We start from the raw sequence: 51745 nt of genomic DNA, 5'->3' as shown, positions 1-51745 counted from the left end.
GGCGGTATCGGCCATCACCTTGAGGCTGGCAATGCTCTGACCAGCATCGTTCGATCCGCCGTTGATGGCGACGTTGAACTCGCGGGCCCGCTTCTGTGCGTCGAAGTAGGCATAACCCAGCGCGCCGAGGACACCGGCCAGCAAGCCGGCGGGAATCAGCGCCGCGGCAAGGCTCTTGGCAGACGCCCCCGCACCGGCGCCGAGCTGAGCAACAGCCCGTGCACCACTCCCCCAATCCCCAGACTGCAGAGCATTGGTCAGCTGCATCACGTTTTCTTGCGCCTGGCGGGTGCCGAGCTTCAGCTTGTCGAATGCAGTTTCTGTCGCGGTGAGACCGGAGCGCTCCTTTCCAATTTTTGCCAATGCTTCGTTGTAGCGAACAGCATCATACTCACCGATCTTGTGCAGTTCGTTGAGAGCCCGCTCACGAGCCTCAAGCTTGGCCAGCTTGTCCGTGACCGGATCAATGCCATTTACAGTCCGTTTCAGCGCTTCGATCCGGCGGTTTTCAGCCTCGATCAGCCGTTGCTTCTGAGCCACCTCCTTGGTTTCAGCTTTCTCGATCTTATCGAAGGATTTTCCGAGCCGATCCTGGTACGCCTCCTGCTGCTCAATGGTGACGAGACCGCCCCTGCGAGCGCGCTCCAGCAAACCTTCAGCCTGGATCAGTTGCTCCATGCTGCCGATGTTGCCGGACATCGCCTTGTCGAGCTGGCTGATGATCGCGATTTCACTGGCCGCACTGGCGCCTGCCTTGCGGCTGGCATCGACCTGGCGCTCTTTGGCGCCTGTGGCCTTGTCGATACCCTGAGCAGCCTCATTCTCGGCCTGACTGATCTTCTTGCCAGTGTTGGCCAGGCCTTCGCCCGACTTGCCGAGATCATCAATCGCTTTTTCAGCATCGACCGCCGAATCGACCAGCTTGTCGAGATCGTCAGCCGCCTTGGATGCCGACGAGGAGTTCACCTCGATACCGAGGGACGCGAAGGTGGTGCTCATTTACTGTCCCTCTGTTCCGCCATCACCCGCAGGGCTTCGGCTTCCATGACGCGGATGTCTGGAAAGACGTCGGCGACCTCCGAGCGGGTAAGGCCGAGAAAGCCGGCAACATGGCGAATTGACGTGTAATCGAGTCCGGTAGCGCCGCACGCGCCTGTACGCCACTGGGTGCCCATAGCCTCGAAGACCTTGAAGGCCTGCCAGACATCAGGCCAGACCTCACAGATCTCATCGGGTATGTCACGAAGAGAAAGGCCGAAGGCCGCCAGCGATTCGGCTGACGGCCCCGGCTCGTACAGCTTGCGGGAGACGCTTAGGAGTTTCCCAAGCGTGCGTTGCTGAAGGCATCGGAATAAGCGGCCAGCACCGCGCCCGGCGTGGCGGCGATTGATTTGACCAGGATGCGCAGGTTTTCGTCGGCGAACTCTTCGGCAATATCCCAGCCGGCGACAATCGCCTTCAGCTGCTCGACCTGCAGATCAATCAGCAAAGCCGTGAACTGCTCAATGCCGGTCTCTTCCGCTTTCTCCTTGAGCGCCTCGTGACGCTCACCCCACTCTGCGTAGAGGCCAGCCAGTTCGGTGCGGTCGCGATACTTGAACTCGAACTCGACGCTAACCGGATCGCCACCGACCGTTGGCAGCATGACGACGTACCTGAAGGTTGGATTCCGGGCGAGTGTGAACTTTGCCATGTGCCTTCCTTACGCCGAGGCGCTGTAACGGGTTGGGCGGCCGGTCAGCGCGATGCTGATAACGCGGGTCATCAGGTTGTTGCGCGACATGGTCGGGGTCGAAGTGATCGAGACGTAGCCGTTGTAGATGATCCGGCTGCCGCCCGGCAGGTTCAGGCGCAGAACGCGGGCCTGTTTGTCGTCGTCCGCGGCCTCGCAGACATCGACATAGGGCTGCGACGGATCGTCGGCGACCGTGATGGTCAGGGTGATCGGATTCTTGGTGGTCGGCATCTGGCGGTCGTCATCGTCAGCCAGGAAGCCGAACGTCAGAAACTGCTGGTCGCCGCCGCTCGAGCCGAGCTCGGTGATTTTCGAGATCTCGGTGAAGGTCGTCACCTCGCGGGTGGCACCGACGCCCGAGCCGGCCGGATACTGCTGAATGTTCGTGGTGTTCACGCCATCGAGCGCAAAGGTGCCGCTGGCAATCTCGCCGACTTGCACGGCGCGGCCGTCCAGGCGGGTCCAGCCAGAGCTGAGGGCGATGATGTCGCCCTCGGCCAGTCCGTGCGCTGCAGCGGTCGCCACTGCCGGGTTGGCATTGGTCAGGGCAGTGAATGGGATTGCAGCGCCATAGGCGGAAGCAATTTCGAACGTTGCGCCGTTGGGCATTTGAATGCCGGCCATGGGGTTTTCCTCTCTTTCAGAAATGACAAAACCCGCTCAATGGCGGGTTCTGGGTTTGCCCAATGGGCGGATTAGTTGGTATCGGCTCGGTACATGAACGACACCGGTACGGTGAAGGTCGTGTCGCCTGGAATACCTGGCCCCTGATCGACCGGCGTTATGGTCACCACGGTCAACGAATTCTTCGTGATTCGCTCGTACAGCGGAAACAGCGCGGCGATCTGGTCAGCCAGCGCGCCCGCCGCGCCGCGATACTTCCCTGCTGGTGTCACGATGCTGACCTGAAACACACCGGTGAAGAGCTTGTGATCGCCGCCGAGCGTGCCGCTTGCGGTGTCGCCCGGCAGAGTGAAAGCTCGCAGGTAGGTGACACTATTTCCGGGTTCATAGGCCTCGTTCTCGACGACAACCTTTAGGGGTGTCGGCAAAGCCTTCGCCCAGGCGATCAGTCTGGCCTCGAAGATCGAAGCGATGATGTTGTGGCTCATACCTGGTTGTTCCTGATGGCTTCGTCGACGATCTGCTGGAACCGCGCGAGCGTGATGCGCACCATGCCGCCCGGTGCCTGCTTAGAATGGCCGTACTCGAGCGGCACCGCATATGGCAGGTTGTTCACGATGTACGCCGTTTGCCCGATGGTCAGCTGCTCGACCTGAAGCCTGAGCTTCGCCAGCGTGACGCCGCCGGCCGGATCGACCTGATCAAGCTCACCTTCAGCCGGCGTTCCAATCGAGAATTGCCAGTTACCGCGGAATCGGCCGCCGACGTAATCCTTGCCAGCAACCAGTCCATTCACGCTGAAGTTCTGGTCGCGCTCGGTCTTTGTCAGCGGCTTGGCGTACTTCACGCCGCGCTTGAGCTTCCCGGCCTTGGTGAAATTGCTCTCATCGAGATTGATGAGGGTGTTGCGCACGGCGACCTTGAAATCGTAGTCATCGGCGGCGCGGGTATTGGTTGCGCGATGCGCCACGTTCGCGGCCCAGATCTCGGGGTTGCCCACCGGAGACATCCGGATGACGCTACTTCCAATCTCGATCACGATTTCGCGGAAGGTGGCGTCGAGCCCGGCCTGGGCCTGCTCGGCAAACTGGCGGATGTTCTCGGCGAAACTGCCGTTGAGGCCTGAGTATTTGCTCATGACCGTACCTGAAGCTCATACAGGATCGGCGTGCCGGCGGGGTTGACCTCTTTCAGCGGCGGCACGATGGACCAGGTGCGCCCCTGAATGATCACCTTGTTCAGCAAGTCCGGAACCCACTCCAACCCTTGCGCAGCGATTTTCAATTTCTTGTCGCCCTGCTTGATGAGGCTGTTGTTCTGGAATTCCTGACCGGTGAAGTCGAGCAGGATGCCTTGGGCGGTCTGCTCGATGGTGGTGCCTGGCGATTCGCCGCCCTTCTCCGGGTCATACTCGCCCGGCTCCGTCTTGCTGATGGTCACGGGCTGGCCAAACTCTGTGATCATCTCCAGAGCCATCACGGCCATTTCGTCGTAGAAGGCCATGGTGGCTCCAAATCATGAGGTAATCGTCTAACCAGTGAATCTAGCAGCCCGAGTCACATAAGCGTCGAGAGCTTTATTGGCAGTATCAACTGCTCGATTGACGACATCGCTTTCGGAAACATTCGGTCGAGCCGACAATCCTGCTATCGCAGCAAGGTAAGCCTTTTCCCAAAAAGCATTTTTTTGGTCATTACTGAAAATCATAAAACCTCCATTTAAATGAAGGATCTACGCTACCTCACGACCTTACAGCGAACAACCCACGTCGCTGCAGATAGTCAGCAAACTGGGTTGCGCTCGGGCGATCCGGCGCCGCTGGCAACAGTCGGCCGCTGGTGTTCGGGATCGTCGCGTACTCGCGAGTTACCGCGCCCTCGACACGCTCCAGCGTTACCGCGCCTTTGCGCTTCTCGATCGGGTCGACGTCGTCAGTGTGGATCTCGGCGGCCAAAGCCATCTGGCCGTACTGGATCCGCGCTGGCAGGTAGTGGTCGGGCTTGATCTCGTAATCCAGATCGACACCGCGGCGTGGCCAGGACAGAGCCTGCTCGCTGTTGGACTTTCGCCCTTTCCACGTCATGCCGTCCATTGCCAGCGCGGCCCGGCGTAGCAGCGCTTCCTGTGCTGAAATCTCCGCCGGGATGATCACGCCGAACTTCACGGCGTATATGGCAAGATCCTCGGCGGATGCGTAGCTTTCGGCGTCAGGCTTGCCGGTACCGTCCTCGATGATGAGAGTCATGAATCAGCTCGCTGTGTTATTTGAGCCGGGCACCAGTGAATGCGTACCCGGATTATCATGCGTTTGGAAGCTCAGAGACCGCCTTTTCCAGCGATTCTACCGAAGCATTCGCCCGATACGTCACGTTGGCGGCGTCGAGTTGCGCTTTGAGGTTCGCGATCTTCTCGGCATTGTCGACCGGTTCCGCTGCTGCCTTGAGGCGTTCGACTTCAGCGCGGAGCGATTCAACCTCGCCAGCCAGGTTGTCACGTTCACCCGTCAGGGTTTCGAAACCTTCATGAATGGCTTTCAGCGCACCGAACAAACGGATTGGTATTTCGCCGGCGCCCGGGTGTTCCAGTTCGGATTGCCCCTCGGCGGCTTCGATCAGTCGCAGTATGCCGTCGCGCTCGGCGCGAAGCATGTCGTTGTCCTGCTCCAGGCTGGCGATGGTGTCGGCACGATCCGAATTAACCGACTCGCTGACCAAAGGCTTCAATATCGAGACTTCGACGCCCTGCGCCTCATAGGCGTCGACCACCTTTGGCCAGTCGCCAATCACCACCGCATGGGTCACACCCGCTTCAGGCCGATCAAAGTGAGCCGGATTGCGGTACCGTTTTTCCGGATCGAAGTCCGAATTTTGAGTGGAATAAACCAGCTCCATAAAACTCTCCGTAGCGGCCATCGCTGGCCGCTGTCAGGGCCGGTATCAGCCGCCGGCTGGTGGCGTGGTGGTCAGGGTGATCAGCACGCCAGCAGTCACCTTATTGCTGTTGGAATGCTTGACCCAGTTCGCAGCCGAACCCACGGCGGCAAGCGTTGGATTCGCACCACCAGCGGCTTCCTTCCAGCTGTAGCCGAGAACGTCGATGTTGACGGTGCCTTCAGCTCGGTAGCCGATACCCAGGTTCTCCTCATCGTTCACCGCATACGAACGGAAACCGGGCGCCTGAGACTCAGTGATCACAACAGCGTTTGGCAGCAGGCCGAAGATCACATCTGCGGGCGCGGTATCGGTGACCAGCACCGGCTTGCCGAGAGTGCCTGGCAGGCCGCCGTAGATGACGACACCGGCTTCTTCGTAGACCTTGTTCGCGATCGCCTCGTCGACAATGTCGAAGTAAGCACTGGAGTGCATGACCCACAGCGCGATACGGCCGAACTTGTCGCCGAACTTGCGCATGCCTCGGGTCAGGGTCTTCTTGCCGTCGGTCTCGATGTTGGCCGAAACCATCATGTCAGCGTTGGAGCTGATCGAGGCGCGCAGCGCAGCAGTGGCGTACTGGATGAAGCCTTCCAGCGTGGCGTCGGCAACGTCGGCGCCGATGATCTGGGAGAACTCGTCGACCGGACGACCGCGGCGCTTGAACGCCTCTTCGGTGGTCTGATATGGGCCGTACTTCCACGGCGCCTTGACGCCAACGGCTTCGCCCGCGCCGATCTTCTTCGCGGTCACCTTGCCGGTGGAGTTGACATCGCGATGCTCCAGCGATCCGCCGATCTTGTAGAACGAGCGCTTGCGGAAGTCGCCTTCGATCAGCTCGTTATCGAGCACGATCGCGCCATTGGACGATGCGTTGAACACATCGAGGTTGTCCTGGACACGCTCCAGGTATGCGGTTTGCGCCTCATCGTTGTAGATGATCAGGTCGCTGTTCACAGTCGTTGCCATGGGTGAATCCCCTTACTTGGGCAATTGCAGGTATGCGGTTTGGCCGTGCTTGCGCTGGTAGTCACGCTTTTGCTCGGCAGTCATTTCGGAGCGCTTGAATGCAGCCTGGCCGCCACCCCCGCCCGGGGCTTGTGTCCCTGAGGCCCTTGGCCACAGATGAGGTGCGCTTTCGCGCAGAGATTCCGCCCATTCGAGGGGAGTCAGAGGGGTCTTGCCGTCCTTGCCGAGGATGACCTGGCCGGATTCATCAACGGCGACCGCTTCACCCTCTTCGTTCAGCGAGAACACGCCTTTGGCGCGCAGGATGATGTCGTCAGTTGCTTCCGGCAGCGCGCCGGCTTTCAGCGCTGCGCCGCGAACCGAATCTCCCAAGACTTTGCCCTGGAATTTGGTGGCGAATGCCTCGGCCTTCTCGGCGCGCGCTGTAACGGTCTTCAACTGCTTGTCGTATTCGCCACGCAGGCGCTCGGTGCGGCGGTTGAATACCTCGTCCACCTTGCCCTCAGTCAGCAGCTTGGTTTCTTCGTCTTGGCCGGCCCGGCTGAGAAGGCCTTTGACGGCGTCGATGTCGATGCCTTCGAATTGGGTTTCGAACTGCGACAGCTTGGTAGTGGTGTCCTTCAGCTTGCCCAGCAATTCGGAGTTCTTGGTTTTCAGACCAGATACGGAGGCCTCAACGGCAGTCGCGATAGCGGCCTTGATTGCCGGATTGTCCAGGTCGATTTCGTTTTCTTCTGCCACGTTGATGCACCCCTTGGGTATGTGTTGCCCGCTTTGCAGGCATAAAAAAACCCGCCGAGGCGGGTTATGAAGCGATCTTCGGCGGTCAGAGCCCCAGATCCACTTGCATGGTCAGCTCCAACCGTTCGGATTCGCTCATTTGGTTTACTTCCAGCGCTCTGGCCATAGGCGTACCCGAAGCAGCGATGTTCCTACTGATTTTGTCGTTGTATCCGAGGGATTTTTCCAGCTCCCTGTAAAAGTCACTGTTCCCCAGGAGACTCTTGAGCTTATCGAGATGCCCGGTAACGGACTGGCTATCTGCATGAGCATTCGCCGCAGCTTTGTAGATAGAACTGATCGTATCCATGCGTTACTTCCGTTGAGAAAGTAGTGTTATACCAACCCTGCTCTCTCAAATGCCAACGGCTCTAAACCTTTCATCTGCGCTAAAGTCAGCGGAGCAAAATTGCGATCAAGCTGCAGCTCGGCGAAGCGCTCGACACTCAAGCCGCCTTCTCGGAATAGCTTTGCCCGCGCCGGCCCCATAGCCACGTCCTGAAACGAAGCGGGCTGTTGTTGAAGCCAGTGGTAATAGTCGAGGCCCGCACTAACCTGCCCTGCTCCATCTGCGCCCACAGCTGCCCGCGTAGCGCCCTTGGCGAACATCTCGCTGAGCTTGGTCAGCAGGACGAACGTTGTTCGGCAATTCGGGTGAAACGGTGGGCGCGGGCCGGAATCGACCGGGAATCGTCGCTTATCCATCGAGCGGCATTGCTGGCTGGTCTTGCTGTCCAGCGTGGCGACCATCTCGACTTCGGACACGATGTCAGTGTTGGCCTTGGCCACCTCCATGCGCGCCTGGGACGCCACATGCTGAATCGCGGTGTGCACAACCGTGCTGGCGTTGCGGTTGGTGGTGGCCAGGATGCCGTCCTTGTACCCGGCTGCCTTGGTGCCTCGAATGTTGCGGATGATCTGGAAGTTCGTTTGCCCTTCGAAGAAGCCCTGCCGGATCGTGCCGGTGACGCGCTCGCGCTCGGCACTGGTCCAGCCCTTGATGAACGACTTCAGCAGCTTACCGCCGCCGGTGCCGCGCACACTGAGGGGGTTGGTCAATACCGCCGTGCGGATAGCCGCTGCCGTCGGCGCAACCACATCCAACGAGACACCAACCGGCGCAGACCGGGCCAGGCTCGAAGCCTCAAACTCAGCCTCGTAGTTGGCGATGTCGATCAGGTCGAGGTTCAGTTGCGCGCTGTAGCGGTCGAAGATGCCCAGCAGCAGACTGTCGACCTCTTTCAGTAGCGCTTCCAGCCGCTTCACGTTGTACTCGGTCAGATCCGACTGGGTGAGCCGGTCGCGGATCGAGCGGTCGATCTCCTTCAGGAAGGGAGCGAACTTGCCGACCTCCCCAGCCTTCAGCTTTTCGAGGAAGACCGCGTGCCGAATCGTGGCGTCAAGGATTGCTTGGTTTGCCGCCATCTACTTTGTCCTCATCGTCCAGGCCCAGGCCGTCGCCCTGCTCTGCCAGCTCACCGTCGATCTGCTTGTCAGTGCGCTCTGGCGCGATCAGGCCCAGTTTGCGCAGATAGGCCCGAAGATCCGCTTTGGCGAATCCACCGTTCTGCCAGAGGCCGACCAGCGCGGTGATCATTTGCGGATCTGCCGTCAGTTCCACGAATTCCTGGTTGATCTGGTACGCAACCTTCGCGTCGTCGACGCCCATGTAGGTGCAGCACCACATGATTGCCCGGGTGTACGCCTCGCTGACGTTCGCCACACAGCCGGCGAGCACCGATGTCGATGCCGACTGATCACCACGGGCTTCGGTCGCCGTCTTGGACGAGAGAGAAGCCACGACCATCCGTGCGCCGAGCTCGATCATCATCTGGTTTTTGTCGGCCATGGCCTCCTTCACCAATGTGTTCGGCAGCGGCTGCGCATAACCGAAGGCGCCACCTGTTGGCAGCATCATCGGGGCGCGGGAGCCGACGTAAACGCCGTTCTTCTCCATCCAGTCGCGCCACTGTTCATCCAGACCGGAAATCCATGGTTGGGCTTGGCCGCACCAGAAGACGCTGTCCTCGTAGTCGGCACTGTTCCGATAGTGGCCCAAGTTGATCATGGCGATATCGTAGAGCGGTGATTCGTCGATACTCGGGTCGTTGTTCTGCGCGCCGACGAAGGTGAAGGGGATTTCCTTCAAGCGGCCGGCGGCACCGGTGGGCTTGAACTCCTCAACAACAGCCAGCGGCCCGCCGCCTTTCGGCCCGGACCGGCGCCAAACTCGGCAAACAAAGCCGTCGGCCTCAAGTGCCAGCTCCCGGTACTGCTCAACCACTTTGAAACCGAAGCCGTCTTCGATCTCCGGTGATTCGCGCAGCACCACCAGAGTCAGCACGCAGTGTCCGTTCACCATGCCCGTGCGCCAGTTGATGATGTCTTCTGCGCAGTACGACAGGATCACCGAGTGCCCACCGGTGCCGCTGTCTTGGTGATAGTCGACGTACAGACCATGCCGCCCAGCCTCAAGCACCTTTTCGAGCGTGCCCTGCGAATGCTGGTAGATGCTCACCCCGGAGCCGTTGGCATTGTCCTGCAGATATTCCATCTTTTTGGCGACGGTCAGCGTCGGGTCTTTGTGAAACGCCAAACCGAGCAAGCCATTGCGCGTGTGACCGGTGGCGTTCTTGAACACCGCCCGTTCGCGATAGGCCTTGTTTCGGTCTACGTTCTCCGGCGACTTGTCGTGTGCGTTCATGTACGGCAGTCGGTCGACAACCCGGTGCTGTCCGGCGCACACGTCGCGCACAGTAGCCCAGCGTCCAAGCGCTTCGATGTAGTCCGCCCGTTTGAAGGAGACGTCGTTGCTCATCGGGCGTATCCCATTTTGATGGCGGTGACCGGTTTGATGATCGGGTACTCGCGGTGAATGAAGTAACCGCCGCCATCGTTGGCGTGGTCGTTGCCTTGGCTCTTGTCTGGCTCGCCGTTGGGCGCCCAGATTTGCTGTTCCAGGCCGTCGGCATAGGTCGGGCATTTAAGCGGGTTGACCAGGTACCGCCGCTCGCCCTGCGCATTGCAGAACATGGCGTTCATGGCGTTGATTCGATCCTTCACCGGCGGGTTTGCCGCCGGCGCGATGACCGTGAACCCGGCCTGCTTGAGCAAGGCGATATCGGTGAGGCTGGCATTGACCGACTTGCGCGAATCGCCGGAGGCGTCCGGGTAGATCCGGATCTCGCAGGTCTTCTTGTAGTCGTTGCCGGTGTGTTCCCAGTACCGCTCTTTGATCCGACGGATCATGTCCGGCGTGTCATAGCCATCCATCAACTCGTCCACGGCGCGCGGCAGGCCCTGCTCACGTTTGACGTGGGTGATCGCCGCCATCTTGCCGACGTTGAAGTCCATGCCGATGAACAAAGGCTCACCGGGCTGGACCGTGTCGAAGCACTGGTTCAGCTTGCGATCGTAAGCGTGATAGATCGACCCGGATGTCAGGTTGACGAACTGACCGTTCAGGTAAGCGCGGATCAACTGTTCGGGGTACGACTCCATCAACGAGGCGATGTAATCATCAGGCAGGTTTAGCTCGTTGTCGAAGGTGCTGGCCTGGATCAGCCCATACATTTCCTTCAGCGCCGGTTTGTCGCGCAACTGCTTCACGAACTGAAGAAAGACGAACTTGAAGCCTTCCGGCGTTGTGGTCACGTCCACGCCGTTTTTCAGCCCGGGTATGTTGTACCGCATCCGGGCAATGATCTTGCGCCAGGCCTGCTGCGCCTTGATCGACGTCAGCACGTCCAGCTCATCGACCAGAGCGTGACCGATCTTGAAGCCGACGATGGTTTGCGGCTTCTCCATCGACCGGCAAATCACAGTGCCGCGATACTGGCGACCACTGTAGATGTGAACCTCATGGTTCGCCTGGTTAATCTTGGTCTTCAGCCCCCAGTCGTAGGCCACCTCCTCCATCGTTGGATAGAAGATGTCTCGGATCTGCGGGTAAGTCGGAGCGAAGTAGCCAGCGTTGACGCCGGGCCATTCCATGAAATGCTTGCTCAGGGCTGAGCATCCGACCCAGGTCTTTCCGGAGCCGAATCCAGCAACGAAAGCGCGAAACTTATGGGGCAACAGCAGGAATTGCGACTGCGGAACGTTAAGGCTCGGCATTCGGCTTCCTCGCATCCACTACGTCGACCTGAATGCGCGTCGGGATTGCCGGTTCGTCGTCAGGCTCATCCTTCCGGTGTCGATTGACGTAGACGTCGCCGACTTCCTTCGCGGCTTGCTCGAGGATCTGCATGGCGAGGCCGATGTTCTTCAGCGTCTCGGCCCGCTCGACAAACCGGTTCATGGCCCGAAGACGGTAGGCGCGGTTGGCGATCGGGATCTCGGCGGTTTCCTCGCGAAAGCGCTTGCGGGCGTCTTCAAACATCGTCACCCAGCGCTTGGCCAGGCCTTTCCCTGATGTCTTTGTGGGATCGTGCGTCTCTACCTGTTGGCGAGTCACCGTTATCCCGTATTCCTTTTGGACGGCTTCAACAACCTGTGACGGCGTGTCGAAGCATGCCAAGGCCTGAACGATAAAGGCCTTCACGTCGTTTTGAAGGGCTGCCATAGGTTTTCATCCGTCCAGAGCCTGTCCAGAATCAGGCCGACTTGAGCAGACAGGTTCCGCAGGCCCTCGATATGTTCATTTTCCCCACCTCAGCAGGATTGTTTGCAGCGTCCACCAGCTCTTGAACTGTTGGGCTTGCTCCATAGCGACGCACCACACCGACGAACTCCTCGACGTCGTGTCCGCGCATCTCAAGCTTTGGCAATCCGTCTTGGGTGAATGCTGGCTGGCCGTACTTATCGGTCGCTTGGGCTATGTGATACAGCTCGTGTTCGACCAGTGCGCAGAAGTCAGCATCGGTACAGTCGGCGCAGTAGTCAGCAGCCAGAGTGATGATGAAAGCCGGCACGTCGCCGAACCAATCCCGCATCTGCTGTTCCATCCGGGCCTTCTGCCAGCCGCCAGCGCGGAACGCCACCTGCTCAGCTTGACCAACCACAGTGCGACCCTTCTTTGTGAAGGCAGAGGACGCCCACATCACGCGAATGTCTGCATCGATCAGATGGGCGTGATCTTCGTTGTGAATGCTTCCGGTGTCGGCGAGGATCTCTACTTGCAGCCACTCCCATACTTCAGGGGCAGGGATTAGTCGAATGCCAAGATCGGATAGTTCGGACAACTCAATTAGCGACGCTGGAGGGTATGGCCTGCCCATCTCACCTCCCTTTAAATGCAAAAAACCCAGCTTGATAGCTGGGTTCATTTTTACATGCCTGGACCAGAACTGAACTTGGGCCGTCGCTCCTCCTCCAGCTGCTCAAGATGAGCCGCGAAACTAAGCGCCTCGTCTTTTGAATAGAAATACTTCATAACCGTACCATTCGCTACAACGGCGAATACCATCTTGACGTCAGGGCCTCGCATAGTTTCGGGGATGTCTCCACCAACGATAGGCTCCAAATATACAGACATCATTCTCTCCTTTTTACGCAGACGGAAGCGGACAATATCATAAGGCCACCCGCAATCGTCTCCGGCGCCTATTGCTCCACAATCCCGAACCACTCTTCAATGATCCGGCGCAGAACCGGCTCGGTCAGGATGGTCGATGTCTTATCGCCAGCGATCACCGCACGCACCAGGTCACAAGGAATCACGTGGACACCGTCAACCGCCGCTACTGTCAGGTGCGGGCGTTGGTCGGCGATGTCATGGATTTCTGCGGTCATGCGCTGCTCCCGTGTCGCGACACAATTTGCTGATTCGCGAAACGTGTCGCGACTTGTGAAAGTGGATTTCTCCACTCCAGATAAACAGCTACCATTCATTTCTTTCGAACGGAATCGACCAATGACCTTCAGATACATTGTTTTGATGCTCGCGGCCGCCTCAGTGACCGGGTGCGGAACGATCAACACGACTTTCCGGGACGATTCCATCACCAGCAATAAACTGGCTCGCTGGCAATCCCATTGCGATTCGGTGTCTCGCATCTACGGTGGTGCCATCCTTGACTACTGCACATTGAATGCGGAGCCGCGCCGTACCAATGGGTTTGACGGACACCCCGCTGCAGCTCTAATCGCCCTGGACATGGGAATTTCAGCAGTCGCGGACACTCTCGTTCTGCCATACACCATTTATTTGCAAAACAAGCATGGCGATATCAAGAAGTCCCGGTTCGAATAGCAAGTGAAGTGACTGCCTCCAAGAGAGGATGACACGACTTATTTGCCGCGCCGGTCGATCCCGCCCGGCGCCTCTTCGCAGCGCAGGCAGTGCTCGCAGTTCAGCGTCCGGCAGAGCCAGGCCTTCACCCGCTGCCACCAGATGACCATGAAGATGTGGCGCATGCCGGCCAGCGCCAGCGAGACGTGCAGGGTTATACCGGCAGTGGTCGGCCCCATCATGAAGATGGTCTGCTCCCGGCTCATCACCACAAAACCGCTGATGGCAATCGCCGAATAGATCAGCTTGCCAATTACACCGTCACGCACCCGACCGCTCAGAACACACCAGGTCGCCCACAAGGCAATCAAGCCGCAGGCAATAGAGTTGATCAGTTCAAAATTCATGGTGGATTGCCTCCCCCGAACCGCTGGCGAATGAGCGCCCAGAGGTCAGCGGACTTGATTGCACGGTTGATGGCTGCAAGGAGCGACCCACCGAATGCCCCAAGCAAAAAGCCGATACCTGCAACGATCTTCGGCTCTGTTACGCCCAGGTAGGCGCTGACCATGCTCGTCAAATAAATCGAGCAGGCGACTCCCGTAATCAGAAAGACAATCCAAGCACGCCAATCCGTTAGATCGTCCTTATGCCACCAACTGGCGACAACGGCGCCGACCAATCCCGCGATCAGCAATCCGAACCTGTCGATGAGCTCGAGCAGGCGGTGTAAAGAATCCATGCGCTCGACTCCGTGGGTGCATGTGAATAGGTCGGCCCCGCTGCACTCCCAGCTCAGAGCTATGGGGGTGGGGAGCCGAAAACAAAAAGCCCTTGCGAATGCAGAGGCCCTGAATAGGTGCGCTCGTCTTTCCGAGCTGTCCGCCAAAGACTCTCTCAACGTCGACGCCCCTATGCATCGATCTCGATGATCCAGTCTCGCGCCACCCCGAAAGCAAGTTTGAGGTCAGGGTGCGCGGGCTGCCGGTGTTGATTCCGTACGTCGCACTATCCGGCTATCGACGTCCAGGCATCCCCCGAAGGGCCACCCTGGCTGTGACGAGCCTGAATCAGAAATGAAAAAGCCCAGCGCGACGGCTGGGCTCTATTACGCAAGGAGATAGAAGATCATGGAGTCCAGTAAGCAATCTTGCCGCCTGCACCAACAGCTATAAAATTGCCGTTGCCGTAGGCGACGCTCCGGATATCGGTTCCTGCGAAAGTGTTGGCTTGCTGAACCCAGCCGATCCCATCCTCGGAAACGGCTGTCTTGCCGCCGTCGCCGACAGCTACATACTTGCCATTACCGTAAGCAATGTCGCGGATGATGGTTCCACCGAAACTGGTATCTTCAACAGCAGTCCAGCTAAGCCCATCGGATGAATATGCCATCTTGCCATCCGCACCAACGATAAACATTTTCCCGTTGCAAAGCTTCATGGAAAGGATGGTGCTATAGCCGAAGGTGCTGGTTCTGGTCGTGAATGTTTGCGGATTATCCGTCGCCATCTTCACAGCGCTAAGCAGCTTCCCATTCGATCCCGCAATCAACACAAAACTGCCAATGACGTTGACGCAGTGCACAGTCTCGCTAGAGGTGAAGGTCGTAGTGCGCTCCACCTGGCCTGACCAATCGCCATAACGGGAAAAGACTTTACCGTTAGACCCAACCAGTATCCAGGTGTAGTTCTCGCCGTAAATTGGCTGATAAAACACAATGCCTTGCAAGTCTGCGGACGCGCGAACAGTTGCCGTAAGGTCTGTCCAAACCCTTTCAGGGTGGTCTGCGCTGCCGAAGAACAGATTGCCGGATTGAGAAAGGGCTTGAAGCGATGACCCAATACCGTTCCAGTACAGCTCGTTGAGGACCTTTCCGCTATCAGAGGTGAGGGCGCCCTTAAGCTTGGTCCACGCTGTACCAGTTGCGCCTCCGCTGACAACCTGAGTGGTTGTGGTAAGACCGTTGCCACCAACCGCATAAAACTTGCCTTGCGCAAAAACCACGCGCCTAAGCATGCCGGTGTTATCCACCGGTTGTACTTGAGTCCAAAGATCTTGCAAGGTTTGAGACGCTGAGTTTGCGTTTTCCATTTTAAACTCCGTTACTGAGCTGATTTAAGTTCAGGCCTCTATATTGGGCGTATGGCGCTCATGGGCGATTGCTCGAGGCTCGCGGCCTTCACATGATTCAGCGTCCCGCATCGGGAACATTTGATCTGGAGCTCGGTAAACTCACCCACGCGGGCGAGAAGTCTGTTGCATTTTCCGCATCTGCATTCTTTCAACATCTGCAAATTCCTTTTGCAAATAGCTTTCTTGCGAAAAACAAAAAGCCCCTGCATTGGCAGAGGCCCTGAATAGGTGCACTCCTCTTGCCGAACTGTCGGTCGAAGATTATCCCAGCGTCGACGCCCCTTTGTATCGATCTCGCAGTCCAGTCTCGAGCCACCCGGAGTCAGTACGGCCTGGAATGCTGCATCAGAATGTATCTATAGGCGATCCTGCTCCATCAGCTTCCGCTTATCCTTTGAAGCTGGCAGCACCATTAAAAAGAGACAGACCATTATCGAAAAAAACAAAATACCAGCCAAGATACCAATAATTGAGTCGTATGAAAATACTGCAACCGAGAAAACCCCGAATGCAGAAGTTAGGAATAAAGGGAAATTCATGATGCAGAAAATAAAAATTCGGAACATGGCACGTTCATCATTCACGATGCCATGGATTAGCAATCCTATTAATGAAACACCCCAAGAAAAGACTCCAAAAACCATAAGAAAAATCGCAAACATATAAGCCGCGGGGACGCCGACCGTATCGGTCAAATCATTAGGGTTTTCCGGCATACCAGCAATTGAATACGCAAACAACAAAAAAGCTGACAAAGAAATTGCAAGCAGAAAAAAAAAGCCGTTTCCAAGAGTTCATTTAGCGTCCACCTACTACAGTCAAATCAATCCATAAGAGATGACGAATATTAGGTCCATCGAAACGACTCCGTCAAACTCCTAACTCAAAATCACAAAAAAACCACACAAAATACACACAAACTCCACACACAATATTCGTCATGCCGATTGGTAGCCGGCATGACGATATTTCTAGGGAGGTCACGCGAGTGACTCACCTCTCCAACAACTCAATTACCGCTGAATATTGATTGGCAGAGAACCTCTGATTTCAATTTCATACTCTTTGGCTTTTGTCACCTCTTGGATTTTGCGCAAAATAGTAGTGGCAGCCTCTGGAAGCGCGTTTCTGAACGATCCCTGGTTTGCGTCATACTTGTCATGATAGGCGCGGGCCTCCCCATTGAAAGTAACCGCCCCGCTTTCAGACTTCGTAGCGGTACCTTCAATCTTCAGGGTGATATGCCCAAGAATTACGCCAGTATTAAACGAATCTGCAAAAGTATCATAAGGAACTTTGTCAATCAGGACACTAGACGTGCCGATTGGCATAGAAGCTAGATGCTGGTCCAAAAGTGGAATGCTCGTAACGGAAGGCTTCAATCCTAGCTTGTTGATATCCATCACAACGCTATTGCCATCGCCATAGATGAAGTGGCCCAAAGCAGATACAGGGCCCAAATCTGTGGCGGATAGCTGATTTGATTGCATTACAGCATTTGCTTGAGTGACAAGCAGAGGGTTGCGATATGCATACCACAATGCCGCCTCAGGAGACAGACCAGTTACGCACATATAATTGTCCGCATATGGCAAAACCTTTAAATCGCGGCGAAATGGCTCTCCGACCATCCATTCTGCGAACTGCCCGCCACTCTTATTCATATAATACTCTGCTTCCGAACAGAGCTTAACGATCACCTCACGCCACATCCCTTTGACGTAGTAGTTATTCCGAATTAGTTGCATTTGGTTCATAACTACCGCGGGGCTTTGCAAAGTACCGCCGCCACTTTGATTAAGTCCAGGGTAAAATGGTTCAGGAGCTGTAACATTAATTGGTGGAAGTTCCATTAGCATACCTTTTGAGTCGAATGATTGTTCGCGGAGAATTCCGCTTTCATGTCGCTCACAGGCGATCGCTCGAGGCTCGCGGCCTTCTCATGATTCAACGTCCCGCATCGGGAACATTTGATCTGGAGCTCGGTAAACTCACCCACGCGGGCGAGAAGTCTGTTGCATTTTCCGCATCTGCATTCTTTTAACATCTGCAAGTCCATTTGGTTTTCTGCTAGGCTCCGTCCCGCTCGCGCGAGCAGTGAGGGCCTTGGCTGGCTTGCAGGCTCTATCTGCGATCTAGCGTCTCCCCTGGGTGTTACAGCACCCTTTGGAGTCGCCCTCTCTTTTTTCACCGCGCATAAAAAAGCCCCGAACTTGTCGGGGCTTTTTGCTATCTGGCGGGCATAAAAAAGCCGGTTTCAGAACCGGCTTTCTCAAGTAAGTTGCCGAAGGCAAAATACTAACTATGGAGAAATCATGCCCTCAGCCGTGCGGGAAGTCAAGCGGCCTCTTTCATTTTATAAATCACCCCGCCAATTGGACTCAATGCGCGCGCGTCGATGTCGTAACAGGCATCGAAGCAAAGCTGCACGAATGGCTCCCAATCACGGCCCCAAGCTGCGGATGGCAGCTCGACGTCGTACTCCCCTTTCATCCAGGCTCTGAACAACTCAGGCTTTATCAGCGGATCTGCGTTGGCCGATTGTCCGCCTTGGTGCATGTAGCGGTAACGACGAAAAACGCCTTTGGCAACGTATTCGGCCCGCTCCCGCTTGCTGGCGGTCATGCGTGCTGCCCGCGAACAGGCGAGATTGAAAACCGCAGCTTCGGCCTCCTCCCGATCGTCACCTGTCGGCTCAGCCGCATACATTGCGTTGCCGAATGCCCGGAGTTGAAAGTGAAGCCGGGCAATGGCCGACTGAATATGACCGGCAAGCGTTGCGTGCATCGCAGGATACGCTGTCGGACCTCGCTCAGTGCTCTGAACTACTACCCCCAGTTCCGCAGCGTCGGAAGTCTGGCCCGGGGCCGGGTTGTAGTTGCAGTCGTGCCATGCCTGGCGCGCTGAATTGATTTTCATGCTGCGTGCCCCTTCTTCAGTTCTCTGTTCTTTGCCCGATATTCGGCCTTGATGGTTTTGATTTCTTTCACGGTGTACTTGCGGGGCTGATGAGGCCCTTCGATCCAGGCCACCATGTCGGCGCCGATGCGCTGCACCAACCGGATTCGGTACTCGACCGCGTTGCCGGACAGGTTGCGGTTGCACTTCACGCACTGGCGGTGGATGTTCAGGGGTTCGAAGCGCAGTTCCGGACAGGCGCCGACGGATCGGTAATGGCCGGCGTCCCAGCGGCTGCCGGTGATCAGGTCGTTGTCGTTCGGCATTGAGTCGCAGCTGATGCACGGCAGGTGCGCATCGCGGAGGCGGACGTACTCGTTCACCGCGGCTTGGGCTTCGCGCAAGTGGTCCGCCCTGCTCTTCAGTTCCTCTTTGCGGACTTTGATCTCGCGGCGATCACGCTGGTCGATGGCCTTCTTCGCCTTCTGCTCATTCCGGGGCGCGTCCTTCAGCGCGCAGGCTGGGCTGCAAACTGCCTGACCCAAACGCTGAGGGACGAATGAGGCCCCACAGGAGGCAACACGGCATTTCTTCGGCTTGGGCGCCTTCTTTTCCTTGATGGCAGTCCGCATCAGTAGCGCCCTCCCCACTTGTCTTGCTCAGTCCAGCGCACGCCATACTCGGCGCCGAAGGCATGCATCAGCTCGAACAGATCGCTGAACCACTTCTGCGACTGCTTGCGGGTCGATACAGACATCACGACGAAGCCACCGTCGAGCCCGGGCTCAGCACGCTGCTTTTCCAGCGAGGCGCTGAAAAGGCACTTCCAGTCCTCACTGGTCAGCTTCTTGCCGTGCCAGATGACCTGCTCGGATACGTCCTTGAGCATTGCCCACATCTTGCGGTTGCAGACGTCCGGGCGTTTCTCGTCGCGGATCACCACTACCTTTGGCTTGCTCAGGTCGATGGCGTGCAGCACGCCGGCAAGGCGATTGATGTCTCGCTGGTCTCGGATCGTGTATTCGGGGTTCATGGCCGCCCATCCTTTCCGCTACCGCGAAAGCACAGATCTAGGCCGAATCCGAACATGCCGATGCCCACGAAAAGACCAAGCCATGGGCTAACTAGCGCAAATGCGAATCCGGCAAGCAGCGCTGGCACAGCGGCAAAAAATAGTCCTGCAAAGAAATTGTTCATGGCTGCACCGCCTTGGCCATGGCAGCGTCGACAAGCGCGTCGAGATCTTCGCCGATCATCCCGGCAGCGTGCGGACCGATCCATTCGACGACCTCGATGTAGCCGCTGTGACCGTGCTGAAGCCAGCGGTAGCGCTCGGCGTCCTGAATCAGAGCCTCGTTCTGCTCCTGGAGCTGCCCGGCGCCCCGCTGCAAAGCCTCAACCTGCCCGCGCAGCGCAGCGTTCTCCGCATTGACGTGGCTGAACTGCGTGGCGATGTGTTCTTCCAGCGACACCTGATCACGTTGCCAGTCGATCTCGTCGTGGTAGTAACCGAAGCGCTCGCAAAGGCTGCGGTGGAAGTTTTTGAAGCCGGCCTCAGCCTGCTTTTTCTGTTCAGTGGTATCGGTCATTGAGCCGCGCTCCCTGCTTTCAATTGTTCGGCCTGCCGAATCAGCAGCGCCCGGCGATCGGCCAGCTTGTTGGCTGCCAAAATTCGCAGTTCTGTTTTTTCCTCGTCCGAGGCTTTGCGCATGGCCAGCATCGAGTCCTTCACCGCGGCGAGCTTCTCGCGCAGTTTTGGGGAAGGCCGCGCGACCTCACCGGTGAGCAGCGCAACCACGGCCCGGCCGTCTTCAGTTACCGGCGCAACACTCAAGTCGGCCAGGTACTGCTGAGCGCGCTCCTGTGGGATTCGCTGCATTTGCAAGGCCTTGGTGATTGCCTGCGTGCGGCGATTGGCGTCGAAGCCGACAGACACATGCCAGTTCACCTCCTTGCTGTCCTCCCGAGCCTGCCCCACCAGACGCTCGTAAGCGCTGTTGAACGCCATGCGCGCACCAACCTTGTCGCCGGCATCGAGGACAGGTTTTGCAGCAGCCAGTGCGAGCTGGATTTCGTCGGTCAGCACCACGGTTTCAGATTCATCATTGGTGGTCATGGCGATCGCCCAAGCTTCGTCCTTGCCCGGGCGCCCGTCGGCGGCCTGCACTCGCTGGAGGATGTCAGCCATGGCGAGCTTTCCCTTCACCTCGAAGCGACAAGCCTTCAGCGCGGCTTTCACGGCGGGCACCGAGTAAGCGCAAAGATCTTCAGCCATGATCGCCGCAGTGCCTGGGTTCATTTCCTGCCCCATGGCCTCGGCGGTGGCGCAGATCGCGGCGGCGAGGCCAGCAACCTGCTGGTCGTTCATTTCAAAGGTACTCATTGCGCTCCCCTGCTTGGCGCTTGGCCAAGACCATTTGTGCAGCCTGCTCGGCGGCGGAGACGTTCGCCTCGGTGCGTTCCATCTGGCGCGCGGTTGTCCCGTTGATGCGCTGACCGGTCACCCACTGGGTGTGGTAGCTCTCGGCATTTGCCAGCAGTTCGTTGAGGCTGTGGCACTTGCGCAGGACTGCGGCATCGCTGGTTTTCAGGTAGTGCGCGGCGACGTGATGAGCGACATCGGTGCCGAGCCGGTCGACCAGTTGGCCGAGCTGGCCACCAACCTTGGCGTTCCACACAGGCCAGGTGCTGTAGCGCTTGCGGTAGGCCATGGCGTAGTTCGCCCAGACCTTGAAGGTTTTGCAGGACTGGTCTTTCGGGCCCGGCATGTCCGCGGGAATTTCAACCCGGGGCGCATCGGTGCGATCAACCACCAGAACCAGATTGCGGGACTGAACCGGCACGACCTCGGCGGAAGCCGGGGGTGCAATTGGTTCAATGACCGGTTCATTGACTGGTTCAGAAGAGTGACTGGTTCTGGGTGCAGCTCCTGCACTACCCCCTAGTGCAGGAGATTCACTAGGGGGTGAACCTGCTGCACCACCCTGGTGAATCTGCTGCACTACCCCTGGTGCAGGAGGTGCACCACCATCAAGGGTCAGGAAGTAAACGTTCGACGAGTTGCCCTTCGGCCCACCCTTCCTAATTTCCTTGCGCAGCAGCCCTGACTCACACAGCGCGGTGATGTGGTTCATAACCGAACGCTTGCTGATCTCGCACTGATCGGCGATGTGTTGGTAGGACGGCCAGCACTCCCCCATATCGCTGGCATTGTCTGCCAGCTTGATGAGAACCAGCTTACGCAGTGGGTTACCAACGCGAAGCTTCATAGCGGCGACCATAAGGCCCATGCTCATGCGGCACCTCCGGTGATACCGCGAAAATCGATGGTCTGAACACCCTTCCAGCTATTGCAGGACATGCACAGTGTTTGAAGATTTTCCATGGATGCTTCGCCACCCTGGCTCTCTGGAATGACATGGTCAACTCTCAAGCGGAGTCGCACCGAACAGCCACAGCGCAGGCAGACATGCCCATCCCGAGCAAAAACGAGAGTTCGCAATTTTGAAGGGATGGGCTTTTTCTTTGTTCGGCGACGAGGTGGCTGGATAGCCGGCTGATAAGCGCTGACGTGCCCCATGCGATTCGGGTTCCACTCGATCGCCTTCTCGGTCAGGCGGAACAGCGTGATGTTCGAGGTGCTGGAAAGCTCAATCAAATCCGCCTCTTCCAGGGCCTTCAGCATGCGATAAGCAGTGTCTGGCTTGTCAGTGAGCAGCGGCAGCTCCTCGATGATCTTGGCCATGCTCAGCGCGAAGAAGATCCCGTCGTCAGTCTTGATTGGCTTTGTCCAGCTCGGGCAGCCGTAGACGAAAGCGAACAGCAGGGCCTGCTGAGAATTCAGCCCCCACTCCAACGCCTTCACCTGATTGATCGTGACGGTGAACTGCATGTCAGATGTTCCTGACGTGAGCGGAAAAGACAAAAGCTCGCGACACGTTTTGAGAAATTTGAAAACGTGTCGCGACACTGTTGAAGGTATTGCTTGAAATGGGATGGCTCTGCATAATCGGGCCTCTCTGGTTTTGCGAATCAGCCGACCTTCTCCGTCGGCTTTTTTGTGCCCGGAATTCAGGCGGCCTTCACCGAGGCATCCATCACGTCTAGGCTCTGCCGAACGTGGTTGATCTCTTGGCGGATTAAGCTCTTCTCGAAAGAACTGACGTGGTTGTCATCCAGCGCCTGGTGCACCGCGATGGTCAGATCGGCTACCTCTTTGCCGACGTTGATCAGTGATTTGGTCAACGCTTGCGGCTCCGGCGCAGCTTTCGCAATGAGGTCAAAACCAAATTCACTCGCCAGTGCTGCCAGAGGGCGCATGTCGCCGGTGTGCAACAGAATCCCGAACAAATGCTCCACGGTCAGGTGGTGTGCATCGTTGTCCGGGTTGGCGCGCTGAAGCAGGCCAACGTGAGGAACGCCCATCTTTGCAGCAAGGGTCTTGGCTTCGTTGTCGAGGACAGCGCTCTGGCAGGCCCGCAGAAAATCTTCCATTCGTAAAACCTCAAATTTGTTTCCGTGGCGCCCTGCCAGTGCGTGGGCGATCATTTGCTCGGGCAGTAAGCAATGACTGCCTCAGGCAGCTGTTCGCTTTGGGCGCGCCGGGATCGGACGAATCTCATTCGCCTCAATACGGCCGTCGTCATAAAGGGTGATTTCAATGCTTCTGCCGGCTCGAACCATTTGCGAGATCGCGCTCTGGTTCACGCCGAGAGCAGCAGCAAGCGCGGCTTGAGTGCCGTGCTCTTCTAGGTATTTGCTCAAAGGGATCTTTTTCATGGAATTTCCACGGCTTGATATTTGCCATGGATAGTAGCAGCGCTGCTTTTTATCAGCAACAAAATACTAGCAGTGCTGTTTGCTTGGATATCAGCTCTGCTAATACTCTTATTCGTATGAAAATACGTCGCCCCCTCACCCCCGAAGAAGTCGCCGAGAGCGCCAGGCTCAAAGCTATCTACGAACAGCGGAAATCAGCTGCTAAAGCGGCCGGGCGCAGCCTGACGCAGGCGGACGTTGCCGAAGCATGCGGATGGTCCGGGCAAAGCGCATTCAGCCAATACGCCACCGGGAAGGTGCCACTAAATGTTGAAGCGCTGCTGAAGCTCGCAAAGGCGCTCAACTTCGATGCAAGCGAGGTCAGCTCTCGACTGGTATCCACTGTTGCCAGCGTGCAGCAGGAGCGCATACAGCCAAGCGTAAAATTAGGGAGCATCGAGACCTGGGACGACGACACCCCTCTCGATGACGACGAGGTCTACGTCCCCTTCCTTCACGAAGTCGAACTGGCGGCCGGCTCTGGCAGATTTGCCATCGAGGAAAACGCCAACTCGCGTCTGCGCTTCAACAAGAAGGATCTGCGCCACAACGGCGTTCAGTTCAGCAATGCGAAATGCGTGAAAGTAGGCGGCAACAGTATGGTGCCCGTGCTGCGCGACGGCGCCACTGTAGGCGTGAACGTGGGGAAAAACTCACTGAGTGACATCGTCGACGGCGAGATGTACGCCATCAACCACAACGGGCAGCTTCGAGTGAAGCAGGTCTATCGGATCCCGATCGGAATTCGCCTACGCAGCTTCAACCGTGATGAACATCCTGACGAGGACTACACGTTCCAGCAGATCCAGGAGCAGCAGATTTCGATTCTGGGGCATGTGTTCTGGTGGGCGATGTACTCACGTTAATGTGTAGGGGTATGGGATGCCCCTCAGCAAGCCCAACAAGGCTATAAGCGCGATGTGACGAATATGGCGGCCAAGGATCCAGCACGCTGATGGCTCGCCCCATCGAAAACCGCAAGTCTTCCGCGGCGCGCCTCAAGCTGGCGCTGTTTAGGGCACTAGATTCACAGAAAATGACACGGAGGTTTCATGAAAAACATCATTGCACTTCTTTCGCTATCCATATTGGCTGGATGCGCCTATCAAAAGTCTCAATATGTACTCGATGTCGAAAACGCACCGCCGCCGGCTACTGCCGAAGCAAAGTCCGCTGAGTGCGCTCACATTTACGGCGAGATCGATAGAAATAACAGTGCCATGGCCAAGAGCTATCAAGACGGTACATTCTCAATGAAAAATCAAGATGAGAAAGACGCTAGGAACGAAGCGCTGTCCATTCGATCTTTCAAAATAGGCTGCCCTCGAAGATAGCACTTGCTCGCCAGCCGGAAGGCGATGCACTCGCCTTCATTGGTTCAGACGGCGAGACCCGAGGCGCTCAATTTGAGCAAGCGGTACGACATTACCGTGCGTACTACCCTCTCCCGCATATGACAGACGGTCAATTAGCCCAGGCGATCGCCACCTCCTTTTGAGGCTTTGCCCGCCTGCTACAACACCCTTTCCAAGATACGGTTCTTCAGCCCGCCAAGCGCGGGCATTTTTACGCCCACAAATTATTTATTAGCAGTGCTATTTACTTTAAATAGCAGCACTGCTACTTTTATTCGCAAGCCAGACAACACCGGCCCAGCCGCGAAAGCCGCGCCGCTCTTTAACAGTCAGCGCAACAACCAAACAACAGACCGCATTGCCTCTACCGGCGACCGGCGATCAGACAGGCCCGAAAGCCTGCCCACGACAGGAAAAACCTGTACGGCTGATCGATGGTGAAACGCCTTAACCGTGTGAGTAACCCGGCAAGCAATGCGCCCCGCCTTCCCCGGCGGTAATTGGGTGGAATCGAGCTTCGCCCACCGGTTACCGGCGGCGCGGTGAGTGACCAGACATTCGATTCAAGCCGATGACGGCCGCCAGTAGCGGGTCACGGCGGAAAGTTTCACTGATGCACCTGGTGACGGGTGCATTGGGAAAACAACCGGAGGAAGGAAATGAACGACGAACAGATAGAACGCTTTCGCCAAATTGTTCAAGAGATTGCGACCGACGAGAGCGTCAGTTTTGATGAGGCTTTCGCGATCGCATCGAACTACTTGGCTTACTGGGTCAGTGAAATGCCAAAAGGAAGAGAGGCATCATCCAGCGGCGGATCGAGTCAGGCCTCGTAAAGAAATGCCGACCATTCCTGATCCTGTACGCGACAGAGAAAGATAGATGCTGACTGTCTTGAGGTCAGTGGGTCAGAAATGGATTTGACCCTATCTCTCAATAAGGACGTGCTTAGGGCGCTTGTTCCGAAGTACGTGCCTATCGGCATGCTGTATGTTTTCCCGTCATCAAATCTAACCGTTCTCTTCAGGCCTAGAGCCTCCATCTTTTCGTGAAGGTCGGCGTAGTCCTCGCCATCGGCCCTGAACAGCTCAACTCGAGCCATATATTCCGCCATAACTGCACTCCTTGTTTCGACTGTGGAGGTCGAAGCATATGGTTTTCCCTCGACTGTGGAAAGCGAGGAAACAGGGAGCCTGTCCCTGTAAAAACAGGTACCACGACAGCCTGTCGTTAACTGCCCGATCCTCTCTATGAGAGCGCATCGGGGTGTGATCTACAGCGGAGCAAGGCACCTGACTCGTAATCAGACCAGCCACTGAGCACCGTCGACGAAGCGCGGCGGCAGGCAAAGCCAGAGGTGACGACCTCGCGTAGATCACACCCCGATGCGGACGCCAACCCAGCAGACACTGGACGCCTGCATGCAGCAAAACCTGAGAGCGGCGAGCGCCCGCCAAGATGCCAACGGCGCGCACTGGAGGATGACCATCATGAAATAGATGACCTGATCCACCTCGCGCGGCGCGGCAAGCCTGAAGGCCGGCGCCCATCACTCATACAGGCAGCGGACAGTAGGCCGTCGATGTCACCGCGCATCGGCCGAATGAGGTAGGCCACCCCTACGCACGTCGACAATCTGATGCTGCAAACCCGGTCTGTCGCCAGTAGCGAGACCGGGACCCCCTCCCCGACCAATCCCGAATGCACTCCCCTCCGCGCCCAACGGCAAACAGCGGAGCGAACGAGTGCATCCGAGTTTTGTTGGATCAACACCCCGCCACTCTGGAGACGACCATGTCAGCTCTACGCAAGCCTATCCCGGAAGACGACTTTCTCGACACGGAGGCAGGTCAGGAATGGCTGACCGAGTCGGTCGACGATCTGCTTTATCGGCGCCACGTCGAGGCGCCCAACCCGGTAGGTCGAAGCAGGGTCCTGGTCAACGCGGACCACTTACCAGAGGCGCTGGCCGATCACATGGCCGCGAACCCTGATCCCGATCGTTACATCGAGAAGATCCTGATCGAACTGATCTGTCGCGGGGATGGCGGTGTACTGCACAAGTGGGCCATCGAAGCCGTCGGCGGTGATCCGCAGATCGTTCGAACGCTCGCCGGCGACTTGGTCGCGGTGCACGCCAACGAATACCGAGATGCCAAGCGCGAAAGCGATCGCGTAGAGCGGGAGTGCGGGTTTTGAGCCCTCACATCCTGATCGACCAAGCCCTTGATGGGGTGTCAGCGCCCGCCGGCGAGGAAGACATCAGCCTGCTGGTACAGGGGCTGATCACCCGCCTCTTCACCGATGGCGCGATCACCACCGACGAGTTCAACCACTACTGCAAACGCCTGCGTGACACCTGTCAGCGGCGCAAGGAGGACGCATGAGTACGGCACCGGTTAAATCGCTGATCGACGAGCAATTGGAGGACATCGAAAACAAGATCGCCCTGCTCGGCTTCGGCCTTCCCTTCAACGAGGTCATCGGTCGCAAGCGCGAGGATCTGGTCGCCAGTCTCCCACAGCGCTTGGCGCCGTCCATGAAGGGCAAGCGCATCGCCGTGAGAGTTCGGCCGTGACCAGTCGCCAATGGGCGCGCCGCCTGATCATCTGGCGCGGCGCGTTCTCTTCCCTTGGCGTTTTCACATTCCTGATGCTGCTCAGCGCCCTCGCCGATCGCATCACTCAATAGGAAATACCGATATGCCACTCGATCCTCGGGCGAACGCCCCCGAGCGCATTGCTGCGCCTGCTCCGCTGCCTCACGTCAGCCGACGCGCACTCAAACGCGTGAAGAATCCAATCCCCGCACCAGCGGACTGCCGGTATTGCGGGGATGACGTGCACCTGGTCTGTAACTCGGAAATTTACCGAGGTCGCAGCTACGGTGACTGGCCGTATGCCTACCTGTGTCGGGGCTGCCGAGCTTACGTCGGCCTGCATCCACAAACGGACATCCCGCTTGGCACGCTTGCCGACGATAAGTTGCGAGCCCTGCGGAACCGAAGCAAGGCAGCATTCCACGACCACATGGAGAAGGCCGGCATGAGCCGAACCGGTGCCTACCAGTGGCTGGCCGAGAAGATGGGCATCGATGTAAATGTCTGCCACTTCGGATGGTTCGATCATGCCGAATGCCTCTCGGCGGAACGAGCCGTCGAGCAGTCAGGCCCGCAAACAGCAATGGCTCAAGCATTCGCAAAAGCTCAATAACCCAAGCATTCAATCGCTGCGCTGGGCGCGGCAAGGATTCCCCATGTCCGCACAACAGCAAATGATCAAGATCGACGACATCAGCGCCGAGAACGCGCCAGCCATTTACGTTGCCGGTGGCCTTGGCCAGTTCTTCGAGGCTGTGCAGGCGGAAGTCACCGCCGAAGTGCCAGATCTGACGACTCGCAAGGGTCGCGAGCGCATCGCCTCCTTGGCCGCCAAGGTCAGCAAGTCGAAGACCGCCGTCGAAAAGCCCGGTCGAGACTACCTGAAGCGCCTGAAGGAAATGCCGAAGGTGGTGGAGGCCGAGCTGCGCGACTTCGTCAACAAGATGGACGCGCTGCGCGATGCCACTCGCCAGCCGCTGACAGACTGGGAACAGAAACAGCAGGCCCGGACGGATGCGCACGTCGACGCCATCCAGCGCATCAAGGACCTGGCCATCTTCGACGAGGCTCCAGCATCCGGTCACCTCGCCAGTGTCATTGCCGATCTCGAACTGCTTGAAATCGGAGACAGCTGGGAAGAGTTCTTGGCAGAAGCTGCCCAGGTGAAAGATCAGACGCTGATCAAACTGCGCGGACTGCACGCCGAGCGAGCGCGGTACGAAGCCGAGCAGGCCGAACTGATCCGATTGCGCGCCGAAGCCGAAGCACAGGCTCAGCGCGATCGGGATGCACAGATCGCCCGGGAAGCTGAGGAGCGTGCCCGCCGTGAAGCTGAGCAGCGCGCCCAGGCCGAACGAGACGCTGCAGCTCGCCGCGAGCAGGAGCTGATTGATCAGGCCGCCGCCGTGCAACGCGCTGCCGAACAGGCTGCCCGCGATGCAGAGGCACAGGCCGAGCGTCAGCGCCTCCAGCTTGAGCGGCAGGCCGAGCAGGCTCGACTGGCTGCAGAGCAGGCGGAATCGAATCGCATCGCCGCCGAGCAACGCGCTGAGCAGGAGCGCCAAGCCGCAGTGAAGCGTGCCGAGCAAGCTGCAGAGCAAACCCGGATCGAAGAGCGCCGCCGCGCTGATGCTGCCGCAGCTGAAATCGTCCGCCAGCAAGAAGCCAGGGAGCGCGACGAATCGCACCGCCGAGCAATCAATCGTGCTGCCTTGGAAGCCTTCATCGCCGGCGGCATGCCTGAGGAGTGCGCAAAGCAGGCAATCACCCTGATCGCCCAGCGCAAGATCCCCGCCATTTCAATCAGCTACTGAGGTCGCCATGAGCAATCTTGCAGTGACAGAAAAGGTCGAGCGTGTCCCGACCGTCCAAAACGAGTCGGCAACAATAATGTCGATAATCCAGCAGGTGGCGATGTCTCCGGATGCTGACATCGACAAGATGGAGCGGCTGATGGCGATGCACGAACGCTTCCAGGCGCAGCAGGCCAAGCAGCATTACGACGAAGCGCTGGCCCGCATGCAGGAAGAACTGCCGGTGATCGGCGAGCGCGGCGGTATCAAGGACAAAAACGGCCGTATCCAGAGCACCTACGCGCTCTGGGAAGACATCAACGAGGTGATCAAGCCGGTGCTGGCCCGACACGGCTTCGCGATCACCTTCCGCACGCCGCGCAATGAGCGCGGGATCGAAGTGGAAGGTGTGTTGAGCCATCGCGGTGGCCACCGGGAAACCACTTCCTTGCTGCTGCCCGCCGACACCAGCGGCAGCAAGAACGGTGTCCAGGCGGTGGCTTCCAGCGTGAGCTACGGCAAGCGTTACACCGCCGGCGCCCTGCTCAACTTCACCACCACCGGCGAGGACGACGACGGCAATGGCGGCGGTGCAGCGGTTACCTCGCGCATCACGTCCGCCCAGGCTGCCCAACTGGCCATGCTGCTGGACAAGTGCAGCGAGAAAGCCAAGAAGGCGTTCGCGGGCATCCACGGCACGCCGTCGGCAGTCGAGAAATGCATGTTCGATCAGGTGCTGGCCATGCTCACCAAGTCGGCAAACCAGAACGCGAAGAAACCTGAAGGGGAAGGCAATGAAGATCATCAGTGACGTTGAGCAAGGTACCCAGGCGTGGCTGGACCTGCGCCTGGGCATCATCACCTGCAGCGAACTGGACAGCCTGCTGGTGAACGGCAAGGGGGAAGCGGGATTCGGCGCTGGCGCCTTCACCTACATGAATACCCTCATCGGTGAGCGCATCACCGGCGAAGCGGCTGATCCTTTCCAGGGCAACCGTCACACCGAGCGCGGCCATGAGTACGAGGGTATCGCCCGTGGCCTGTACGAAAGCCGCGAGGATGTGAAAGCCCACCAGGTGGGTATCATCCTGAACCACGGCATCGGCTACTCGCCCGACTCGCTCATCGGCGACAAGGGCCTCACTGAGATCAAGACCAAGCTGCCGAAGCTGCAGGTCGAGGTAATCCTCGCCGATGAGATCCCAAAAGAGCACATCGCCCAATGCCAGGGAGGATTGTGGGTCTCAGAACGCGAGTGGATCGACTTTGTTTGCTACTGGCCGGGAATGCCGCTTTTCATCAAGCGCGCCTACCGCGACGAAGCGATGATCCGCAAGCTCTCGGAGCGGGTGAAAACCTTCTACGAGATCCTTGAGGACCGTATGAACCAAGTGCTGGGGATCGCAGCATGATCAGCAACCACCTCAACTTGGTCGAGCAGCAGCGACAAAGCGCCGAGGCGATATCGGCGCAGGTCGCCCAGTACCTGGCAGCTGGGGGTCAGATCGACAAGCTGAAGAGCCCGCCGCGCAATCCGCTGCCACCGCCCCGCTCGAACAAAATAGACCCTGAAACGGTCCTCAAGCGCCGGCCGAAGCCGATATCGGCCGCTGATCGCAAGGCGCTGCGCAAGATGGCGGACGCACTATGAAATCGAAACGCAAACCCAACAACGGTTTCGCCCGGGCCGAACGCAGTTGCCGGGCGCTGCTGCGCACCAACCACGTCGCGGTGGTGAACATTGATCCCAGCGGCAGCCAGATCATGGCGAACTGGAAGAGTTGCCGGCAGATCCGCAGTCTGGCGATCGCCAATGCGATCTTCGACTTCTCCTACCGCTGGACGATCTACATCGGCGCCATGTGTCGCGACGAGCGTGGCGCCGAGTACATCAAGTCGGTGGAGATCTCGCCCGAGGGCATCTACAAGGTCGAGCGCCTGACCGATGCCATCGAGCATTACTACCTGGAGCTGCGCAACAGCGCGAACCCTAACCATCTGGTGGCCTCGGGCTGGATCGCCATCCCCGACGAGGTTTCGATGGATGAAGCCCAAGCCGGGAAGCTGTTCTACGCCGCCGGCGCCTGGCATCAGGTGAAGGTCGCAGCGTGAGACGAACCATCAACCGGGCGGCCACGCGCCGCCGACAGACCTGGCTGGACTTGCCGGCCAGCGGAATTGAAGAGGTAGGCCATGGCCGAAGAACAGGAACTTGCGCCGGAAGAACCGCAGCCGACGGCGGAAGCCATCAAGCAGCGCAAGAAGCGCGAGAAGGCAGCAGCGAAGGACGCTGCATTGGGCGTCGAGAAGTTTACGGTTGAAGTCGCCGGCGTGTTCAAGCCTGACCTCAAGCGAGTCATGGCCGCCCACGGCTTCAACAACCAGCAGGAGGTGTATCAGAACCTGCTGCGGAACCTGATCGCGGCCGACTTCGAAACCCAGGCCAAGATGCTTAAGTGTGTCACGACACCTTTTGTTGTATCTGAAAAGGTGTCGCGAATTATTCAGGCTGCCGGCTTGAAGTCGCTCGTTGATGATCCGCCAGAGCCTGACGACGAAATCGTCAAGCCTAGGTAGATCTACTACTTCAACTGCAGCTTCAGGTGAGCCAAATAGTTAGCTGCATCGGTTTTTTGCTTTGTGCCTGGCGGGCCATCACTACCCATCAACGCGGCCTGGGCTTTTTCAAAAACCTTGCTCGATACCAGATTCATTTCTGGTGTGTTCAACAAAGCCATCAGTAGCTGTTCTACCGCGTCGAGCTGATTTTGGTTTGCCATCTGTCTCTCCCTTATCCGGCTCCATGCCGGTCACCTGTAATACCCCAACCAAAACCAAATTGCCACCACCGTTCACGGAGGGCGGCGCATGCATGGAGAAAGCCATGACCAAGTTTTACTACCAGATCAAAGGCCGCCAGCCTGCCGGCCCTAGTCGCGTAGCCGAATGGGCTTGGCCGCCGGTGTTCAGCGGTATGGTCGAGGCTGAAACCCGCAAGGAAGCGAAGGCCCAGGTCGAAGAGCTGTACGACCGCCAGTTCCCAATGCGGGTGCTGCGCTCTGACACGACCGAGCACGCCTATCTCCTACACATCCAAGAGCTGCGCGAGCACGATAGCTACCTTCTGCGCCGCTTCAAAGACACGGCCTGCAAGGAATGCGGCACAGTGTTCAAGCTGATCGACAAGTACAACGACCCGAATACCGAAACGACCAGCCACGACTACTGCACCGATGCCTGCCTGAAGGCTGCTCGCTTCCGCGACGTGCAGGAATTCCGTCTGGCGAACGAGGGCAAGCTGCCCGCGGTGATCTACCAGGTGCGGCAGAAGTCCACCGGGAAGGCATACGTCGGCCAGACCACCCAGCCGTTCACGTTGCGCTGGTGGCAGCATCTCACCAATCCCACGGGCTGCAAGTTCCACTCGGCGCTGACCAGCAGCGACATCACTGATTGGGACTTCTCGGTCCTCGAAGTGATCACCTATCCCGAGGACTGCACCAGCCGGGCTGTCTACATCACCCAGCGCGAGAGCCACTGGATCGAGGCGCTATCGGCGGTAGACGCAGGGTTCAACACCATCCGTCCTGCCGGTATTGCCGATCAAATCCAAGTGCCGCTGCCACTCGAAGAACGGGCATGACTCTCCGGCTCTGCCCGCCAGCGCCTTCCCCTAATCAACGATAACGCCATTCGTGCAAGGCGATATTAAATGTCTTTAAGCTGTTTTGAATTAATCTCGGCCACTAGAGGCGCGAACAGGCCATCAATGTATTTCTTGACGCTAACCCTATCCTTGCCCACTTCCTTTTTAAACTTCAACCACCTGAGCTGTGAGTAATCTGACGTATACTCCATGCTCGGATCGAATCCACCCCTAGAATAAAGATATAGACAGTTCTCGATGGCTTCTGAGCATTCACCTTCGCGGCGATAAATTTCAGAAAAGCCATTTTCGAATACTCCGCCCCAAATCGCAGCACACTCTACCCCTATCGCCTCCAACTCCGAACGCGCAGCCCTCATCTTATCCAGCCATGATTGGAAGAAGGTGCTCGAAAAATTACTGTCATCGTCTGGGCTGATCCAGCGATTACTTTCAATTTCATCTATAGCATGCCCGCCAACCTCCCAGAGAATGATCAGAAGGTCGCGATACTTATAGATTGCAACTGCTGCAGATCTGGCAAGTGCGTGATCAGAAGTTCCCTTTAGCTGCCTTTTCCATGTATTCAAGCCTTCTCGCCCAAATATGTACGCCACCCAAAGAGTGCCGGCACTAATTAGTGCTCCGGCTATAGGTGTTATGACCCCCAATACATCCTTTGTCAGGGCCCAGTCAGCGTCAGTGATTGCGAAGCAAAGAGACATACCTGTCCACCCCTTCCGAAATTGCAGGACTATACCGGCTAGGAGCCATCATGCCCATCACCTACGGAAGCGTTTGCAGCGGCATCGAAGCCGCGACACAGGCCTGGCACCCGCTGGGCATGCGCGCCGCCTGGTTCGCCGAAATTGAACCGTTCCCCTCGGCGGTCCTGGCCCACCACTACCCCAACGTGCCGAACCACGGCGACATGACCAAGCTGGCCGCCCTGGTGCTGGCCGGCAAGATCCCGGCACCAGAGGTGCTGGTCGGCGGCACCCCGTGCCAGGCCTTCTCGGTCGCCGGGATGCGCGAAGGCCTCACCGATCCGCGCGGCGCCCTCACCATCAAATACGTGGAGCTCGCAGATGCAGTTGACTATGTTCGAGCAGGCCAGCGAAAGCCGCCCTGCGTCATCGTCTGGGAAAACGTCCCCGGCGTCCTCAGCGACAAAGGCAACGCCTTCGGATGCTTTCTTGGCGCGCTTGCTGGGGAAGACTGCGAACTGCAGCCTTCAGGGAAGAAGTGGCCGGACGCTGGTTGTGTGTATGGACCCAAAAGAACAATCGCGTGGCGGATCCTGGACGCCCAATATTTCGGCCTGGCCCAACGACGCCGCCGTGTGTTCGTTGTCGCAAGTGCTCGAGACGGATTCGATCCCACCGAGGTACTTTTTGAGCGAGAAGGCGTGCGCCGGGATACTGCGCCGCGCCGAGGCGAGGGGCAAGACGTTACCGGATCAGCTCCTTTCGGCCCTGCGCTCCAGTGCGGATGCGGATACACCTTCGACGAGTCATTAGGGCAGTACGGCTGCCCAAACTGCGAGGGTGGCGAAGGGCCGGCGGTTGGCGTGTTCTGCGGCGTACCGGCGTTCGGCGGCCATGCTCTTGGCGGATCTGTTGCGCGGTCGGCAACGCTGACCGCGAAGGACACACGGCTCGACATGGAAAGCGAGACCTTTTTTGTGGCGCCAACAATCGCCTATCCGATCCAGAACGCCACTCGTGGCAAGGCACAGAACGGCCTCGGAATCGGCGAGACAGCCGACCCGATGTACACGCTTGATCAAGCCAGCCAGCACGCCGTCATGGTTGCTGAACTGTCGCCAACGCTCCGATCCGGGAACATGCGTAACAACAGCAACCCCATGACTGAGGCTGAAATGCTCGTCGGTGGCTCGAAGGTTCGGCGCCTGATCCCGCGAGAGTGCGAGCGCCTCCAGGGAATGACCGACGACTACACGCTGATCCCGTGGCGCGGGAAGCCCGCCAGCGAATGCCCGGACGGGCCGCGCTACAAAGCGATCGGCAACAGCAAGGCCGTGCCGTGCGTACGCTGGATCGGCCGGCGCATCCTCAAGCAGATTACACCCAGCCCGTACGGATGATCGCGTCGATCAGTCTCACCACCGCAGCGATCAGGTTTATCAGGTCAGTCAGTTTTTTCATGCGGAAGCGCTCAGGCGTTGTTGATAGCCAGATCATTCCGTCACGACTCCTCCACCGGCAATAAAACGCTTGAATTCCAACTTATCCACCGCCCGGGCATGCCCCGGCATAGGACGCCCCATGCCCACAGAAAACAAACCGGCCGAGCTGCTGAAGGTTGAGCGCTCGACTGTCACGAAGCTGGTGATCACCGGCGCGCCGAACCTTGACCCGATCACCGTGTTCCTCGAAGACATAGCACCCAAGCGCGGCAAGATCACTGTCAGCTGCTGGGGGAAGAGCTGGACGGCTTACTGGGGCGGCATGTGGGACGGCCACACCATTGCGCAGTTCTTCTGCGAGTTGAACACCAGCTACATCATCGGCTACTTCGACCAAGCCCTGAGATCACGGCAATTCAGCGGTGATGCTCTGGCGAACGAAGCGCAGCGCCTGGTGCTGAAAGAGCGCCGTCGATTCGACTACACATCGGACGAAGCCCGCGAAATGTTCGACGCGGCAGAGGATCTGCGCGACTCGCCATCGATTGATCATCTCCACGGCGCCCACAGCGAATTGATGACCAAGTTGTTCGGCGACGAATGGTGGCACATGACGAGCGATGCCACTGAGCCCAATCCCGATTACGCCTACCTCGAGCGAATCATCTTCGCGGTGCAGCAGGCGTTACGCCAAGAACAGCCGCAGCAGGAGGCAGCATGATCAATCTCTTCTGGCGGATCGTCGCCAAGCTGCTGGCCCGCCCGGCTATCGCCGACTGGCTCATCGCCCGCGCCAAGCTCACCCCGTACCAGCACATCATGTCCGCCGACGGCACCGAGATGTACATGGGCCGCTGGTGGCTGTTCAACCCGTACAGCCGGGAGACGCACATGCCTGCGCTGTGGTGGTGCCCGTGGTCGTTCCGCATTCACCACATCATGCGTCCGGACGAAGACCGGGACCTGCACGATCATCCGTGGAACGCACGGACGATCATCTTGCGCGGTTGGTACAGCGAGCAGCGACCGGCGAGCGATTGGTGGAAGAAAGCGGTCAGGTCGTCGATGGTTCCAAACCCAGACCCGAAGATCGTTGAATGGGTCATGAAAGATGCTTGCGAATGGCTTAAGCGCTCCGAAGGCGACACCGCCCGCCTCAACCACGGCGAATACCACCGCATCGACCAGGTATCACCCGGCGGCGTCATCACCCTCTTCATCACCAGCAAGTGGCGCGGTGACTGGGGATTCCTCGTAAACGGCGTGAAGGTGCCTTGGCGCACCTACACCAATTCAGACAACTGATGGATCGTGCATGATGAGCGAAATAACAAGGACAGCGATTCAGGCACCGATCGCGGTCGCCATGGCGAGTGCGATGTCTCGAAGCCAGTTCCATGCCGTGGCGCAAGACCTGTTGCGCGACTTCGACCGGGTCACCGCCGAGAATGCCGCACTGCAGCAGCGCCTGAACGCAGCGGATCAGCGGATTGATGAACTGACCAATGAGCGCGAAAGCCTGATCGCATACGGTCGCAGCAATGGCCTCGATGAGGCCTCGACCCTGTGCAGCCGCATGGCGTACGAGACCTATTACCCGGCCGGCTCACGCTTCAAACACTTCGTGCCGAAAGCGCAAGAGAAGTTGGGCAACCTGCTCATCAAAGCGGCCAACGCAATCGCCGATCTGCCGGATGGGCCATATGAGCGGCACCGGGCTCGTCAGCAGAAGAAGGCGCAAAAGTCCGCCACCGCCTGACAGGAGTACATCTGTACTCCTCGCGCAAAATTACTCCCTACCCTCTTCAAAGTCAGCCAAATATCAGGAAGCGAACATTTAGCCCGACGATAAGTAACGCAGTCCAGGGAGCGGGTGTGCGCATCACGCCGAACAGGAGAAAAATAAAAGGGTTCATCATGCCACCCACAACAAAAATGAGAGACACGCCTTTTGGCTTGCTTGGATCAAATAGCTGCCAGACTGCTAACCCCATCCAGACGGCCCAAAAGAAGTACATCGCCACGCCATCGACGCGGAAGAACGCACGCTTGAACGTCTCTCCAACCTTATCTGTCTCGTTGAGCATCTGGGCCACCGCAATAACTGACTCTCATCGATAGTAGCCGTAGCTTCAAAAACCTCTACTCCCTCCCCCTTCAAAGTCAGCCGCTATAGCGGCAAGGACGAAGTCATGCCTGAAGAAATCAAATTGATCCAGCCAGCTCCGGTCGTTCGCGATGAGGACGGCATGTTCCAGCATCCCGACCTGCCCGACTTCGATGAAGGCGACGGAGACAAGTGCAAGGCCTGGATCGTCGAGCAGGGCCTGCAGGTGAAAATGGTCGAGCTCGAATACCACAGCGACCAAACAGTCTCGGACCGTTACTTCGACGCGGGCGATTCGGATTGCAGCTACTGGGATCCGGATAAACCTGACGGCGAAGGCTGGTTCTGCCTTTCAATTCACGACACTGACAATGGTCCGGTCTGCTGGTGGGCTCGCCGCGAGGTGGCGCCATGACAGACCATTCAAAACTTAAACAACTCGCCGAGCGCTGCCGCGACGAGGTCATTCGTTCACACGGCTGGGCAGGCATGATCGAGGACGCCGGGTTGTTGCACCGTGACGAACAATTCCTCAAGGAGTGTTCGCCCGAGGCGGTGCTGGCCCTGATCGCTGAGAATGAGGCGCTACGCCAAGACCGCGACGGTCTACTCGAAGCAGGAGCGCACCTACTATGATCTTCGCCCCGCTCTACATGGCCTACCTGATCTACAGGGGGCCGTGGCGATGAAGTCAGGTTCTTTTTTTCGTAGCCAAGCCAGCAACCATCAGCACCAGTCCCGGAATCCAAAGACCCGGGGCAGTAATCGCAACGCCACAGACGGTCAGCGGCAGACCGGTTAAGAACAACGGGTTTTGAAATGCCTTTTTCATAGATCCCTTTCCTTAAGAAAACATCTCATTTAACCACAAAGCCTGCCGGTGTACGGCGGGCGAGGAATTCGTATGTCCGATCAAAAACATCACCTGCGCGAAGCCATTATCGAAGCGATCATGGATATCGCCCAGCACCTGCCGCTCGACTGCCAGATGTTCGTCATCGCCTGCCGGCCAGGCAAGGCCGACTTTGACCTGGTGCTGCCGTCGCCCGAGGCGAATTTGAATAACGCGCTCGACGCGCTACGCCGCCAAGGCCTGAGCATTGATGGTGACAACGCCTACAAGCGCGACCTGCTGGACTCTGTAGTCGGTGCATTGGCGCTCGGCGCGCAGAACAGCAATCCACCACCGGACGGCCACTGGGGTCAGCGCTTCTGGGATATCGGCCGGGAGGAGCGAGGACTGCACGAAGAGCTGGTCGCAGCGCTGAAACTCAACCGCGAAAACCTGCGAGCCTGCCAAGCGACCATCCACCTGTGCGGCGGCTTCGACCCTGCCTATGTGAACGATGCCCAGGCTGCCATGAAGGTCGCCGACGCAGTTCTGGCCAAGGCCGGCGCATAACCGATCACCACCTTCTGCCGCCACGCGCGGCATGGAGCAACACAATGGAAACTGAAATTCTCTCCGACGAGGAGCTGGCCGAGCTCACCGGCTACAAGGCCCGGGCCTACCAGCGCCGCTGGCTGATAGATCGCCAGTGGGTGTTCGTCGAAAGCCGCGGCAAGCGCCCACTGGTGGGTCGGATGTATGCCCGCATGAAGCTGGGCATGATCAGCCCTACGATTGCCGATCCGAACCCGCCGCCGGCTTCACCGGTATGGACACCTGATTATTCGCGAGTGAACTGATATGCGCCCCCGCAAGGCCGACACACGCAACTTGCCACCCCGGATGTACCAGTGGACGCGAACACGGAAAAGCGGAAAGGTCTGGATCTCCTATTTTTATCTGGACCTCACCGGAAAAGCGATACCGCTGGGCAAAGACCTGGACCAGGCCAGAATCAAATGGGCAGAGCTGGAAGCCAAGGAAAAACCACTCGACCTGCGCACGATGAAGGGGATTTTCGATAGGTACATCCGCGACATCGTGCCGAAGAAAGCCCCGCGCACGCAAAAGGACAACTTGGCGGAAATCAAGCAGCTACGGACGATGTTCGATAGCGCACCGATTGACTCGATCACGCCGGCGACGATCGCTGGTTACCGCGACGCCCGATCAGCAAAGGTACGGGCGAACCGGGAAATAGCCACCCTCTCCCATATTTTCAACATTGCTCGGGAGTGGGGCCTGACGACAAAGGAAAATCCTTGTCAGGGCGTACGCAAAAACAAAGAGACACCGAGGGATTACTACGCGAACGACGTGGTTTGGGAGGCGGTTTACAGGAAGGCAGCTCAAGAGCTGAAAGACGCGATGGACTTGGCTTATCTGACCGGTCAGCGGCCGGCAGATGTGCTGGTCATGAGAGACGATGATATCCAAGGCGGATACCTCACCGTCCAGCAGAACAAGACGCACAAGAAGCTGCGCATCCAGATGACTGACGGCGGTGAGTTGAACAGTTTGGGGCTGCTGATTACAGCAATGGCTGAGCGCAATGCCCAGCACAATTGCAGCTATTTGATCGTGAGTGAGCGCGGCAAGCGCATGACCGCGAAGATGCTGCGCGACCGCTGGGACAAAGCCCGAGAAAAGGCCAAGAAGCAGGCTGAGGAATTGGGTGACACGCTACTGGCTGAGAAAATCGGGAGCTTCCAGTTTCGCGACATTCGGCCAAAAGCGGCCTCTGAAATCATCGACGTGGCTGATGCGAGCCTGCTGCTTGGTCACACCAAAGGTGACATCACAGAGCGTGTCTACCGCCGCATCGGCGCTATTGCCAAACCATCGAAATAGCTCAAAAACTCGTTACAAAACTCAAAACGTGCCCCTTGTAGAATGCGGTCTACAGGGGTGCCTAAAAATAAAAGTATTGGAACGAAAATCCTCTGCAAGCCGCGTATTTAGAGGATTTGAATATCGGTCTTGAAAACCGTCGACTGTAACAGGTCCATGAGTTCGAATCCCATCGCCTCCGCCATCTTATGTACGACAAAGCCCTGATTATTCAGGGCTTTGTCGTTTCTGGTGTTTATGAAAACTTCTGCCTTTCGGTATGTGTTCCATATCTTTTGTGGACGCGTTCCATAACTCGAGCGATTGTTCCCCTCTCCGGCGCCCTGCCAATCGTTAAAACACTCTTCATGTAACACGGTGCTGCGCTCATTCCTTGGCCGCCAAGGAAACCAAAATGCCCAACTCCGACCTGCTCCCTTCCCTGTTCTTCAAGATCAACGAAAACCAACTCGCCTTCGAAGCCGCCATCATGGAGCTGTCCAACTGGGTCGAGCAGCGCGGATCGGCAGATGTCGCCGAGAACGTGCGCGGCGCACTCTGGACGATCGACCACAACGAGGAGTTCATCAAGATGACCTTGGCCGTTTTGATGGCGCCCGAGTCAGCGCTATCGGCCAGAAGCAGACATTGGAATGCGGGTACTTGTATATTCCTCAAGCCGTAAGAAAGGCGCTCCCCGTGTCCGTCGCTTAACTTGCGATTTCCGCTTACACAAATAAACCGCAGTTGAGCTCCTGATTTTTTCCTGAAAGCCCGGCCCAGCGCCGGGCTTCTTGTTTCGAGCAAACACCCTACTCTGCTATCTTTGCGCCATCACATTAGACAGCAAGGAAGCGGTTGTAATATGGACTCATGGAAAGCCTACGGCATCATCACTCTCGCACTGATCAGCACCCAAACCCTTGCGGAAGATAAGGGTTCGTACGAAAACTCGATGATGATGATAACGATGGCTCCAACATTCCTCCTGTCAGGAACCACTGGACTGTCTGAGTTGGCGGCAAAAAACTTCAAGCCTGCGAAGGCTGATGCTCTTGCATTCATTGGCTCAGATGGCGAGATCCGCGGCGCTCAATTTGAGCAAGCGTCTCGATACTACCGCTCGACGTACGGCTCGCCGTTGATGACCGACATGCAACTCGCCCAGGCAATCGCCTCGACTTTTTGAAACCGGTGCCGGAAAAGTGCACTTGGCGCAACTGGACGCTCGTGGTTAGCGCTCCAACCAATTCGACATATGCCAGCGCCGATTGCCTTTTTTACAAGACGTCGCCCCTGACCTCTTCGCTGCAATCGCCTTGACCTCCCCCCCTCTTCACCTACACTCCCCGGCACCGGCAGTAAGCTCGTATCGGTGTTTTCCTGGACAATCATCTCAACGCAGTCAGGGATGCACGGAAAACTATTCAGGAAATGGATTCCGGAAACCATTGAATAAACGGGGCGTACTCCGAAAAGCCAAACGAGTAGGAATTTAAATAGGGAGATTTAATTCATGACAGCTCAAGAACATCTTGTTGGTGGATGGACCCCTTACCACAAACTGACTCCCAAGGATCAGGAAGTCTTCAAAGAAGCACTGGCCGGCTTCGTTGGCGTGAGCTACACGCCCGAAGAGGTTTCCAGCCAAGTCGTTAATGGCACCAACTATCGCTACAAGTCGAAAGCTACGCTTCCGGGTTCTCCAAACGGCTGGCAAGCGATCGTAGAAATCTACGCGCCAATTAATGGCAAGCCGCACATCACTCAGATCCATCGGATCTAAAAAAAGCTCCAATCTTCGGTTCTTCGCAGTCTAAGGCCCGAAGATCGATCAAGCCATCCTGCTACCGCGATCAAGAATTGCTGCAGCACTCCGTTGAGATCGAAGTGGCTGGTCACTGTTCTGAATGCAACCCGCATTCTCAATTGACGACACATTGGGCCATCGATGTCATCGCGCATCGGCCGAATGAAGTACGCCCCCCTCGCATGTCGACAATTTGATGCTACAAACCCAGACAGACGCCAGTAGCGGGTCTTGGTGATTTGCATATCCGTCAGGTAGAAAAATTGAATTAGCCAGTTGTCCTTTTGGTCAAGAATTATGAACGCAGAAAATCTGACGAGGTGACAGCAATGACTATCCAGGCAGAGACGCTCGTACAACTGACCGAAGCGCTCCAAGAGCAAGGAATGAATCTGGTTTCAGATGTTCACTTCACTCGCGCGCCATACCGGCAGAACCACCGCTGGATTTGCATCGTAGAATAACCATGCTCGTTGCCGGTGGCTCGGACTAAGCCTCCACCGCCGGCCCCACTACCCCGCTATGCCTTTTCCCTTCCGCCCACCCGCGCGCGACTGACACGCAGCTCAAGGCCGCGAAAGCGTTTTCAGCCGCTCGACCAAAGCCGCTTCAAAAATGACGTACAGCCTTTCAGCATCGCCGGCACGCAAAACCCCACTGGTTTCCAACCCAAGCACGAAGCCATCTGCGCGAGCCCCCGCCTTCACCGCGATGATCATCGAGTCTGCCCGGACAATCTGCGCCAGAAGCCGATCAGCTTCACGCTGCATCTTTTCGTTCAACACTACGCCTTCCACTTCCTCACCCTGCATTCAATGCGAGATCCAACAAATTGTATGATCAAGGCTACGCCGCCGATAACGGCGCCTCAAGCCTGACACCAATGAACCTTCGCTATTGCAGCTATCAGGAACCTTTCAGGTGAACGAATTCCTTTTGCTTGATATCAAAACGGGCAGTTTCAAAAGCGTTTAGCCGTCGCCAGCTCGATCAATCATTACCGGAGAACAATGCATGCCTCTCAGTGAAACCATTCACAGAGCGTTGCTAAGCGCGGAGGAGCGTTCCTCTATCGCTGAAATTGAAGCTACAACCAATATTCTGCAGCTCGTCACACGCATGACCGGGACACGCTTCGCGGCAATCGCAAAATTCACCGACACGGAATGGATCGTCTGTTCCGCCTACGATCCTATCGAGCTTGGGATCAACACCGGCGACACCCTGGAACTGGAGACCACACTTTGCAGTGAGTTTCGCAGAGACCCGCAGGTGCTTTTCGTGCCACAAATAAGTCGCGACGGCAGGTTTTCGACACGTCCTGTGGTGAAGCAGTATTTGATTGAAAGCTACGCAGGGGCGCCTATTTTTCTTCCTGACGGACAACTTTGGGGCGCGTTGTGCGCATTGGACTCGAGGGCAGTCATTTTCGACGACCCGGATCTGGCGGATACGTTAGGCCTGTTCGCGAGACTGATCGGCTGCATCTTCTACTCGAATCTGACAGAGGCCGGCAGCGGCTACAGCAAGAACGGCTAAGGCGTTAGCGAATAACTAAAAACAGCCCTGAATGTTCAGGGCTGTTGCATTTGTCGCGTGTGTAAACTGACAAGAAGCCGATACCGTGCAGGGACAGCGAATCACGGCAGCAGCACTTACTCCAAGGAAGGCAGGAATCTGCAGTCGACCCTTCTCTGTTCCATAAGGTTTGAAAAAATTGCGCCAGGTGCTCGCCTGTCGACCGCTAGTCACTTGTGGCGCTATCACTGTGAACTTACGTTGGCCGGCAGTCCTCTCCCACTTACATTCAGATGAAGCAAGGGGCAAGAGGTCATGAGAGCACTCACGTATCACGGCGCGCACAGCGTCAAGGTCGACACCGTTCCGGATCCGGTTATCGAGGACAATGACGACATCATCCTGCGAGTCACAGCAACGGCGATCTGCGGCTCTGACCTTCATCTGTACCGAGGAAAAATTCCAACCGTCGAGCACGGCGATATCTTCGGTCATGAATTCATGGGAATCGTCGAGGAGGCAGGCTCGGCAGTGACCGCTGTGCAACCCGGCGACCGCGTGGTCATTCCTTTTGTCATCGCCTGCGGCAGCTGCTTCTTTTGCGCGATGGATCTGTTCGCGGCCTGCGAGACAACCAATACGGGGCGTGGAGCGATCGTCAATAAAAAGGCAATACCACCAGGCGCTGCTCTCTTCGGCTTCAGCCATATGTACGGCGGGGTGCCTGGCGGTCAGGCTGAATACGTACGCGTACCGAAGGCCAACACCGGGCCGTTCAAAGTGCCGGGGACGCTGTCGGATGAAAAAGTCCTCTTCCTATCCGACATTCTCCCCACTGCCTATCAGGCCGTGACGAACGCCGGCATTGGTCATGGCTCGAGCATCGCCATCTATGGCGCGGGCCCCGTCGGTTTGTTGAGCGCGGCCTGTGCCAGGATGCTCGGGGCCGAGCAGATTTTCATGGTTGATCACCATCCTTATCGCTTGGCTTACGCGCAGAAAACCTATGGCGTAATTCCGATCAACTTCGACGAAGACGACGACCCTGCCGATACGATCATCCGGCAAACCAAAGGGATGCGAGGCGTCGACGGCGTCGTGGATGCGGTCGGGTTCGAAGCCAAGGGAAGCACGACGGAAACGGTCCTCGCGACTCTCAAGCTTGAGGGCAGTAGCGGCAAAGCGCTGCGTCAGTGTATCGCTGCGGTCAGACGTGGAGGTGTTGTCAGCGTCCCGGGCGTTTATTCCGGGTTCATTCATGGCTTCCTGTTCGGCGATGCATTCGACAAGGGTTTGACCTTCAAGATGGGGCAGACCCATGTGCACCGTTTCCTGCCTGAGCTCCTGGATCACATCGAAACGGGTCGTCTTGCACCGGAAGTCATCATCAGCCATCGCCTGTCACTTGAGCAGGCCGCCGAGGGATATAAGATCTTTGATAAAAAACAAGAGGACTGCCGGAAAGTCATTCTGACACCCGGTGACAGCCACATCGCTGTGCCACAGACCGACGGCAGCGCAACACTGTTGACGACCTGAAGCCGGCGATACGTGGACCGGACGAGTGAATCCGCGCGTCAAATGGCGTGCGGATTTATGCGTCAAGGCTGCCTTCGCCCGCCCGCGGGGCTGTGTTCGGGCGACGATGGCACATCTCAGTGATAATCCTTGCCGGCGACCGCAAGCAGATAGGCCGCGTCCGCGTCCCTGCGCAGGTCGCGCAATTCGGTCAGAGTCAACATCCCCAATCGATCCATCTCATCAGACTTGCGCAACAGTTCCTCGTGATAGGCATCGGGAGATTCCATGCGCAGCTCTCGATTTTCCAACGCCCGATACCAGGCATCCAGGGCATGTAGTCTTGATTCTTGCTCAAGTGTCAGCTGATTCTTGAAAGCGTTCATTACATCATCCCCGAACATTTCCCGGTTGAGTAACCGGCTTCTGCTCAGGTTCAAAAGAACTGACGAAAAACCGCAGCGCATCAGGCCTTATCACTCCACGTCCTGTTCAGGTGTGATATGGATCGCTTGAGTCATCTTGTCGGTGTCCTCAGCCCTGACCAGCACATTGCTGTCCTCGTCAATCTGATACGGAACGTCAGCCTCTACCCCGTCGATTCCGGTCTTGACGACCACGTTGGTGTAGCGCTTGCCATCCCAGGAGCGGAAGACCAGGGTTGAATTCTCCCCGCCTGAAAGCGTTGAGCCGAGGCTCCCGATGAGTCGGCTGTCGGCACCAGCGGTCAACACGCAGTTTTTGCCGGCGGTCAGCTTGCTGCGATCCCCTGCCATCAGCACACAGTCGTCGCCAGCGGTGAGTTTGCTGCGATCGCCCGCCGTCAGGTAACTGTTGCTGCCAGCCAGGAGTTTGCTGCGGTCGCCGGCTGTCTGGGTGCTGTCGGCACCGGCAGTCAGCTTGCTGCGATCACCCGCCATCTGAATGCTGTTGGCACCGGCGATCAACGTGCTGCGAGAACCCGCTGTTTGCGAGCTGCCCTTGCCGGCGATCAACATGCTTTTATGCCCGGCAATCTGCGTGCTTTCATGGCCCGCGATCAGGGAACTCTTATGACTGGCGATCTGGTTGCTGCCATATCCGGCCGTCAAGCTGCTGCGCATTCCGGAGGTCAGGCTGCTGCCATACCCGGCAGTCAGGACACTGTGCAGTCCACTGATCAGTGTGCTGCCGTAACCGGCGGTCAAAAAGCTGCGAACGCCACTGGTCAAGCTGCTGCCGTAACCGGCGATCAGCGAGCTGTCTTGTCCTGCAACCCCGGTGCTGCCGTAACCGGCGGTGAGTGTGCTGTCGCGCGCCGCCATCTGGGTGCTGCCATAACCCGCCGTCAGCGTGCTCTCGTAACCGGCAGTCTGCGAACTGCCGTAGCCGGCCATCAGCGAACTGCCAAATCCTGCGATTTCCGTACTGCCGTAGCCTGCGGTCAGGGTACTGCTGTCGAGTGCAGTGAGCGTGCTGCCATACCCCGCCGTCAGGATACTGTCGTACCCCGCGGTCTGGGTGCTGCCATATCCGGCGATCAGGGTGCTCTCGTACCCTGCGGTCGAAGTGCTGCCATAACCTGCCGTCAGGCTGCTGTTGAAGCCGGCGGTTTGCGTGCTGCCATAACCGGCAACCAGCGTGCTGCTGTAGCCTGCCGTTGAAGTGCTGCCATAACCGGTGGTCAGCGAACTTTGTTCCTGGGCGGTCTGAGTACTGCCGTAGCCGGCGGTAAGGGTGCTGCCATAGCCAGCGGTTTGCGTACTGCCATAACCGGCGATCAGTGTGCTTTCGTAGCCAGCGGTCGAGGTACTGCCGTAGCCGGTCGTTAACCAACTTTGCTCCTGAGCTGTCTGGCAACTGCCGTAACCCGCCGTCAACGTGGATTCGTAGCCTGCGGTCTGGGTGCTGCCGTAACCGGCAATCAGCGAGCTTTGATAGCCGGCCGTCGACGTACTGCCGTAGCCAGTGGTCAGTGAGCTATTGTCCTGCGCGGTTTGTGTACTGCCGTATCCGGCAGTCAGGGTGCTTTCATATCCCGTTGTTTGAGTGCTGCCATAACCTGCGATCAACGAACTGTTGAATCCAGCGGTCGAGGTACTGCCATATCCCGCAGTAAGTGAACTGTCTTCCTGAGCAGTCTGGGTACTCCCGTAGCCCGCGGTCAGGGTGCTTTCGTGTCCTGCGGTCTGTGTGCTTCCATAACCCGCGATCAGCGAACTGTCAGGGCCGGCGGTGCTCGTGCTGCCATATCCGGCTGTGAGCGAACTGCCTTCCTGTGCGGTCTGTGTACTGCCGTAACCGGCAGTCAGGATGCTGCCGTGTCCGGCAGTTTGCGTACTGCCGTAACCGGCGATCAACGAGCTGTCGTAACCCGCGGTTTCCGTACTGCCGTAGCCTGCAATGAGGTCACTGCTTTCCTGGGCGGTCTGAGTGCTGCCATAACCCGAGGTCAGAATGCTTTGGTAACCGGCAGTCTGGGTGCTGCCATAGCCTGCAATCAGCGCACTTCCGTGACCGGCGGTTTGCGAGCTGCCGTAACCGGCAGTCACCATGCTGCCGGGGCCAGTGGTGGCCGTGCTGCCGTAACCGGCGGTGAGGTCACTGCCTTCCTGGGCAGTTTGCGTACTGCCGTAACCCGCGGTCAGCGAGCTTTCCTGCCCCGCAGTCTGGGTGCTGCCGTAGCCGGCAATCAGTGAACTGTCGGAACCGGCGGTGCTGGTGCTGCCGTAACCGGCGGTGAGATCACTGCCCTCTTGGGCTGTCTGAGTGCTGCCATAACCGGCGGTCAGGGAGCTTTCTCCGCCAGCCGTTTGCGTGCTGCCATAGCCGGCAATCAGCGAACTGTCGGAACCGGCGGTGCCGGTGCTGCCGTAGCCGGCGGTGAGATCGCTACCCACCTGAGCGGTTTGCGTACTGCCGTAACCTGCGGTCAAAGAGCTTTCGCCACCGGCAGTCTGTGTACTGCCATAACCGGCTATGAGCGAACTGTCCGAACCTGCGGTACTTGTGCTGCCGTAGCCGGCGGTGAGATCACTGCCCTCCTGGGCGGTTTGCGTACTGCCATAACCGGCAGTCAGGGAGCTTTCTCCGCCGGCAGTCTGGGTGCTGCCATAGCCGGCGATCAGTGAACTGTCGGAGCCAGCGGTGCCGGTACTGCCATAACCGGCGGTGAGATCGCTCCCCACCTGAGCCGTTTGCGTACTGCCGTAACCAGCGGTCAGAGAGCTTTCGCCACCGGCAGTCTGCGTACTGCCATAGCCGGCAATCAGTGAACTGTCGGAGCCGGCGGTGCCGGTGCTGCCGTAACCGGCGGTGAGATCGCTACCTGCCTTGGCTGTTTGTGTGCTGCCGTAACCCGCCATCAGCGAGCTTTCATCTCCGGCAGTTTGTGTACTGCCATACCCTGCAATGATCGAACTGTCGGACCCCGAAGTCCCGGTGCTGCCGTATCCCGCAATAAGCGTGCTGCTATCGCCGGCGGTTTCAGTGCTGCCGTAGCCTGCAATGAGCTGGCTCTGACTGGCGCCAGTGAGCGTACTGCCATAAACCGCTGTTTCGAGCTTTTGCGTGGCCCTTACAGTTGTACGGTGACTGATGACATCGGGAAGACTGCCAGCAATAACCGGGAGCCCGGGAAGTGTCTCGATTGTCTCGGATTGCACTTCAGGAAACTCAAAAGTCTCAATCAAGTTCTTCGTCGACGCTTCATAATCAGCCGCATTATCGGCGATGTAATCCAATGCGCTATTTCGTGTCCCCACGTGAACGACTTCTGCACGGCAAAACTTGACGCCTTCGTCGTCCTCGAGAAATATCAAGTCGCGTACCGCCACTTCGCACACAACCCATCGCGCATCCGCCTGCATGCTCAAATGGGCGCTTGTCCCTTGGCCCCAAAGCAAGCCAGCCAGCCCATTTTCAAGTTTTCTCGTCGGCTCCCAAAACCTGCATTCCACCGGTCCTGACACGGGCCATATCAGACCACAGTAGTCGGCCATGTTATTGGCGCATGTTCTCAGGACCAGTACTTTTTCGGTTTTCATTTTGCAACACCTTTACAACTTCAATCTCTAAAATCCTTTGGAGACAAACGTCCATAATATATTTCCATACTCGAAACCCACGCAGGTAACAGCCCTCGAATTAACAGAAGCATTCGACTGCGCAGACCTTGAACTAAACATGAAACTCTTGAGAACCCGGAAACCTATGGCTCGAGGCGAAGAGAGGGGCCGTATTGCCTTATCGAGGCGGCATAGGACATGATTGGACAGATCCATATTTAAAAGAAGTAAAACGAAGTAGATTTCATCGATGATTAGAAATACTTAACGTAAAACCCCATCGCATACATCATCTATATACGACAAAGCCCTGAATAATCAGGGCTTTGTCGTTTCTGCCAGGCGCATCTGGATGGCGGCAAATCAGAATGGCTAGTGCGTCCTCAGCCACTACGCAGCCACACTCTCATGCTCGCTTTCATGAACATAAACCCACGAGATTCCCGAAGGCGATGTGGGGTCCAGACGCATAAGCGCCGAATCGACTTTCTTCTTGGTGATTCCGTCTTTGACGAGATCGAAAACCGTGAGGAACAGGTCGCCCGGCAGAGGCGTGATCGAAAGATTGATGATGTGCGATTCGGGGCTGCCAACACGCTTCCCGTACAGCCCCCAAAGTCGCTCCCAGTAGTCCGCCCGATCCATGATCTGACCATCCGTGAGCACCACTCGGAAGTCGCTCGCCAGCGCATCGTACAAGGGTTTGATGGCGCCCTCGGATTGCGAAGCCACACCGCGTGACCACGGGAAAAAGAGGTTGTACCAACGGTATACCTCTGCTTCGACAAGCGCGCTTTTATCGGATGTTTCGGGTACTCGGCTGATTGCCATCTGTGTTCTCCTTAACAAACAAAAGGTGGCGGGCACTGCGTTACAGACCGGGAGTCTGGATACACATTCGCTAGAGCGATGCACCGCGCCTTATTCAAGATCCTTCCTGAAATCAACGTCATTGAGGCCAACTGAAGCATCGTTTAAATACTGTGTGGTACCTCCTGTCACTTTAACGACCGAGCCACAAAAGTAGTCGCTTGGCAGCCAGGTTGCATTGGAAGCTGACCAACGGTTTCAGTCATGCTCCATGACGAGATCCAGATCGACGAGTGCATCGGGTCGGTAACGACGCAGATCACCAGAGTCCCTGCACAAACCGGTCACGCCCCAGCGTCTTGGCGTTGTACAACGCCTGATCTGCGACCTCGATCAACCCTTGCAGGCTTTCCAGTTGCGCGCCCGTGGCCGTAGCGATGCCGATACTCACACTCAGCCGTCCGAACGGACTGGACGGATGTGAGATGTTCTCTTGTTGCAAACGCTCGAGGATCAACTGAGCCACCACTGCGGCCCCCTCACTGTCGGTGGCCGGCATGATCACGCTCATCTCCTCGCCGCCGTAACGTGCCACCAGATCCGACGGGCGCCGCACACATCCCTCAAGGATTCTGCCGACCTTCTGCAGGCAGGCATCGCCGGCGACATGCCCGAATGAGTCGTTGAACAGCTTGAAGTAGTCGATATCGATCATCAGCAACGCCAGCGTCGTGCCGTCACGCTGCGCGCGGCGTGCTTCCATCGCGAGGCTCTCATCGAAGCAGCGCCGGTTGGCCAGACCAGTCAGCGCGTCCTTCATCGCCAGCAACTCAAGCTGGCGATTGGATGCGAGCAATTGCTGCTGCGTACCGCGCAATTGATCTTCAGCCCTGGTACGCCTGCGGATATCCAGAATCAGGAACCAGCCGATGAGCCCGGTAAGCCCCAACAACCCCGCGACCACCACTGCCGACAGCCAGGCCTCCATGCGCCACGCAGCAAGGGCCTCGCGCTTGCCGAGTGCGACGGTGGTGATCAGCGGCAGCCGGTCACTCTTGCGGAACGCATAGAGCCGCTCGACGCCATCCAGGCTGGAAGTAAACGACGCGGTGCCGACGGATCGATCGACCAGATACTTCTCATAGATCGGCGATTTGGAAAAGTTGCGCCCCATGTCCTGCTCACGGAAGGGATAGCGCACCAGCAACGTTCCGTCGGTGTAGGACAAGCCGATGGCGCCCTCCTGCCCCACATCGATCTTGCCGAACAGACGCAGGAAGTTTTCGACGCCCAGGGTCACCGCCACCACCCCGGCAAACTCGCCGTGCGCATCATTGAAACGGCGGCTGACGGTAATCACCCACTCCTGATTGGAGCGGCTCTGGATCGGCGGACCGATAAAAGTCTCGCGGCTTGGATCGTCACGATGATGGATGAAATAAACACGATCACTGCTGTTGGCCCCGGCCGGAATCGGTCGGTTGGACGACATCAACCATCGGCCCTGATTGTCGTAGATGGTGATGCCGCTGAGCTGTGGCATCAGCGGTTCCTGACGATTGACCAGCGCGCTCAGACGCTGGATCTGCGCAGGGCCGCTACCTTCGGTTTCCAGGCGTTCGACGAGCCCAAGCAGCAGCAACGAACTTTGGTGGACGATCCCTTCGGAGTAAGTCGCCAGCGCCTGGGTCAGGTTCAAGCCATGAACGTTGACTTCCTCCAGTGCCCGCTCTCGGGAGGCCAACACTTTCCACACCGTCAGTGACGCGAGGGAACAACCGATCACCAACAACAAAAGCACAACCAGGTGGGTATCACGCTTCACATTACTACCTTTGGGAAAGTCCGGTTTTCCGTTTCAACGACTGGTGGATCGACGCAATGGCGGCGGCCATTTGTCCTTGTTTTGAAGAAGAATACAAGCAGCGGTGGATAGATTATGTAGCGCAAAAACAACGACAAGAATGCCAGTCCAAACCGTCGCCAGGCTTTCAAGATTTGACAGGGCTGCGCAACCCCAAAGCCAACTTTCTGACGCCTGTTTCACGACCCTTTTCCCCTGTTTTGCCAGGCATAAAATTTTGGCACTTTTGCACAACAAGTTGACATCCAAAAGCATGCCACGGGTCACCGATATCATTAGAGTATGCGCCCTTAAAAAGGAAAGGACTCTTGATGACTCAGTCACTCTCACGGCGCGTTGTGGCGATTACCGGCGCCCTGGGGAATCTCGGCGAGGCCCTGGCGGACATGGCCGCAGCCCAGGGCGCAGATCTGGTGCTGATCGATCGGGCGATGATTACGCTGCCCAGTTCGCACAATCGACTGGTCCTGTCCGGGATTGATCTGACTTCCTTTGCCGATTGCCAGGAAGTCGCCCATCAGATCAATCGCTATTTCGGTCGCCTCGATGCGCTGGTCAACGGCGCCGGCGGCTATGCGTGGGAGCCGTTGCTGGGCGGTGCGATAGAGGCCTGGGATCGGCTCTACTCGCTGAACCTTCGAACCGCATTGAATGCCAGCAAAGCCCTGCTGCCATTGCTGTTGCAATCCTCGGCAGGACGCATCGTCAACATCGGTGCGAGCATGGCGGCCAAAGCCGGGCTCGGCATGGGC

73 protein-coding genes and 3 pseudogenes (2 of these 76 cut by a window edge) are annotated in these 51745 nt (G+C 57.7%); 31 read left to right on the top strand and 45 right to left on the bottom strand.

The features are described 5' to 3' along the window. The 19 genes from V9L13_RS05265 to V9L13_RS05175 all read right to left on the bottom strand — a co-directional run. On the bottom strand, positions 1-999 hold the beginning of the coding sequence (locus V9L13_RS05265) for a phage tail tape measure protein (protein WP_338801742.1). Its footprint begins 2331 nt before the window's first position; the window shows 999 of its 3330 coding nt (coding positions 1-999); the start codon lies at positions 997-999; its stop codon lies off the left edge, out of view. Continuing rightward, a complete protein-coding gene (locus V9L13_RS05260; protein ID WP_045122089.1) occupies positions 996-1268 on the bottom strand; it encodes a DUF1799 domain-containing protein in 273 nt (90 codons plus the stop codon). The genes V9L13_RS05265 and V9L13_RS05260 overlap by 4 nt, the downstream gene beginning before the upstream one ends. A 44-nt stretch (positions 1269-1312) precedes the next feature. Beyond that, the gene (locus V9L13_RS05255; protein ID WP_338801741.1) at positions 1313-1693 is read right to left on the bottom strand and encodes a phage tail assembly chaperone; all 381 of its coding nucleotides are present in this window, start codon (positions 1691-1693) and stop codon (positions 1313-1315) included. A gap of 9 nt (positions 1694-1702) precedes the next feature. Then, positions 1703-2359: a phage tail protein gene (locus tag V9L13_RS05250; RefSeq protein WP_338801740.1), complete on the bottom strand. Its 657-nt coding sequence runs from the start codon at positions 2357-2359 to the stop codon at positions 1703-1705. A 71-nt stretch (positions 2360-2430) separates the two neighbouring features. After that, positions 2431-2847 (bottom strand): phage tail terminator-like protein, encoded by a 417-nt coding sequence (locus V9L13_RS05245; protein ID WP_338801739.1) that lies wholly within the window; start codon positions 2845-2847, stop codon positions 2431-2433. Then, on the bottom strand, positions 2844-3497 hold the full coding sequence (locus V9L13_RS05240; protein WP_338801738.1) for a hypothetical protein: 654 nt from the start codon (positions 3495-3497) through the stop codon (positions 2844-2846). The genes V9L13_RS05245 and V9L13_RS05240 overlap by 4 nt, the downstream gene beginning before the upstream one ends. After that, positions 3494-3862 (bottom strand): hypothetical protein, encoded by a 369-nt coding sequence (locus V9L13_RS05235; protein WP_338801737.1) that lies wholly within the window; start codon positions 3860-3862, stop codon positions 3494-3496. Before V9L13_RS05235 ends, V9L13_RS05240 begins: the two co-directional genes overlap by 4 nt. Before the next feature lie 27 nt (positions 3863-3889). Next, positions 3890-4066, bottom strand: coding sequence for a hypothetical protein (locus V9L13_RS05230; RefSeq protein ID WP_338801736.1), 177 nt, complete (start codon positions 4064-4066; stop codon positions 3890-3892). Positions 4067-4100: 34 nt separating this feature from the next. After that, positions 4101-4604: a DnaT-like ssDNA-binding protein gene (locus V9L13_RS05225; protein ID WP_338801735.1), complete on the bottom strand. Its 504-nt coding sequence runs from the start codon at positions 4602-4604 to the stop codon at positions 4101-4103. 55 nt (positions 4605-4659) lie between these two features. After that, entirely contained in the window at positions 4660-5250 is a 591-nt protein-coding gene (locus V9L13_RS05220) for a hypothetical protein (RefSeq protein ID WP_338801734.1), read from the bottom strand. A gap of 45 nt (positions 5251-5295) precedes the next feature. Next, the gene (locus V9L13_RS05215) at positions 5296-6258 is read right to left on the bottom strand and encodes a major capsid protein (protein ID WP_338801733.1); all 963 of its coding nucleotides are present in this window, start codon (positions 6256-6258) and stop codon (positions 5296-5298) included. Positions 6259-6270: 12 nt separating this feature from the next. Then, on the bottom strand, positions 6271-6999 hold the full coding sequence (locus V9L13_RS05210; protein ID WP_338801732.1) for a hypothetical protein: 729 nt from the start codon (positions 6997-6999) through the stop codon (positions 6271-6273). Between the two features lie 85 nt (positions 7000-7084). Then, on the bottom strand, positions 7085-7348 hold the full coding sequence (locus V9L13_RS05205; RefSeq protein WP_338801731.1) for a hypothetical protein: 264 nt from the start codon (positions 7346-7348) through the stop codon (positions 7085-7087). A gap of 26 nt (positions 7349-7374) precedes the next feature. After that, complete coding sequence (locus V9L13_RS05200; protein WP_338801730.1) at positions 7375-8463, bottom strand: minor capsid protein; 1089 nt, start codon at positions 8461-8463, stop codon at positions 7375-7377. After that, a complete protein-coding gene (locus tag V9L13_RS05195; protein ID WP_338801729.1) occupies positions 8438-9856 on the bottom strand; it encodes a DUF4055 domain-containing protein in 1419 nt (472 codons plus the stop codon). Before V9L13_RS05195 ends, V9L13_RS05200 begins: the two co-directional genes overlap by 26 nt. After that, positions 9853-11154 carry a terminase family protein gene (locus V9L13_RS05190; RefSeq protein ID WP_338801728.1) on the bottom strand — a complete coding sequence of 434 codons (1302 nt, stop codon included), beginning with the start codon at positions 11152-11154 and terminating at the stop codon, positions 9853-9855. Before V9L13_RS05190 ends, V9L13_RS05195 begins: the two co-directional genes overlap by 4 nt. Next, a complete protein-coding gene (locus V9L13_RS05185) occupies positions 11141-11602 on the bottom strand; it encodes a DUF2280 domain-containing protein (protein WP_338801727.1) in 462 nt (153 codons plus the stop codon). The genes V9L13_RS05190 and V9L13_RS05185 overlap by 14 nt, the downstream gene beginning before the upstream one ends. Positions 11603-11633: 31 nt before the next feature. Next, on the bottom strand, positions 11634-12257 hold the full coding sequence (locus V9L13_RS05180; RefSeq protein WP_338802828.1) for a putative metallopeptidase: 624 nt from the start codon (positions 12255-12257) through the stop codon (positions 11634-11636). A 325-nt stretch (positions 12258-12582) separates the two neighbouring features. Further along, positions 12583-12771, bottom strand: coding sequence for a hypothetical protein (locus tag V9L13_RS05175; RefSeq protein ID WP_338801726.1), 189 nt, complete (start codon positions 12769-12771; stop codon positions 12583-12585). A 121-nt stretch (positions 12772-12892) separates the two neighbouring features. On the opposite strand from V9L13_RS05175, the gene V9L13_RS05170 reads away from it, so the two are divergent. After that, positions 12893-13231, top strand: coding sequence for a YceK/YidQ family lipoprotein (locus V9L13_RS05170; RefSeq protein WP_338801725.1), 339 nt, complete (start codon positions 12893-12895; stop codon positions 13229-13231). 38 nt (positions 13232-13269) lie between these two features. On the opposite strand, the gene V9L13_RS05165 is transcribed toward V9L13_RS05170, so the two are convergent. The 17 genes and pseudogenes from V9L13_RS05165 to V9L13_RS05085 form a co-directional block, all read right to left on the bottom strand. After that, positions 13270-13617, bottom strand: coding sequence for a hypothetical protein (locus V9L13_RS05165; protein WP_338801724.1), 348 nt, complete (start codon positions 13615-13617; stop codon positions 13270-13272). Beyond that, positions 13614-13952 (bottom strand): hypothetical protein, encoded by a 339-nt coding sequence (locus tag V9L13_RS05160; RefSeq protein WP_025110102.1) that lies wholly within the window; start codon positions 13950-13952, stop codon positions 13614-13616. Before V9L13_RS05160 ends, V9L13_RS05165 begins: the two co-directional genes overlap by 4 nt. 386 nt (positions 13953-14338) lie before the next feature. After that, positions 14339-15301, bottom strand: a complete 963-nt coding sequence (locus V9L13_RS05155; protein ID WP_338801723.1) for a hypothetical protein — start codon at positions 15299-15301, stop codon at positions 14339-14341. A gap of 38 nt (positions 15302-15339) precedes the next feature. Beyond that, complete coding sequence (locus V9L13_RS05150; RefSeq protein ID WP_081794866.1) at positions 15340-15498, bottom strand: Com family DNA-binding transcriptional regulator; 159 nt, start codon at positions 15496-15498, stop codon at positions 15340-15342. 201 nt (positions 15499-15699) lie between these two features. Beyond that, positions 15700-16098, bottom strand: a complete 399-nt coding sequence (locus V9L13_RS05145) for a hypothetical protein (protein ID WP_338801722.1) — start codon at positions 16096-16098, stop codon at positions 15700-15702. A gap of 258 nt (positions 16099-16356) precedes the next feature. Then, a complete protein-coding gene (locus tag V9L13_RS05140; protein WP_338801721.1) occupies positions 16357-17196 on the bottom strand; it encodes a lipid II-degrading bacteriocin in 840 nt (279 codons plus the stop codon). Continuing rightward, on the bottom strand, positions 17196-17390 hold the full coding sequence (locus V9L13_RS05135; RefSeq protein WP_338802827.1) for a Com family DNA-binding transcriptional regulator: 195 nt from the start codon (positions 17388-17390) through the stop codon (positions 17196-17198). Before V9L13_RS05135 ends, V9L13_RS05140 begins: the two co-directional genes overlap by 1 nt. Before the next feature lie 290 nt (positions 17391-17680). Continuing rightward, positions 17681-18262 carry a hypothetical protein gene (locus tag V9L13_RS05130; RefSeq protein ID WP_338801720.1) on the bottom strand — a complete coding sequence of 194 codons (582 nt, stop codon included), beginning with the start codon at positions 18260-18262 and terminating at the stop codon, positions 17681-17683. Continuing rightward, on the bottom strand, positions 18259-18873 hold the full coding sequence (locus tag V9L13_RS05125) for a recombination protein NinG (protein ID WP_338801719.1): 615 nt from the start codon (positions 18871-18873) through the stop codon (positions 18259-18261). Before V9L13_RS05125 ends, V9L13_RS05130 begins: the two co-directional genes overlap by 4 nt. Next, positions 18873-19274 (bottom strand): recombination protein NinB, encoded by a 402-nt coding sequence (locus tag V9L13_RS05120; RefSeq protein ID WP_338801718.1) that lies wholly within the window; start codon positions 19272-19274, stop codon positions 18873-18875. Before V9L13_RS05120 ends, V9L13_RS05125 begins: the two co-directional genes overlap by 1 nt. A gap of 160 nt (positions 19275-19434) precedes the next feature. After that, positions 19435-19830 carry a hypothetical protein gene (locus V9L13_RS05115; RefSeq protein WP_338801717.1) on the bottom strand — a complete coding sequence of 132 codons (396 nt, stop codon included), beginning with the start codon at positions 19828-19830 and terminating at the stop codon, positions 19435-19437. Next, a complete protein-coding gene (locus V9L13_RS05110; protein WP_338801716.1) occupies positions 19827-20624 on the bottom strand; it encodes a hypothetical protein in 798 nt (265 codons plus the stop codon). The genes V9L13_RS05115 and V9L13_RS05110 overlap by 4 nt, the downstream gene beginning before the upstream one ends. Then, a complete protein-coding gene (locus V9L13_RS05105; RefSeq protein WP_338801715.1) occupies positions 20611-21537 on the bottom strand; it encodes a helix-turn-helix domain-containing protein in 927 nt (308 codons plus the stop codon). Before V9L13_RS05105 ends, V9L13_RS05110 begins: the two co-directional genes overlap by 14 nt. Next, the gene (locus V9L13_RS05100) at positions 21534-21821 is read right to left on the bottom strand and encodes an HNH endonuclease (RefSeq protein ID WP_338802826.1); all 288 of its coding nucleotides are present in this window, start codon (positions 21819-21821) and stop codon (positions 21534-21536) included. Before V9L13_RS05100 ends, V9L13_RS05105 begins: the two co-directional genes overlap by 4 nt. Positions 21822-21830: 9 nt before the next feature. Continuing rightward, positions 21831-22133, bottom strand: a pseudogene (locus tag V9L13_RS05095) (phage replication protein); the annotation flags it as partial. Positions 22134-22312: 179 nt separating this feature from the next. Beyond that, complete coding sequence (locus tag V9L13_RS05090; protein WP_135295635.1) at positions 22313-22735, bottom strand: phage regulatory CII family protein; 423 nt, start codon at positions 22733-22735, stop codon at positions 22313-22315. An 81-nt stretch (positions 22736-22816) separates the two neighbouring features. Next, positions 22817-23020 (bottom strand): Cro/CI family transcriptional regulator, encoded by a 204-nt coding sequence (locus V9L13_RS05085; protein ID WP_025110113.1) that lies wholly within the window; start codon positions 23018-23020, stop codon positions 22817-22819. Positions 23021-23136: 116 nt separating this feature from the next. Between V9L13_RS05085 and V9L13_RS05080 the strand changes: the two genes are divergently transcribed. From V9L13_RS05080 to V9L13_RS05015, 14 genes and pseudogenes are all read left to right on the top strand, one after another. Further along, positions 23137-23925, top strand: coding sequence for a LexA family transcriptional regulator (locus V9L13_RS05080; RefSeq protein ID WP_135296921.1), 789 nt, complete (start codon positions 23137-23139; stop codon positions 23923-23925). Positions 23926-24111: 186 nt separating this feature from the next. Further along, positions 24112-24393 (top strand): hypothetical protein, encoded by a 282-nt coding sequence (locus V9L13_RS05075; RefSeq protein WP_135295634.1) that lies wholly within the window; start codon positions 24112-24114, stop codon positions 24391-24393. A gap of 17 nt (positions 24394-24410) precedes the next feature. Next, positions 24411-24557 (top strand): annotated as a pseudogene (locus V9L13_RS05070) (DUF2388 domain-containing protein); the annotation flags it as partial. A 516-nt stretch (positions 24558-25073) separates the two neighbouring features. Beyond that, positions 25074-25250 carry a hypothetical protein gene (locus tag V9L13_RS05065; RefSeq protein ID WP_212809042.1) on the top strand — a complete coding sequence of 59 codons (177 nt, stop codon included), beginning with the start codon at positions 25074-25076 and terminating at the stop codon, positions 25248-25250. A gap of 958 nt (positions 25251-26208) precedes the next feature. Then, the gene (locus V9L13_RS05060) at positions 26209-26613 is read left to right on the top strand and encodes a hypothetical protein (RefSeq protein WP_338801714.1); all 405 of its coding nucleotides are present in this window, start codon (positions 26209-26211) and stop codon (positions 26611-26613) included. Continuing rightward, the gene (locus V9L13_RS05055) at positions 26610-26801 is read left to right on the top strand and encodes a hypothetical protein (RefSeq protein WP_103302231.1); all 192 of its coding nucleotides are present in this window, start codon (positions 26610-26612) and stop codon (positions 26799-26801) included. The genes V9L13_RS05060 and V9L13_RS05055 overlap by 4 nt, the downstream gene beginning before the upstream one ends. After that, a complete protein-coding gene (locus tag V9L13_RS05050; protein ID WP_064588260.1) occupies positions 26798-26992 on the top strand; it encodes a hypothetical protein in 195 nt (64 codons plus the stop codon). Before V9L13_RS05055 ends, V9L13_RS05050 begins: the two co-directional genes overlap by 4 nt. A gap of 124 nt (positions 26993-27116) precedes the next feature. Next, positions 27117-27626: a zinc-finger-containing protein gene (locus V9L13_RS05045; RefSeq protein WP_338801713.1), complete on the top strand. Its 510-nt coding sequence runs from the start codon at positions 27117-27119 to the stop codon at positions 27624-27626. Between the two features lie 43 nt (positions 27627-27669). After that, positions 27670-28827 carry a hypothetical protein gene (locus V9L13_RS05040; protein WP_338801712.1) on the top strand — a complete coding sequence of 386 codons (1158 nt, stop codon included), beginning with the start codon at positions 27670-27672 and terminating at the stop codon, positions 28825-28827. 7 nt (positions 28828-28834) lie between these two features. Continuing rightward, positions 28835-29617, top strand: coding sequence for an ERF family protein (locus V9L13_RS05035; protein ID WP_338801711.1), 783 nt, complete (start codon positions 28835-28837; stop codon positions 29615-29617). After that, a complete protein-coding gene (locus V9L13_RS05030) occupies positions 29601-30218 on the top strand; it encodes a lambda exonuclease family protein (protein WP_338801710.1) in 618 nt (205 codons plus the stop codon). Before V9L13_RS05035 ends, V9L13_RS05030 begins: the two co-directional genes overlap by 17 nt. After that, entirely contained in the window at positions 30215-30457 is a 243-nt protein-coding gene (locus tag V9L13_RS05025) for a hypothetical protein (RefSeq protein WP_338801709.1), read from the top strand. The genes V9L13_RS05030 and V9L13_RS05025 overlap by 4 nt, the downstream gene beginning before the upstream one ends. Further along, entirely contained in the window at positions 30454-30918 is a 465-nt protein-coding gene (locus V9L13_RS05020; protein WP_338801707.1) for a hypothetical protein, read from the top strand. Before V9L13_RS05025 ends, V9L13_RS05020 begins: the two co-directional genes overlap by 4 nt. A gap of 81 nt (positions 30919-30999) precedes the next feature. Beyond that, the gene (locus V9L13_RS05015; protein ID WP_338801706.1) at positions 31000-31383 is read left to right on the top strand and encodes a hypothetical protein; all 384 of its coding nucleotides are present in this window, start codon (positions 31000-31002) and stop codon (positions 31381-31383) included. A 5-nt stretch (positions 31384-31388) separates the two neighbouring features. Here the strand turns inward: V9L13_RS05015 and V9L13_RS05010 are convergent, their stop codons facing one another. Next, entirely contained in the window at positions 31389-31586 is a 198-nt protein-coding gene (locus V9L13_RS05010) for a hypothetical protein (protein ID WP_247842234.1), read from the bottom strand. A gap of 104 nt (positions 31587-31690) precedes the next feature. Between V9L13_RS05010 and V9L13_RS05005 the strand changes: the two genes are divergently transcribed. After that, entirely contained in the window at positions 31691-32449 is a 759-nt protein-coding gene (locus tag V9L13_RS05005) for a GIY-YIG nuclease family protein (protein WP_338801704.1), read from the top strand. A gap of 65 nt (positions 32450-32514) precedes the next feature. On the opposite strand, the gene V9L13_RS05000 is transcribed toward V9L13_RS05005, so the two are convergent. Further along, positions 32515-33042: a hypothetical protein gene (locus V9L13_RS05000; RefSeq protein WP_338801702.1), complete on the bottom strand. Its 528-nt coding sequence runs from the start codon at positions 33040-33042 to the stop codon at positions 32515-32517. A 185-nt stretch (positions 33043-33227) separates the two neighbouring features. On the opposite strand from V9L13_RS05000, the gene V9L13_RS04995 reads away from it, so the two are divergent. The 4 genes from V9L13_RS04995 (at position 33228) to V9L13_RS04980 (ending at position 36360) form a co-directional block, all read left to right on the top strand. Further along, the gene (locus tag V9L13_RS04995; protein ID WP_338801701.1) at positions 33228-34559 is read left to right on the top strand and encodes a DNA cytosine methyltransferase; all 1332 of its coding nucleotides are present in this window, start codon (positions 33228-33230) and stop codon (positions 34557-34559) included. Positions 34560-34740: 181 nt separating this feature from the next. Continuing rightward, positions 34741-35322: a hypothetical protein gene (locus V9L13_RS04990; RefSeq protein WP_338801700.1), complete on the top strand. Its 582-nt coding sequence runs from the start codon at positions 34741-34743 to the stop codon at positions 35320-35322. After that, positions 35319-35906, top strand: coding sequence for a hypothetical protein (locus V9L13_RS04985; protein WP_338801698.1), 588 nt, complete (start codon positions 35319-35321; stop codon positions 35904-35906). The genes V9L13_RS04990 and V9L13_RS04985 overlap by 4 nt, the downstream gene beginning before the upstream one ends. A gap of 13 nt (positions 35907-35919) precedes the next feature. Continuing rightward, positions 35920-36360: a hypothetical protein gene (locus tag V9L13_RS04980; protein WP_338801696.1), complete on the top strand. Its 441-nt coding sequence runs from the start codon at positions 35920-35922 to the stop codon at positions 36358-36360. A 52-nt stretch (positions 36361-36412) separates the two neighbouring features. Here the strand turns inward: V9L13_RS04980 and V9L13_RS04975 are convergent, their stop codons facing one another. Beyond that, positions 36413-36688, bottom strand: coding sequence for a hypothetical protein (locus V9L13_RS04975; protein WP_226501447.1), 276 nt, complete (start codon positions 36686-36688; stop codon positions 36413-36415). Between the two features lie 105 nt (positions 36689-36793). Between V9L13_RS04975 and V9L13_RS04970 the strand changes: the two genes are divergently transcribed. Both V9L13_RS04970 and V9L13_RS04965 read left to right on the top strand, forming a co-directional pair. Beyond that, on the top strand, positions 36794-37123 hold the full coding sequence (locus V9L13_RS04970; RefSeq protein ID WP_338801695.1) for a hypothetical protein: 330 nt from the start codon (positions 36794-36796) through the stop codon (positions 37121-37123). Continuing rightward, complete coding sequence (locus tag V9L13_RS04965) at positions 37120-37344, top strand: hypothetical protein (RefSeq protein ID WP_338801694.1); 225 nt, start codon at positions 37120-37122, stop codon at positions 37342-37344. Before V9L13_RS04970 ends, V9L13_RS04965 begins: the two co-directional genes overlap by 4 nt. 55 nt (positions 37345-37399) lie before the next feature. Here the strand turns inward: V9L13_RS04965 and V9L13_RS04960 are convergent, their stop codons facing one another. Beyond that, entirely contained in the window at positions 37400-37540 is a 141-nt protein-coding gene (locus V9L13_RS04960) for a hypothetical protein (protein WP_338801693.1), read from the bottom strand. A gap of 72 nt (positions 37541-37612) precedes the next feature. Here V9L13_RS04960 and V9L13_RS04955 point away from each other — a divergent pair, with 72 nt between their 5' ends. The 6 genes and pseudogenes from V9L13_RS04955 to V9L13_RS04930 all read left to right on the top strand — a co-directional run bounded on the left by V9L13_RS04955 (position 37613) and on the right by V9L13_RS04930 (position 41213). Next, entirely contained in the window at positions 37613-38110 is a 498-nt protein-coding gene (locus V9L13_RS04955; RefSeq protein ID WP_338801692.1) for a hypothetical protein, read from the top strand. A 44-nt stretch (positions 38111-38154) separates the two neighbouring features. Beyond that, entirely contained in the window at positions 38155-38397 is a 243-nt protein-coding gene (locus V9L13_RS04950; RefSeq protein ID WP_097090000.1) for a DUF4224 domain-containing protein, read from the top strand. Between the two features lies 1 nt (position 38398). Continuing rightward, positions 38399-39448 carry a tyrosine-type recombinase/integrase gene (locus V9L13_RS04945; RefSeq protein WP_338801690.1) on the top strand — a complete coding sequence of 350 codons (1050 nt, stop codon included), beginning with the start codon at positions 38399-38401 and terminating at the stop codon, positions 39446-39448. 394 nt (positions 39449-39842) lie between these two features. After that, positions 39843-40049 (top strand): annotated as a pseudogene (locus V9L13_RS04940) (hypothetical protein); the annotation flags it as partial. A 243-nt stretch (positions 40050-40292) separates the two neighbouring features. Continuing rightward, a complete protein-coding gene (locus tag V9L13_RS04935; protein WP_338801689.1) occupies positions 40293-40616 on the top strand; it encodes a DUF2388 domain-containing protein in 324 nt (107 codons plus the stop codon). Between the two features lie 327 nt (positions 40617-40943). Continuing rightward, on the top strand, positions 40944-41213 hold the full coding sequence (locus V9L13_RS04930; protein ID WP_103483306.1) for a hypothetical protein: 270 nt from the start codon (positions 40944-40946) through the stop codon (positions 41211-41213). 590 nt (positions 41214-41803) lie between these two features. Here V9L13_RS04930 and V9L13_RS04925 read toward each other — a convergent pair. Continuing rightward, a complete protein-coding gene (locus V9L13_RS04925; RefSeq protein WP_338801688.1) occupies positions 41804-42049 on the bottom strand; it encodes a hypothetical protein in 246 nt (81 codons plus the stop codon). Positions 42050-42251: 202 nt separating this feature from the next. On the opposite strand from V9L13_RS04925, the gene V9L13_RS04920 reads away from it, so the two are divergent. Together V9L13_RS04920 and V9L13_RS04915 are read left to right on the top strand one after the other, a co-directional pair. Continuing rightward, the gene (locus V9L13_RS04920) at positions 42252-42776 is read left to right on the top strand and encodes a GAF domain-containing protein (protein WP_338801687.1); all 525 of its coding nucleotides are present in this window, start codon (positions 42252-42254) and stop codon (positions 42774-42776) included. 294 nt (positions 42777-43070) lie between these two features. Next, positions 43071-44294 (top strand): zinc-dependent alcohol dehydrogenase, encoded by a 1224-nt coding sequence (locus V9L13_RS04915; protein WP_338801685.1) that lies wholly within the window; start codon positions 43071-43073, stop codon positions 44292-44294. A 116-nt stretch (positions 44295-44410) separates the two neighbouring features. Here the strand turns inward: V9L13_RS04915 and V9L13_RS04910 are convergent, their stop codons facing one another. The 4 genes from V9L13_RS04910 to V9L13_RS04895 form a co-directional block, all read right to left on the bottom strand. Continuing rightward, complete coding sequence (locus V9L13_RS04910; protein WP_338801683.1) at positions 44411-44659, bottom strand: hypothetical protein; 249 nt, start codon at positions 44657-44659, stop codon at positions 44411-44413. Between the two features lie 90 nt (positions 44660-44749). Beyond that, entirely contained in the window at positions 44750-48298 is a 3549-nt protein-coding gene (locus V9L13_RS04905) for an Ice nucleation protein (protein WP_338801681.1), read from the bottom strand. Between the two features lie 411 nt (positions 48299-48709). After that, positions 48710-49150: a hypothetical protein gene (locus tag V9L13_RS04900; RefSeq protein ID WP_201137809.1), complete on the bottom strand. Its 441-nt coding sequence runs from the start codon at positions 49148-49150 to the stop codon at positions 48710-48712. A gap of 298 nt (positions 49151-49448) precedes the next feature. Further along, a complete protein-coding gene (locus V9L13_RS04895) occupies positions 49449-50954 on the bottom strand; it encodes a sensor domain-containing diguanylate cyclase (RefSeq protein WP_338801679.1) in 1506 nt (501 codons plus the stop codon). Positions 50955-51304: 350 nt separating this feature from the next. On the opposite strand from V9L13_RS04895, the gene V9L13_RS04890 reads away from it, so the two are divergent. After that, a protein-coding gene (locus V9L13_RS04890) for an SDR family NAD(P)-dependent oxidoreductase (protein WP_338801678.1) crosses the window boundary here: on the top strand, positions 51305-51745 show its 5' portion. The gene runs 255 nt beyond the window's last position; only the first 441 of its 696 coding nucleotides appear in the window; it begins with the start codon at positions 51305-51307; the stop codon falls past the right edge of the window.

This window comes from Pseudomonas sp. RSB 5.4 (genome assembly GCF_037126175.1).
Taxonomy (GTDB): Bacteria; Pseudomonadota; Gammaproteobacteria; order Pseudomonadales; family Pseudomonadaceae; genus Aquipseudomonas; species Aquipseudomonas fluorescens_H.
Note: the sequence above shows the minus strand (reverse complement) of the source record. Positions and strands in the feature narration are given on the sequence as shown.

Bases quoted from the DNA above. Each gene is read 5' to 3' on its own strand.
- V9L13_RS05255 (WP_338801741.1), bottom strand. From the start codon at position 1,693: ATGGCAAAGTTCACACTCGCCCGGAATCCAACCTTCAGGTACGTCGTC.
- V9L13_RS05250 (WP_338801740.1), bottom strand. From the start codon at position 2,359: ATGGCCGGCATTCAAATGCCCAACGGCGCAACGTTCGAAATTGCTTCC.
- V9L13_RS05245 (WP_338801739.1), bottom strand. From the start codon at position 2,847: ATGAGCCACAACATCATCGCTTCGATCTTCGAGGCCAGACTGATCGCC.
- V9L13_RS05240 (WP_338801738.1), bottom strand. From the start codon at position 3,497: ATGAGCAAATACTCAGGCCTCAACGGCAGTTTCGCCGAGAACATCCGC.
- V9L13_RS05235 (WP_338801737.1), bottom strand. From the start codon at position 3,862: ATGGCCTTCTACGACGAAATGGCCGTGATGGCTCTGGAGATGATCACA.
- V9L13_RS05230 (WP_338801736.1), bottom strand. From the start codon at position 4,066: ATGATTTTCAGTAATGACCAAAAAAATGCTTTTTGGGAAAAGGCTTAC.
- V9L13_RS05225 (WP_338801735.1), bottom strand. From the start codon at position 4,604: ATGACTCTCATCATCGAGGACGGTACCGGCAAGCCTGACGCCGAAAGC.
- V9L13_RS05220 (WP_338801734.1), bottom strand. From the start codon at position 5,250: ATGGAGCTGGTTTATTCCACTCAAAATTCGGACTTCGATCCGGAAAAA.
- V9L13_RS05215 (WP_338801733.1), bottom strand. From the start codon at position 6,258: ATGGCAACGACTGTGAACAGCGACCTGATCATCTACAACGATGAGGCG.
- V9L13_RS05205 (WP_338801731.1), bottom strand. From the start codon at position 7,348: ATGGATACGATCAGTTCTATCTACAAAGCTGCGGCGAATGCTCATGCA.
- V9L13_RS05200 (WP_338801730.1), bottom strand. From the start codon at position 8,463: ATGGCGGCAAACCAAGCAATCCTTGACGCCACGATTCGGCACGCGGTC.
- V9L13_RS05195 (WP_338801729.1), bottom strand. From the start codon at position 9,856: ATGAGCAACGACGTCTCCTTCAAACGGGCGGACTACATCGAAGCGCTT.
- V9L13_RS05190 (WP_338801728.1), bottom strand. From the start codon at position 11,154: ATGCCGAGCCTTAACGTTCCGCAGTCGCAATTCCTGCTGTTGCCCCAT.
- V9L13_RS05185 (WP_338801727.1), bottom strand. From the start codon at position 11,602: ATGGCAGCCCTTCAAAACGACGTGAAGGCCTTTATCGTTCAGGCCTTG.
- V9L13_RS05180 (WP_338802828.1), bottom strand. From the start codon at position 12,257: ATGGGCAGGCCATACCCTCCAGCGTCGCTAATTGAGTTGTCCGAACTA.
- V9L13_RS05175 (WP_338801726.1), bottom strand. From the start codon at position 12,771: ATGACCGCAGAAATCCATGACATCGCCGACCAACGCCCGCACCTGACA.
- V9L13_RS05170 (WP_338801725.1), top strand. From the start codon at position 12,893: ATGACCTTCAGATACATTGTTTTGATGCTCGCGGCCGCCTCAGTGACC.
- V9L13_RS05165 (WP_338801724.1), bottom strand. From the start codon at position 13,617: ATGAATTTTGAACTGATCAACTCTATTGCCTGCGGCTTGATTGCCTTG.
- V9L13_RS05160 (WP_025110102.1), bottom strand. From the start codon at position 13,952: ATGGATTCTTTACACCGCCTGCTCGAGCTCATCGACAGGTTCGGATTG.
- V9L13_RS05155 (WP_338801723.1), bottom strand. From the start codon at position 15,301: ATGGAAAACGCAAACTCAGCGTCTCAAACCTTGCAAGATCTTTGGACT.
- V9L13_RS05150 (WP_081794866.1), bottom strand. From the start codon at position 15,498: ATGTTGAAAGAATGCAGATGCGGAAAATGCAACAGACTTCTCGCCCGC.
- V9L13_RS05140 (WP_338801721.1), bottom strand. From the start codon at position 17,196: ATGGAACTTCCACCAATTAATGTTACAGCTCCTGAACCATTTTACCCT.
- V9L13_RS05135 (WP_338802827.1), bottom strand. From the start codon at position 17,390: ATGTTAAAAGAATGCAGATGCGGAAAATGCAACAGACTTCTCGCCCGC.
- V9L13_RS05130 (WP_338801720.1), bottom strand. From the start codon at position 18,262: ATGAAAATCAATTCAGCGCGCCAGGCATGGCACGACTGCAACTACAAC.
- V9L13_RS05125 (WP_338801719.1), bottom strand. From the start codon at position 18,873: ATGCGGACTGCCATCAAGGAAAAGAAGGCGCCCAAGCCGAAGAAATGC.
- V9L13_RS05120 (WP_338801718.1), bottom strand. From the start codon at position 19,274: ATGAACCCCGAATACACGATCCGAGACCAGCGAGACATCAATCGCCTT.
- V9L13_RS05115 (WP_338801717.1), bottom strand. From the start codon at position 19,830: ATGACCGATACCACTGAACAGAAAAAGCAGGCTGAGGCCGGCTTCAAA.
- V9L13_RS05110 (WP_338801716.1), bottom strand. From the start codon at position 20,624: ATGAGTACCTTTGAAATGAACGACCAGCAGGTTGCTGGCCTCGCCGCC.
- V9L13_RS05105 (WP_338801715.1), bottom strand. From the start codon at position 21,537: ATGAGCATGGGCCTTATGGTCGCCGCTATGAAGCTTCGCGTTGGTAAC.
- V9L13_RS05100 (WP_338802826.1), bottom strand. From the start codon at position 21,821: ATGGGGCACGTCAGCGCTTATCAGCCGGCTATCCAGCCACCTCGTCGC.
- V9L13_RS05090 (WP_135295635.1), bottom strand. From the start codon at position 22,735: ATGGAAGATTTTCTGCGGGCCTGCCAGAGCGCTGTCCTCGACAACGAA.
- V9L13_RS05085 (WP_025110113.1), bottom strand. From the start codon at position 23,020: ATGAAAAAGATCCCTTTGAGCAAATACCTAGAAGAGCACGGCACTCAA.
- V9L13_RS05080 (WP_135296921.1), top strand. From the start codon at position 23,137: ATGAAAATACGTCGCCCCCTCACCCCCGAAGAAGTCGCCGAGAGCGCC.
- V9L13_RS05075 (WP_135295634.1), top strand. From the start codon at position 24,112: ATGAAAAACATCATTGCACTTCTTTCGCTATCCATATTGGCTGGATGC.
- V9L13_RS05065 (WP_212809042.1), top strand. From the start codon at position 25,074: ATGAACGACGAACAGATAGAACGCTTTCGCCAAATTGTTCAAGAGATT.
- V9L13_RS05060 (WP_338801714.1), top strand. From the start codon at position 26,209: ATGTCAGCTCTACGCAAGCCTATCCCGGAAGACGACTTTCTCGACACG.
- V9L13_RS05050 (WP_064588260.1), top strand. From the start codon at position 26,798: ATGAGTACGGCACCGGTTAAATCGCTGATCGACGAGCAATTGGAGGAC.
- V9L13_RS05045 (WP_338801713.1), top strand. From the start codon at position 27,117: ATGCCACTCGATCCTCGGGCGAACGCCCCCGAGCGCATTGCTGCGCCT.
- V9L13_RS05040 (WP_338801712.1), top strand. From the start codon at position 27,670: ATGTCCGCACAACAGCAAATGATCAAGATCGACGACATCAGCGCCGAG.
- V9L13_RS05035 (WP_338801711.1), top strand. From the start codon at position 28,835: ATGAGCAATCTTGCAGTGACAGAAAAGGTCGAGCGTGTCCCGACCGTC.
- V9L13_RS05030 (WP_338801710.1), top strand. From the start codon at position 29,601: ATGAAGATCATCAGTGACGTTGAGCAAGGTACCCAGGCGTGGCTGGAC.
- V9L13_RS05025 (WP_338801709.1), top strand. From the start codon at position 30,215: ATGATCAGCAACCACCTCAACTTGGTCGAGCAGCAGCGACAAAGCGCC.
- V9L13_RS05020 (WP_338801707.1), top strand. From the start codon at position 30,454: ATGAAATCGAAACGCAAACCCAACAACGGTTTCGCCCGGGCCGAACGC.
- V9L13_RS05015 (WP_338801706.1), top strand. From the start codon at position 31,000: ATGGCCGAAGAACAGGAACTTGCGCCGGAAGAACCGCAGCCGACGGCG.
- V9L13_RS05010 (WP_247842234.1), bottom strand. From the start codon at position 31,586: ATGGCAAACCAAAATCAGCTCGACGCGGTAGAACAGCTACTGATGGCT.
- V9L13_RS05005 (WP_338801704.1), top strand. From the start codon at position 31,691: ATGACCAAGTTTTACTACCAGATCAAAGGCCGCCAGCCTGCCGGCCCT.
- V9L13_RS04995 (WP_338801701.1), top strand. From the start codon at position 33,228: ATGCCCATCACCTACGGAAGCGTTTGCAGCGGCATCGAAGCCGCGACA.
- V9L13_RS04990 (WP_338801700.1), top strand. From the start codon at position 34,741: ATGCCCACAGAAAACAAACCGGCCGAGCTGCTGAAGGTTGAGCGCTCG.
- V9L13_RS04985 (WP_338801698.1), top strand. From the start codon at position 35,319: ATGATCAATCTCTTCTGGCGGATCGTCGCCAAGCTGCTGGCCCGCCCG.
- V9L13_RS04980 (WP_338801696.1), top strand. From the start codon at position 35,920: ATGAGCGAAATAACAAGGACAGCGATTCAGGCACCGATCGCGGTCGCC.
- V9L13_RS04975 (WP_226501447.1), bottom strand. From the start codon at position 36,688: ATGCTCAACGAGACAGATAAGGTTGGAGAGACGTTCAAGCGTGCGTTC.
- V9L13_RS04970 (WP_338801695.1), top strand. From the start codon at position 36,794: ATGCCTGAAGAAATCAAATTGATCCAGCCAGCTCCGGTCGTTCGCGAT.
- V9L13_RS04965 (WP_338801694.1), top strand. From the start codon at position 37,120: ATGACAGACCATTCAAAACTTAAACAACTCGCCGAGCGCTGCCGCGAC.
- V9L13_RS04960 (WP_338801693.1), bottom strand. From the start codon at position 37,540: ATGAAAAAGGCATTTCAAAACCCGTTGTTCTTAACCGGTCTGCCGCTG.
- V9L13_RS04955 (WP_338801692.1), top strand. From the start codon at position 37,613: ATGTCCGATCAAAAACATCACCTGCGCGAAGCCATTATCGAAGCGATC.
- V9L13_RS04950 (WP_097090000.1), top strand. From the start codon at position 38,155: ATGGAAACTGAAATTCTCTCCGACGAGGAGCTGGCCGAGCTCACCGGC.
- V9L13_RS04945 (WP_338801690.1), top strand. From the start codon at position 38,399: ATGCGCCCCCGCAAGGCCGACACACGCAACTTGCCACCCCGGATGTAC.
- V9L13_RS04935 (WP_338801689.1), top strand. From the start codon at position 40,293: ATGGACTCATGGAAAGCCTACGGCATCATCACTCTCGCACTGATCAGC.
- V9L13_RS04930 (WP_103483306.1), top strand. From the start codon at position 40,944: ATGACAGCTCAAGAACATCTTGTTGGTGGATGGACCCCTTACCACAAA.
- V9L13_RS04925 (WP_338801688.1), bottom strand. From the start codon at position 42,049: ATGCAGGGTGAGGAAGTGGAAGGCGTAGTGTTGAACGAAAAGATGCAG.
- V9L13_RS04920 (WP_338801687.1), top strand. From the start codon at position 42,252: ATGCCTCTCAGTGAAACCATTCACAGAGCGTTGCTAAGCGCGGAGGAG.
- V9L13_RS04915 (WP_338801685.1), top strand. From the start codon at position 43,071: ATGAGAGCACTCACGTATCACGGCGCGCACAGCGTCAAGGTCGACACC.
- V9L13_RS04910 (WP_338801683.1), bottom strand. From the start codon at position 44,659: ATGAACGCTTTCAAGAATCAGCTGACACTTGAGCAAGAATCAAGACTA.
- V9L13_RS04905 (WP_338801681.1), bottom strand. From the start codon at position 48,298: ATGAAAACCGAAAAAGTACTGGTCCTGAGAACATGCGCCAATAACATG.
- V9L13_RS04900 (WP_201137809.1), bottom strand. From the start codon at position 49,150: ATGGCAATCAGCCGAGTACCCGAAACATCCGATAAAAGCGCGCTTGTC.